Origin of the sequence: Rhizobium sp. NXC14, from assembly GCF_002117485.1 — a bacterium.
GTDB lineage: Bacteria > Pseudomonadota > Alphaproteobacteria > Rhizobiales > Rhizobiaceae > Rhizobium.
In genome coordinates this window covers 4,293,006-4,350,676 of sequence record NZ_CP021030.1, presented here as the reverse complement: position 1 = coordinate 4,350,676, position 57,671 = coordinate 4,293,006, and the positions used below count along the sequence as shown (strand labels likewise).

The window sequence follows — 57,671 nt, the reverse complement described above, 5'->3', positions numbered from 1 at the left end:
GCGACGGCGCGACCAGCATGCCGGAATAGCCCATCGTCGTAACCACCGAGATACCGATGCCGGGTTTGAGACCGGGTATATTGCCCGCAGCCGAGAAAGCGATCGGGACCATGTTTGAAATGCCGATGCCGCAAAGGGCAAAGCCCAGAATGGCGATCTCAGCGTCCGGCGCAAGGCTTGCAAGCAACATGCCGACGATGGCAAAGAGCGTGCAGATGCGCAGTGTCTTGACCCCTCCGAGGCGGTCGCGCACCAGGTCGCCGGCAAAGCGCATGGTCGCCATGGTCGCCGAAAAGGCTGCGAAACCGAGACCGGAAAGCGCCACCGACGCATCCATGTCCTGCCGGAGATAGAGCGCACCCCAATCCAGAACCGCGCCTTCCGGCACCATGGAGAACAGCGCCATCAAGCCGAGCAGCCACGGCAGCGGCACCATCGGCAGCCTCGTCTTCTCCTTTTTGGCATCGGGATGGGGCGGATCCGCAAGGATCATCGGCCAGGCGACAGCGAGGAAGATCGCCGCCAGCACAGTCGCGAGCTGGGCATGGCCGAGAACGCCGAGTTTGGCAATCACGATGCCGCCGAGGCCCGAGCCGATCAAGCCGCCGAGGCTCCAGAAAGCATGGCAGGATGACATGATGGCCCGGCGCATGGATTTTTCGACGGACACCGCATTGGCGTTCATCGCCACATCCATGGCGCCGATGAAGCCGCCGAACAGGAAGAGCGAGATTGCCGCGGTAAACACATTCGGGGCGAGCGTCAGAGCCAGGAGCAGCGGCAGCACGCAGACGGCGGTTGCCCGAACAACGACGCGAGAGCCGTGCCTGGCGATCTGCGCGCCGGCGATCGGCATCATGACCAGCGAGCCGACACCGAAGACGATGATCATCAGCCCGAGCTCGAACTTGCTTAGCCCGAGACGCTCGGCAAAATCCGGAATCTTCGGTGCCCAACAGCCGACGACAAAGCCGTTCATGAGAAAGAGCAGGGAAACCGCTGCCCTGCTTCTGGTAATGAAGCCGCTGCGGACCCCCGACGGCGCATTCACATGACTGTCCATTTTCGGTCTTTCCTCGCTATCGGGCTTGGGAGCGCCCGCTTTTTCTAAACTCCGTGACGACGGCTCAGTTCGTTTTTTCGGCGATGACGGTCCGGCAGCCGCGCTCGCGATAACCCGCAAGAATGGCGGGATCGGCATCGTGCTCGACGACCAGGCATTCGCAATGCGCAACCGGAAGGATGCTGTGGGGCGCAGCCGTGCCGAATTTCTCCGAGGTTACCGCCGCCATAACCCTTTTGCTTCTCGATGTTGCAAACCGCTTGAATTCCGCATCCTCGAATCCGAAGGTGGTGATGCCGGCCTCGAGATCGATGCCGCAGGCGCCGAGAATGCAGAGATCGGGCGAAATCTGCTCCATATCCCGCAAGGCCTTGGCGCCGAGCGCTCCACCTGTCTGCCGGTCCACCATGCCGCCGATCAGGATGACGTTGACGGCCGCCTTGTCGATCAGCGCTGCGGCAATCACCGGCGCATTGGTCGCAGCCGTCAGTTCAAGTTCGGCAGGCAGGGCGTTGGCAATCGCCAGATTGGTGCTGCCGGCATCGAAAAACACGCACGAACCGGCAGTGATCTGCTTCGCGGCAGCCCGCGCCAAGGCCTGCTTGCGGTCGGCGGCAAATCCCGTGCGCTGCGTCAGGCTTCCATGCGCCGGCGAAACGGGCAGCGCGCCGCCATAGACCCGCTCGCAGAGGCCCGCTGCCGCCATCTCACGCAGATCGCGCCGCACCGTATCCTCGGAGACGCCGAATTCAAGCGCAAGTTCCGCCGCCAGCACGCGGCCATTCAGCCGCAGCCGTTCGGAAATGACGCCTTGGCGCTCTCGTAACAGAAATTCCTGCATGTTCCTACCGAATCTGCATGTGAAGTATGGAAAACGTGCATAACCGTTTACGACCGTGCAGGCAATATGCGCGATCACACACTTTCTGACGCGGTGATACAAAGCGCCACCACCGGGCGAACTAACTCTTGACCGCCCAGAAGGCAGGATTATCGATCCACTATTCCCGATTACCGCCGGCAATCCTGCCCCCTGGTGCGTCCCCGTGAAAAATTCCGTCAGCCTGGGCATTCTGCTCACGAGCCTTGCCTACATGGCGTTCACGTTCCATGATGCGGTCATCAAGATCCTGACTTCAAGCATTCCCGTCTGGCAGATCCTGTTTTTCCGCAGCCTGACGATCCTGCTCGGTTGTCTCGCCTATGGTCGCGTCAGGCTCATCCGTCAGACAATGACATTGCCGATCATCAAACCAATGATCGCACGCAGTATCCTTCTCCTTTGCGCCTGGCTTTCCTACTACTCCGCCGCAAGCCGCCTGCAACTGGCCGAAGTCACCACGCTTTATTACGCCGCACCCGTCGTCGGCACCTTGCTTGCATGCTTCGTTCTGAAGGAGGACGTCATGCCATTGCCGTTCCTTACACTTGGCAGACACCCGACATGACGCAGTTGGCGCTTCTCATCGCAACCGGCGTAGTCGCCGGCTGTGCGCAGTTCGCCCTCTTCGAGGGAATGCGACAAGCGCCCGTCTCCGTGCTTGCGCCGTTCGAATATACGTCCCTCGTCTGGGCCTTCATCCTCGGCTATCTGATCTGGGGCGATATCCCACCGCCGAATGTCGTCGGCGGCGCGGCGATGATCCTCGGCGGCGGTTTGATCACCATCGTCAGCGAAAGGCTGCGCCGCCGGGCCGCGGTGTGATGCCCGTTTCCATGGAATTGATGCTTCAGAAGACGGTTTGAGAAAAATATTCGCAGTTGCCGCTTTTATTCGCAGTTTTCTACGCTTCCGGCGCCCTAGTTTTCTGCAAAGTATCGCTCATCCGATCGCAACCTCCCAAGGATGGATAGAACAATGAACTGGTTGAAAACCGTCGCCACCGCTGCCCTTATTCAGGCCGCAGCCCTCCTGCCCGCCGATGCGGGCGAAAACCTCGCCGCCATCAAATCGGCCGGCGTCTTCAAGATCGGCACCGAGGGCACCTATGCGCCCTTCACCTATCATGACGAAAGCGGCAAGCTCGTCGGTTTCGACGTCGAGATCGGCGAAGCCATCGCATCCAAGCTCGGCGTCAAGGCCGAGTTCGTCGAAGGCAAGTGGGACGGCCTGATCGCCGGCCTCGACGCCAAGCGTTACGACACTGTCATCAATCAGGTCGGCATCACCGAAGCCCGCAAGCAGAAATACGATTTCTCCGAGCCCTATATCGCTTCCAAGGCCGTGCTGATCGTCCGCGACGGCGACGACAGCATCAAGACCTTCGCCGACCTGAAGGGCAAGAAATCAGCGCAGTCGCTGACCAGCAACTTCGGCAAGATCGCTACCGAATCCGGCGCCGAACTCGTGGGCACCGATGGTTTCGACCAGTCGATCCAGCTTGTGCTGACCAAACGCGCCGATGCGACGATCAACGACAGCCTGTCCTTCCTCGACTTCAAGAAGCACAAGCCGGACGCGCCGGTAAAGATCGCCGCCGAGCAGGAAAATGCCGATTACTCGGGCATCATCATCCGCAAGAACGAGCCGGAGCTTCTCGCCGAAATCAACAAGGCGCTCGCCGAAATCAAGGCCGACGGCACCTACAAGAAGATCGCCGACAAATATTTCGGCCAGGACGTCTCGAAGTAAGCTTCGTCTAAAAAACTCCCCTCCCTCCCCACAAGGGGGAGGGGCTTTGGCCGGGAGACCGCCTCACCTCAAAATAGACGTCCCGACTTGCAGCTCGGTGGTCATTTCATGCAGCGCGGGAGGCAGATTAAGTCCCTGCCCCTTGTGGGAAGCGGTTGGGGAGGGGTATTTCGAAGTATTACTGCTCAACCGACGAGAGGGAATATCCCTTGCCGCACTGGCTCCAACTGATGGCGGAATCGCTTCCCTCGCTCCTCTGGGCGGGATTGATCTTCACCATTCCACTGACGCTGCTCTCCTTCGTCTTTGGTCTGATCCTCGGCCTGATCACGGCGATCGCCCGCCTTTTCGGACCGGCGCCCGTCGCGGCGATTGCCCGTTTCTATGTCTGGGTCATTCGCGGCACGCCGCTGCTCGTCCAGCTCTTCGTGATCTTTTACGGGCTGCCGAGCATCGGCATCCTGCTCGACGCCTTTCCTGCCGCCCTGATCGGCTTTACCCTGAATATCGGCGCCTACAGCTCCGAAATCATCCGCGCGGTCATCTCCTCCGTGCCGAAGGGCCAGTGGGAAGCGGCCTATTCGATCGGCATGAGCTGGCGCCAGGCGATGAGCCGGACGATCCTGCCGCAGGCAGGCCGCGTCGCCGTGCCGCCTCTGTCGAACACCTTCATCTCGCTGGTCAAGGATACCTCGCTTGCCGCCGCCATCACCGTGCCGGAGCTCTTCCAGGCGGCACAACGCATCGTCGCCACCACTTACGAGCCGCTGATCCTTTATATCGAGGCGGCGCTGATCTATCTCGTCCTCAGCTCCGTCCTCTCGCAGCTGCAGGTGCGGCTGGAACGCCGTTTCGCGCGTTATGGCGGCATGCTGGAGGCAAACGCATGATCGAGCTTTCCAACATCGAAAAGCGCTTTGGCGATGCCGTCATTCTGAAGGATATCAGCATCCGCATTCCCGAGGGCAGCGTCACCGCGCTCGTCGGGCCGTCCGGTGGTGGCAAGAGCACGCTACTGCGCTGCATCAACCTGCTCGAAATCCCGACATCAGGCGCGATCCGCCTCGGTGAGGAAGAGCTTTCCTTCGCGCCCGGCAAACGCTTGGGATGGCAGGCGATCCAGAAAATCCGCCGTCAGACCGGCATGGTCTTCCAGAACTTCCAGCTCTTCCCGCATCAGACCGCGATCGAAAACGTCATGGAAGGTCTGGTCACGGTGCTAAAATGGCCGAAGGCGAAATCGCGCGAACGCGCCATGGAACTGCTGACCAAGGTCGGCATGGCGCACAAAACCGATGCCTGGCCCTCGACCTTATCGGGTGGTCAGCAGCAACGCGTGGCAATCGCCCGGGCACTCGCGCCGTCGCCGCGGGTGCTTCTCTGCGATGAGCCGACCTCGGCGCTCGATCCGGAACTTTCGGCGGAAGTGGTCGATGTGCTGGGCCAGCTTGCCCGCGAAGGCACGACGATGGTCATGGCCACCCATGATCTCCGGCTCGCCTCGAAAATCGCCAACGACGTCGTCTTCCTGGAAGCCGGGAGCGTGGTCGAAACCGGCAGTGCGAAAGCTATTTTCAGCGCGCCTAAGCGCGAGCGCACCAAGCGCTTCATCTCGACGATCAACGCCGCCCATACATACGACATCTGAACTGTCTCACGTGAATCGTGATTCACGTGAGACGCTTTTGATTTAAGCGGCCTGCCTCAGGCCGAGGTGACGACCGAACGCGCCGCCTTCAACGCATTGCCCCACCAGACGAGCTGATCGAGCTGGTTCTTGGCCGCCTCGTTGAGGTGCGGGTAATCGCCAAGGCTCTTGCCTTCCTTGAGCACGCTCAGGTATTCGCTGAAAGCGATGTGCACGCCCGTTTTCACCGAAGCGGCGCCCATTTCCACGAAGATCAGCCGAAGCTGCTCGACGGCGCGTGCACCGCCAACGCCGCCGTAACCGACGAAGGCGACTGGCTTCTGAATGAATTCGCCGAGGTCAATGGCGTTCTTCAGAACCGCCGTCGGCGCATGATTGTACTCGGCAACGGTGAATATGTAGCCGTCAAATTCGCGCAGCTTCTTCTTCCAGCGCTCGGCGGTGTCGCTTTCCGCCGTGGTGGCGCGCTCTTCGCCGAAGAAATGCATGGGATAGTCGAGAAGATCGAGAACCTCGACTTCCAGATCGGAGCGTTGGCCGACGAGCCCGGCAATCCATTTTGCTGGATGTTCGGCGAAACGGCCAATGCGAGTGCTTCCGACAATGACAGCGATCTTCAATTTGCTCATGAAATTGTTTCCTGATTGATCTTGGGAGAGGCAGGCAGGCAAGTCTACGAAAAAGCCTCCCCGCCGGGCAAGGCGAGGAGGCCATTCGCTTTTCGAAAAAGCCGGCCTTTTAACAGCCTGGCTCTACACAATCGGGTGATCAGCCCGACTTGGCAAGGACGGGCGGACGAAACCTTTCGTGCCGTTTGCTCATCCGCCGTAAACCACCAGCAGATCCTTCGCGTCGATCTGGTCGCCGGCTTTGACCAGCACTTCGGCAATGGTGCCGTCCTTTTCGGCATGGATCGCGGTTTCCATCTTCATCGCCTCGATGGAGACAAGCACGTCACCGGCGCTGATGGCCTGGCCCGGCGAGGCGAAGACGCGGCTAATGACGCCGGGCATCGGCGCGCCGATATGGGCGGCGTTGCCGACCTCGGCCTTGCGGCGCACGGCCGCCCCGGTCGCCCCATGGGCCCGATCGGGCACCTTGATGCGGCGCGGCTGGCCGTTGAGCTCGAAGAAGACGGTGACCATGCCCTGACTGTCGGTTGCGCTCATCGCCTGGTTGACGATAACGAGCGTCTTGCCCTTCTCGATATCGGCGAACAGTTCCTCGCCGTCCGCCAACCCGTAGAAATAGGCGGGCGTCGGCAGTACCGAAACCGGGCCGTAGGTATCGGAGGCAAGCGCAAAATCGGTGAAGACCTTCGGATACATCAGATAGGAAGCGAATTCGAAGTCGCTGACCTCGCGCTCCAGCTTCTTCTCGATGACGTTGCGTTCCGCATCGAGATCGGCTTCCTTCAGCAGTGAGCCCGGACGCATCGTATAGGGTTTTTCGCCCTTCAATGCCTTCTTCTGCAGCGCTTCCGGCCATCCAGACGGTGGCTGGCCGAGATCGCCCTTCAGCATCGACACCACCGATTCCGGGAAGGAAACCTCGCGGTCGGGGCTGACGACATCGGCAACGGTCAGGTCTTGGGAGACCATCATCAGCGCCATGTCGCCGACCACCTTCGAGGAGGGCGTCACCTTGACGATGTCGCCGAACATCTGGTTGGCGTCGGCATAGGCCTGTGCCACTTGGTGCCAGCGGGTTTCCAGCCCCAGCGAGCGGGCCTGCTCCTTCAGGTTGGTGAACTGGCCGCCCGGCATCTCGTGGAGATAGACTTCGGAGGCTGGCCCTTTGAGATCGCTTTCGAAGGCGGCATATTGGTTGCGCACCGCTTCCCAATAGAAGGAGATGCGGCGAATCCATTCCGGATCGAGACCGGGGTCGCGCTCGGAGCCGGAGAGCGCCTCGACGATCGAGCCGAGACAGGGCTGCGAGGTATTGCCGGACAGCGCATCCATCGCCGCATCGACGGCATCGACGCCGGCTTCGACCGCGGCAAGAACGGTCGCCGCCGCAATGCCTGAGGTATCATGCGTGTGGAAGTGGATCGGCAGACCGGTCACCTCGCGCAGCGCCTTGAAGAGAACCTTCGCAGCCGCAGGCTTCAACAAGCCCGCCATGTCCTTCACAGCGATGATATGGGCGCCGGCCGTTTCGAGCTCGACTGCAAGGCCGGTATAGTACTTCAGGTCGTATTTCGGCCGCGCCGAATTCAGGATGTCGCCAGTATAGCAGATCGCCGCTTCGCAGAGCTTGTTCTCCTCGCCAATGGCATCCATCGATACCCGCATATTCTCCACCCAGTTCAGGCAGTCGAAGACGCGGAAGAGATCGATGCCGCCCTTGGCGGCCTGGCGGACGAAGTATTTGACGACATTGTCGGGATAGTTGGTGTAGCCCACACCGTTGGCGCCGCGCAGCAGCATCTGCAGGAGCAGGTTCGGCGCCCCCTCGCGGATCAGCGCCAACCGCTCCCACGGATCTTCCGTGAGGAATCGCATCGAGACGTCGAAAGTGGCGCCGCCCCAGCATTCGAGCGAGAGCAGGTTCGGCAGCGCATGCGCATAGGTGCCAGCAATGCGGGCAATGTCATAGGTGCGCATGCGAGTGGCGAGCAGCGACTGGTGGCCGTCGCGCATTGTCGTGTCGGTCAGAAGCACCCGCTTCTCATTGCGCATCCACTCGCCGAACTTCTTCGGCCCAAGAGTGTCGAGAAGCTGCTTCGTGCCGTCCTTCACCCCGTTGCCATTGGCATAGGGCACCACCGGCTTGGCGGCGTTTTCCTGCGGCTTCGGCCTGTCCTTGGCCTCGGGATGGCCGTTGACAGTGACGTCGGCGAGGTAGGTCAGGAGTTTCGTCGCGCGGTCCTGGCGCTTGACCTGCTGGAAGAGTTCCGGCGTCGTGTCGATGAAGCGGGTGGTGTAGCTGTTGTCGCGGAATTTCGGATGGCCGATGATCGCTTCGAGGAAGGTCAGATTGGTGGCCACACCTCGGATGCGGAATTCGCGCAGCGCCCGGTCCATGCGGGAAATGGCTTCCAGCGGGTTCGGCGCCCAGGCCGTGACCTTGACGAGCAGCGGATCGTAATAGCGGGTGATGATGGCGCCGGAATAGGAGGTACCGCCGTCGAGGCGGATACCGAAGCCGGAGGCCGAGCGATAGGCGGTGATGCGGCCGTAATCCGGAATGAAATTATGCTCCGGATCTTCCGTCGTCACGCGGCACTGCAGGGCGTGACCGTTGAGACGGATCTCTTCCTGCTTCGGCACGCCGGATTGCGGCGTGCCGATCGCATAGCCGTCGAGGATGTGGATCTGCGCCTTGACGATATCGATGCCGGTGACGACTTCCGTCACCGTGTGCTCGACCTGGATGCGCGGATTGACTTCGATGAAGTAGAATTTGCCGGTATCGGCATCCATCAGATATTCGACGGTACCGGCGCCGATATAGTTCGTCGCCTCTGCGATCTTCAGCGAATAGGCGGCGAGTTCCTGGCGCTGGGCTTCCGAAAGATAGGGTGCCGGCGCGCGCTCGACGACCTTCTGATTGCGGCGCTGAACGGAACAGTCGCGCTCGAAGAGATGCACGACATTGCCGTGGGTGTCGCCGAGGATCTGGCTTTCGACGTGGCGAGCGCGCTCGACGAGCTTTTCGAGATAGACCTCATCCTTGCCGAAGGCGGCCATTGCCTCGCGCTTGGCTTCCGTGACTTCCTTGGCGAGATCGGCCTCGGAACGGATGACGCGCATGCCGCGACCGCCGCCGCCCCAGGAGGCCTTCAGCATGACGGGATAGCCGATCTCGGCGGCCATTCTGGCGACTTCCTGCATATCGTCCGGCAGCGGTTCGGTCGCCGGCACGACCGGCACGCCGACGGAGATCGCCAGATTACGCGCCGCCACCTTGTTGCCGAGCTGGCGCATCGTATCGGCCTTCGGGCCGATGAAGATGATGCCGGCCTTGTTGCAGGCATCGACGAATTCCGGGCTTTCCGACAAGAGGCCGTAGCCCGGATGGATGGCGTCGGCACCGGAAAGCTTGGCGACGCGGATCACCTCGTCGATCGACAGATAGCTTTCGATCGGCCCGAGATCGCGGGCAAGATGCGGGCCGCGGCCGACCTGATAGCTCTCGTCCGCCTTGAAGCGGTGCAGCGCCAGCTTGTCCTCCTCCGCCCAGATCGCCACCGTTTTTATTCCAAGCTCGTTGGCCGCGCGGAACACGCGAATGGCTATTTCGGAGCGGTTGGCAACGAGTATCTTGGATATGGGCAAAACGGTCTCCTCCGTCGTTCAGACACGGGCATGCTGCACCCGCGAAGAAAATTCTTAACTTCTTGTCACAGGAAGTTCAATTTCTCTTGCGACTGCGAAACGCACTTTCTCGCCATGCCAGCGCATGTCGGCCGCCAGTATGCAGCGAATTCGAAGGAGTGGATAAGGAAAAGCCTAGCTTATCAGGCCGTGGCGGAAGGCAAGCGCCACTGCCTGCTGCCTATTCTTTGCCTTCAGCTTGGCCTGCAGACCGTTCATATACCAGTCAACGGTATGGTTTGAGATCTTCAGCATTTTGCTGATCTCCATCGACGTCATGCCTTCGGCGAGATAGTGGAGGATTTCCATCTCGCGCCGCGTCAGCGGCGTCTCGGTCGGCAGCACCGTTTCCAGCGCCTCGGCCTCGCCTTTCAGGTCGAGTAATCGCCAGAAGGTCTTGCGCGCCACGGCCTCAAGCAGTGCGATTTCCACCGGCGACAGATCGATCGGCTTGCCGCCGAGGCTGAGGCTGCCGAGAATGCCGTTGCGCCCGTGAATCGGAAAGAGATAGCCGTCCTCCAATCCGTGGCCGAAGGCATCGACCATCATTTGCTCCATGCGGCGCTGATGCACGTCACCGTCGAAGACTGCCATGCTCTCCCGCCAGCGGAAAGGCCGTTGCGCATGCGCGAGATAACGCACCATCGGATCGATCCGGACATATTTTTTTGCGGCATATATCTGTAGCCATTGTTCCGGCCAGCGGCCGGCAAGCGGGGCGGCGCGCAATTCGATATTCTGCTGCGCTGGGCCTTGCTGCAAATGTCGCAGCAGACCGTAATATTCGAAACCGGAACCGTGGAGGGCCTGCTCGAGTTCGGTGACGACGGCGTCCGGATTTGGGCACTCTTCCAGAATTACAAGCAATTGAATTAAAGAATTAATGTTCACAAATAGCGCCTTTGTCCGGACTAGATGCCCGCAGGCCGTTGGCGGCTGTTCAGATGGGTCGCGTAACGGTCTTCTGCAGAAAATGCAGTCTCTAATTTAATGCTGCGCTAAACATTGATTAAAATGCAAGCGCAAATTGTTGCGAGATATAATCATGGTGAAATTCCGGCGCCAGACCCCGCTGCCGAAAAATCTGATGAGCCCGAGAACGTCTCTCTGTTCTATCCTATTGAGGCAGCTTCAATTTCATCGCAGATGCGATCGCGCGATCAAGTTAACAACCCGGCGGGCGGATTCCCGAATACTCCGTTAATCGCCGGTTCAGGTAGCCTTTTGTAGCATCCCACCATTCCCGTTTTCGCAGATGCACAAGAGGTTAGACGTGTCGCTATTCAAGGTCTATGCAAGAGCTCTGCGCTATCTTGGCGCTTACAAGCTCCGCGTATCCCTGGTCGTTATCGCCAACATTGTTCTGGCGACCATCACCATTGCGGAACCGATCCTGTTCGGTCGCATCATCGATGCGATATCGGGCAAGGGCGAAGTCAAACCCATCCTCTTCATGTGGGCTGGTTTCGCCGTGTTCAATACTGTCGCCTTCGTTCTGGTATCCCGCGAGGCCGACCGGCTTGCCCATGGCCGGCGGGCAACGCTGCTGACGGAAGCCTTCGGGCGCATCATTTCCATGCCGCTTGCCTGGCACCATCAGCGCGGCACCTCCAACGCGCTGCATACGCTGCTGCGGGCCTGCGAGACGCTGTTCGGCCTCTGGCTTGAGTTCATGCGCAACCACCTGTCGACGGTCATTGCGCTTGCCCTGCTGGTGCCGACCGCAATATCAATGGACTTGCGCCTCTCTGCCGTGCTGATCGTGCTTGGCATCGCCTATTGGCTGATCGGCCGTGTGGTCATGAGCCGCACCAAGGATGGCCAGGCTTCGGTCGAAAACCACTACCATACCGTCTTCTCGCATGTCAGCGACTCGATCAGCAACGTCTCCGTTCTGCATAGCTACAACCGCATCGAAGCGGAAACCAAGGCGTTGAAGTCCTTCGCCAACCGCCTGCTCGAAGCGCAATATCCGGTGCTTGACTGGTGGGCGCTCGCCAGCGCGCTGAACCGCATGGCCTCGACCATCGCAATGATGGTGGTTCTGATCATCGGCACGATGCTCGTCCAGTCCGGCCAGCTGCGCGTCGGTGACGTCATTGCCTTCATTGGCTTTGCCAACCTGCTGATTGCCCGTCTCGACCTGATGCGTCAGTTCGCTACGCAGATCTTCGAGGCCCGCTCCAAGCTGCAGGATTTCTATACGCTTGAGGATTCGGTGCGCGATCGTGAAGAGCCGGCCGGCAATGGTGAGATCAAGAACGTCAAGGGTGCGGTTGAATTCCGCGACGTCTCCTTCGGCTTCGGCAACAGCTCGCAGGGCCTGCACAATGTCTCCTTCTCGGTGAAGGCAGGCCAGACGGTCGCCATCGTCGGCCCGACCGGCGCCGGCAAGACAACACTGGTCAACCTGCTGCAGCGCGTCTACGACCCGCAGGGCGGCCAGATCCTCGTCGACGGCACCGATATCACCAAGGTGACCCGAAAGTCGCTCCGTCGCCATATCGCTACCGTCTTCCAGGATGCGGGCCTGCTGAATCGTTCCATCAGCGACAATATTCGCCTCGGCCGCGAAGGTGCGAGCGAGGAGGACATGCGCCGTGCTGCCGAAGCCGCCGCCGCCGCCGATTTCATCGAGACCCGTGAAGATCGTTACGATACCCATGTCGGCGAACGCGGCAACAAGCTCTCCGGTGGTGAACGCCAGCGCATTGCGATCGCCCGCGCCATCCTCAAGGATGCGCCGATCCTGGTGCTCGATGAAGCGACCTCGGCGCTCGACGTCGAGACCGAAGCGCGCGTCAAGGCCGCGATCGACAATCTGCGGCAGAACCGCACCACCTTCATCATCGCCCACCGCCTCTCGACGGTCCGCGAAGCCGATATGGTGCTCTTCCTCGATGATGGACGTGTCGTCGAGCAGGGCGGCTTCGATGAGCTCAGCCACAGCAACGGCCGCTTCGCCGCGCTGCTGCGCGCCAGCGGCATCCTGACGGACGAGGAAGTCCGCAAGGCCCACACCACCGAAGCCGCCTGAGCGCTTCGGGTTACAGGATAAGGCCGGAAGGGCAGGCGCTCTTCCGGCCTTTTGTTTTTCTTGGGGAGCGGCAGGCCGCGTAGCTCCCTCTATCCCGCCGGCCACCCCCTACTAGGCAAGGGTAGAGACAGAAGGCGGCGCAGGGGATGTCGTCAGAGGCACTACGTGTCTGGCGGCGGGACTGATTGATCTCGCTACCGATCCCCTCTAAATTCTTGTCCTTACCCGATACTCAGGAGAGCGGCATGAAAGTCCTGCGCATCGTTGCGAATATCCAGGCGCCCGACCTCATGGCCGCCAAACGCTTCTATCAGGATATTCTCGGGCTCGATCTGATGATGGATCTCGGCTGGATCGTCACGTTCGGCGCGAATACTTCCATGAAGGTTCAGCTCAGTGTCGCCAGCCAAGGCGGTTCCGGGACTCCGGTGCCCGATCTCTCCATCGAGGTGGATGATCTCGATGCTGCTTTCGAGGCGATGTCTGGCGCCGGCATTCCGATCGAATACGGTCCGGCCGACGAACCCTGGGCCGTCAGGCGCTTCTACGTGCGCGATCCTTTCGACCGGCTGGTGAATATTCTCGTTCATAAAAGTTGAGCCGGCGGCATTGCAGCGCAGCGCGTCTTTTCAGACGCGCGAAAGGCGCTGCAATGCCGTGGGGCTTTTAATGCGACTTCGGGATGCCGCTAGGCCCGCGGCCGTTCAATCAGACCGGTCGACCCTATTTCCGATTGGTGCGGCGATAGGTATTTGCCGCTCCGCCGACCCGCACAGGCACAGGGACGGCGGCAATCTCCGTCACGAGCTTGTGCTTGATTTTGCCCAGCTGGCGCTTGTGCTCGAGATAATAGGCATAGGCGAATTGCGTCGCAATGCCCGCGATGACGAAGAACGGGCCGACCAGCGGATCCTTGTTGGTGATATAGAGCACGACCTGGCCGATCATGGCGAGGATCGTGCCGGCGACGAAGATGTTCAGCGAATGGCGGCCGAGGATCGTCAGCGGGTGGTCGGCGGGGCGCCGCAGGATTCGGGAGAACGCCGGGATGCTGATGATGAGGTAGGTTAGCGCCAGCACATGCAGCAGCCGCGGCAGCGACAGGAAAGTCTTGTCGAAACCGGTGATGACGGTGGGCAGCCCAAGCGCTGCCAGCGAATTACCGAAAATCCAGAGATGGCCGGTTACCCAGACGAAGGACAGCAGGACATAGCCGGCGGCAGCCGCAAACAACAACGGATGCCGCGGGATCGTGCCGCCGCGCTTGATATGCAGGATCGAAACAATGCCAATCGAAAACAGGAACTGCCAGGAGAGCGGATTGAGGAACCAGTAGCCCTCTATCAGCAAATTGTGCGGCGCCACTTCGTAAATGCCGGCCAGCAGCCAGACCGTGCCGGAAACCGCGAGCGCCAGAAGCGGGCTTCGCTCGTTGAGGAGCAGGATTATCGGCACCATCAGCAACAATGCGCCATACATCGGCAGGATATTGTTGTAGCCGATCTGGTGACCGAGCAGCAGCAGCGCCGGAATGCCTTCCTTCAGGTTCATCAGAACCGCCAGGATGTTGATCTCGACCAGCAGCCCCGGCCGGTGGAACAGCCAGGCACCACAGATGAAGAGCGCCAGCGTCATGAAGGTGGTGATCATATGCGCAAGGTAGAGCGTGAAGGCACGCCGCGCCGCCTTGATCGCCGTCTTGACGCGGCCGCCCGGCTTGAAGCGGGAACCATAGGCGAGACCGACGGCGATGCCGGAAATCAGGACGAAGGCCTCGGCGGCGTCGGAAAAACCAAAATTCTTCGTCGTCACATATTCGAAGATCTGTCCGGGCACATGATTGATGAAAATCATGATCAGGGCTAGGCCACGCAGCACGTCAAGCCTTGTATCGCGTCCCGTCGCAGCTGCGGATGAGGAACTGCGCTCGGCGCCGATGGCTTCGGTCAGCGTGCTTGCCATATGGGTTTCTCCTGTTGTCCGGTTTTGCAAACGCGACGACGGCCAAAAGGGTTCCCTTTTGGCCGTCGCGAATCGCCGTGTTCTTCAGCGTGGAGAACGCTGTTATCCGAGCGGATATCCCTCTTCGGGATCGGTGACTTCGCTGCCGTTGATCGACAGAGTGTAGCCGCTGGCATTGGACGCTTTTGAGACCGAAATGCGGTATTTGACGCCGCCCCGCTCCACCTCCGCCGCAAAACCGTCCCATTCCGACGGAAGCGACGGACGCACATGGAGCCGGCCGTCCTTCAACCGGATCCCCAGAATGCCCTCGACGGCGGCTCGGTAGAGCCAGCCGGCCGATCCGGTATACCAGGTCCAGCCGCCGCGCGACGTATAAGGCTCGTGCCCATAGACGTCAGCTGCCACGACATAGGGTTCGACCCGGTATTGTTCGGCCGAAGCCTTGTCGAGCGCATGCGTGATCGGATTGAGGATCTGGAAGCAGCGCAGTGCGTCGTCGCCCCGCTTCAGTTCCGCAAGCGCCATCACCACCCAGGTCGCGGCATGGGTATATTGCCCGCCGTTTTCACGCACGCCCGGCGGATAGGCCTTGATGTAACCGGGATCCCTGGCGGAATTGACGAAAGGCGGCGTGAACAGTCGGATGATGCGCGCCTCCTCATCGACCAGTTGGTCGAGCACGGCATCCATCGCCTTTCCGGCACGAGCCGGGTCGCCTTCGCCGGACAGAACGCTCCAGGATTGTGCGATCGAGTCGATCCGGCATTCCGGGCTCTCCTTGGAGCCGAGCAGCGCCCCGTCGTCGAATGTGCCGCGGCGATAGTAGCTGCCGTCCCACGCCGCAGTTTCGAGCGCCTTCTTCAATTCGGCGAGATGGGCCGACCAGCGCTCCACTCGAGCCGAATCGCCGCGCTCTTCGGCATAGGGAATGAAGGCGCGCAATGCACCCGCCAGGAACCAGCCAAGCCAGACGCTGGTGCCGCGCCCGCCGATGCCGACGCGGTTCATGCCGTCGTTCCAGTCGCCGCCGAGGAACAGCGGCAGGCCGTTTGCGCCCTTGCGGGCGATGGCGAGATCGAGCGCCAGGGCCGCATGTTCGTAGACGCTCGCCTTGTCCTCCGAAATCTCCGGCTTGTAGAACGAGTCGTGCTGACCTTCGAGGAGAGCGGGTCCTTCCAGAAAGGCAAGCTCCTCGTCGAGCACGGTCTTGTCGCCGGTGACGCTGCAATAATGGTGGATCGCGTAGCTCAGCCAGACGACGTCGTCCGAAATCAAGGTGCGAACGCCCGCACCCGTTCCCGGCAGCCACCAATGCTGAACATCACCTTCGCGGAACTGCCGTGAGGCGGCATTCAGAATCTGACGCCGGGCGATCGACGGTTCGTGCATCAGGAAGGCCAGCGTATCCTGCAACTGGTCGCGGAAACCGAAGGCGCCGCTTGCCTGGTAGAAGGCGGTGCGGGCCATGATGCGGCAGCCGAGACTCTGATAGGGCAGCCAGGTGTTGACGAGATTGTTCATCCCGCGATCTGGCGTGGAGATCTGCAGCCTGCCGGTGAAATCCCGCCAGAAGGCGCGGTTTGCCTCGACCGCATCGTCGAACGAAGACTTGCGGATCTCGGCGATCAAGGCGCGCGCTTCTTCCTCCGTCGCCGTATCGCCGAGCAAGAAGGTGACGTCGCGCTCTTCGCCGGCCCCGAGTTCGATGTCGATCGCCAGAGCCGCGGCCGGATCGCCATCGAGCTCGGTGATGCCCGAAAGCGGGGCTGCGGAGGTGACGGTCTGAGGCATCTGGATCGTGCCAGCCTTGCCGATATATTCGCGCCGGCTTGCCGAGAAACTTGAAAGCTTCTCGCTCGCCGCGAAGAAGGCGGTTCGGTTGGAAAAATCGATGCTGTAAGGATTGGTGGCAAACAGCGCCCCCGTCTCCTCGTCATGGCTCGACAGAATGAAGGGCGCAGTGCGTCCCGGGTTGCTGCCAAGAACCCATTCGACGTAACCGTAGAGACGCAGCTTGCGGCCAGTCGAACCGGTGTTGCGCAGGCGCAGGCGCTGCAGTTTCACCGGCTTCTCGCGGTCGATCGTCTGCGTCAGCTCGAGCGCAATCTCGTGCTGAACGGTGGAGAAGACCGAATAGCCGAGTCCGTGGCGGGCTTCGAAGCGGATATCCGGCCGACGCGAAAGCGCTGCAAACGGTGTCATGACGGCGCCGCTTTCGAGATCGGCGAGATAGAAGGCCTCGCCCGACCGGTTGATCACCGCATCGTTCGACCAGGACGTCAGCTGATAATCGCGCGAGTTGACGCTCCAGGTGAAACCTGCGCCTTCAGCCGACACGTGGAAACCGAACCTGTCGTTGGAGATGACGTTGATCCAAGGCTGCGGCGTCGCATGACCGCCGGGCAGGCGAACGACATATTCGCGGCCGTCGCGCGCAAAGCCTCCAATGCCATTCCAGAAGTCGAGGTCGCCTTCCTCCTCGATGGCAACGGCCGGCACCACGGGCGGCGGCACCGGCGCGATGCGCTTGACCGGCGCCCTGTTGCGTTCGGCGCGCTCCATCTCCTGCAGTTCATCCTTTGACGGCGCAAAGAGGGCGACAGCGCGGTTGATCTGGTCGACCACCTTGCCGTTCTTCGCATGCAGGGTGACGCGGGAAGCCGCGATCAATGCCCTGTAGGTGTTTTCCTCCATCAGGTCCTTGCGAACCGCGAAGATATGCTGGCGCAAGCCGTCGGCCTGACCCATGCGGCGTACGTTCTCGCACATTGCGTCGAGCGCGTGTTGCATGTCCTGCGCATAGGAAGAAGCGCGTTCGTTCATGATGACGAGATCTGCGGTGACGCCACGCGAGCGCAGGTATTCCTGCGCCAGCAGTGCCTCGCGGGCGACGTCGAGATCCATGTCGTCGTCGACGCGCAACGTGAAGATCGGGAAGTCGCCGGAGATCGCCAGCGGCCAGAGGGCCGATTGCGATTGCAGGCCGGCTTCGACCGTCGCCTCATCCTTGCGCAACTGCATGTCGGGATAGACGAGGTAGCGCCCGAGATGCTGAAACGCTGCCGCCTGCTGCGAGGTGACGCCGACATGGCGCATCTGCACCTGCGTGCGCGTCCAGGCCTGGACGAGCTCGTGGTTGAAGGCGTCGGGATGACGATAGCGGTTGACCGCCTTGTCGACCTCGTCGCGGCTTGGCGCGGCAATCGTCCAGAAGAACACGCTGACCTTCTTGCCGGCCGGCACCCGCACGGTGCGGCGCAACGACATCACGGGATCAAGCGTGAAGCCGTCGCTGCCGGAAAGTGTCGCACCCGGATCGAAGGCCGCCGCATCGGCAAGGCTGCGACCGCGGCCGATGAACTTGCGCCGATCGGTTTCGAATTCGGTGTGACGGGTGTCGCCGGCATTGTCGACGATCAGATGTGCGAGGCTGATGTTCGGCTCGTTCGGATCACGCTTGTTGCGTTCGGCGCGGATGACGTCGCCGCGCTTGCCGATCTCGGTCTTGACGAACATGCGGGCGAATGCCGGATGCGCGCTGTCGGTATCATCCGAGGTGATCACCGGTTCGAGATAGGACGTGACTTCGATGAAACGATCTTCCGTTCCCATGTTGAGCAGGGTGACACGACGGGCTTCGGCATCGTGCTCGGTGGCGATGATGCACTCCACCTCGCTCGTCAGGTCGCCGACCGTCTTGGTGAACTGCGCCTTCTCGTCGGCGAATTCGACCTTGATCTTTTCGCCCTCGACACCCTTCGGCTCCGCTGTCGCCGACCACCATTCGTTGGTGGCGGTATCGCGCAGGAAGATGAAGGTGCCCCAGCGGTCTTCGGTCGGATCGGCCTTCCAGCGGGAAACGGAAAGGCCGTTCCAGCGGGAATAACCGGCGCCCGTCGCCGTCAGCATCATGGAATAATGGCCGTTCGACAGGAAGACGAGCTCGCGGTCGCGCGAAAGGGGATCGCTGATCTTCCTGATTTCCGGCCGCATGAGATCGTCCTGGATGCTGGCCGGCGTATCGGATTCATGCTTGCCGCTCATGACGGGAATGTCGCGCGGCGCTTTTTCCTGCAGCAGAAGCTCCGCCGCCTCGATCACGGGATCGGAGTGGAAGAGTTCGCGCAGATGGCCGTTGAAGGCGACGTTGGCGACGGCTGCGATCGACATGCCGTGATGGTGGGCATAATAATTGTAGACCACCGCGCATTTCTTGCCTTCCGGCACGCGCGTCGGCGTGAAATCGACCGCGTCGTGAAAGCCGAACTTGCCGAGTGCGCCGACTTTGCGCAGCCTCTGCAGGTTTTCGAGCGCGCCCGGCGGGTCGTACTGGCTGGCCAGCAGCGAAGCATAGGGGGCGATGACGGCATTGTGGCCGAGGCCGCGCTTGAGACCGAGCGTCGGCACGCCGAAATTCGTGTACTGGTAATTGAGGTTATGGTCGCGGGCATTGAAGGCCGCTTCCGAAATGCCCCACGGGATACCGAGCTTGCGGGCATAATTCATCTGCTCGATGACGACCAGATTGTTCGTCTGATTGAGAATACCCCCGCCACGCTCCTGCATGACGAGCGGCGGCATCAGATATTCGAACATCGAGCCGGACCAGGAGACCAGCGCGCCGCGTGAACCCACCGGCACGACCTGGCGGCCCAGACGATACCAGTGTTCCGTCGGCAGGTCGCCCTTGGCGATGCCGAAGAGGCTGGTCAGGCGGCATTCCGAGGCGAGAAGGTCGTAGCAGGCCTGGTCGAGTTCGCCGCTTTCGACGCGGTAGCCGATCGACAGCAGGCGCCGTTCCGGCCGGAACAGGAAGCCGAAATCCATCGAGAAGGCGAGATCGCGGGCCTTGTCGCGCAACGCCACCAGGCGCGGCCTGAGGGCATCGACCTTGGAGAGATCGAAGGTGCTGTCTGATATATGCGCCTCGCAGACCTTGACCAGCGACGCCGCCCATTGGGTGACCTCTTCGCTCTGCTTCGACTTGACCTCATGGTCGAGATTGGCGGCGAGCTTTTCGATGTCGCGTGCGAGAACGGCGAGGTTGATGATGCGGATCGAGGCGAACTCGTGCTCGCGCTTGACGGCGGCAAGCGCATTCTGGAAGCCGACGATGCGTTCTTCCAGGCGCCGGCGCAACGGGCGCACGGTCTTGCGGTCGTCGGGCAGGTCCGCCAGCACTTCGCTGAGGATGCCGGCGGTGTCGCCGACGCCGTCGAGATTGCCCTGCATGTGGGCCGACGGCGCCTCAGCCCAGTTGCGGCAGGCCGAGGAAATCGCGATGAGGTGGCCGGCGAGATTGCCGCTGTCGACGGCAGAGACGTAACGCGGCCCGAGCGTCTGCAGCGTATCGGTGTGATACCAGTTAAACAGGTGGCCGCGGAATTTCTCCATCTTGTCGATCGTCGCGATCGTCTGCTCCAGCCGCTCGAGCGTTTCCTCAAAGGAGAACCAGCCGAAATGCCGGCCAGAAACGACGGAGAGCAGATAGACGCCGATATTGGTCGGCGAGGTGCGCGCCGCCACGATGACGTGCGGCGTTTCCTGGATATTGTCCGGCGGCAGATAATTTTGTTCAGGCGTGGTGAAGGTCTCGAAATAACGCCAGGTGCGCCGGGCGATCTTGCGCAGCTCGCTCGATACGGAATCGGCGACCTCGAGCCGGTCCTCGGTCTCGGCCGACTGGCTGACATACCAGGCGACGACAGGCGAGAGAATCCATAAAAGCGCGAAGGGGATGCCGACGAGGAAAGCGTTGCCGCCGGGAAGGGCTGCGAAACCGAGCGCCAGCAGCGCCAGTACCGGCGCATGCCACATCTGCCTGTAATAAGAGGCGAGGGTGCCTTGGCCGCCTGCCTGGACGCTGGCGGCGGTCCGCCACTGCAGCATCAGCTTGCGGCTGACGAACAGCCGGTAGAGCGACCGGCCGATCGCATCCGCCATCATCGCCGCCGAATCGGCGATGAAGACGATCCGCAATGCGACCTGCGCATTGGCGGCGGTGATGTCCGACCAGACCGTATAGAGATGGGCGCGGGCGACGATATCGCTGGTGCGCGGGATGATGCCGTTGATGAGCGACAGCGTCGGCGCCACGAACAGGCAGAAGATCAAGAGAATCTGCCAGACGAGCGCGCCGAGCGGACCCATGAAATACCAGCCGAGCACGGAGGCGAAGAACCATGCGATCGGCGTTAGCGAACGGCGAAGATTATCGAACATCTTCCAGCGGCCAAGGGCCGTAACGCCGTATTTAGGATTGAACATATAGGGCAGGAGCTGCCAGTCGCCGCGCGCCCAGCGATGCTGGCGCGAGGTCTCCACCTCGTAGCGGATCGGGAAATCCTCGACCAATTCGAGATCGGTAACGAGCGCACAGCGCGCCATCGAGCCTTCGAGAAGGTCGTGGCTGAGCACCGAGTTCTCCTCGATGCGGCCCTTCAGCGAGGCTTCGAAAGCATCGACATGATAGAGGCCCTTGCCGGTGAACGTGCCTTCGCCGGCGAGATCCTGATAGACGTCGGACACCGTGAAGACATAGGGGTCGAGACCGCGATTGATCGAGAAGACGCGTTGGAAGACCGAGGCATCCTTGCCCGTGGTCAGCGATGGCGTCACACGCGGCTGCAGCACGCCATAGCCGCTCTCGACGCGGCCGGTCTTCGGATTGATGACCGGTCGGTTGATCGGATGATAGAGCTTGCCGACGAGCTTGGTGACGGCATCGCGCATCAGGCGTGTGTCGGCATCGAGCGTCATGACATATTGCACATTGGCGGGCACGGTGTTGGCGCCGGGCAGATAGGTCGTGTCGCGGTCGCCGCGCAGCAGCATGTTCAGCTCATGCAGCTTGCCGCGCTTGCGCTCCCAGCCCATCCAAACACCTTCCGAGGGATTGTAGAGGCGGCGGCGATGCAGCAGGTAGAAACGCGTCTTGCCGTCATAGGCATAGCGGGCGGAAAGATTAGCGATCTCGCGCCTTGCATAGTCAAGAACCTCGAGGTCGGCAGGCGTTTCCTCGGCATCGCTGTCGGGCCAATCGCTGAGCATCGCGAAATAAATCTCTCCACGCGGATTGGCGAGATAATGAACTTCGAGATTGCGCACCTGATCGTCGACGCTGTCGCGGTTCGAGATCAGGCAGGGCACCACGAGCAGCGTGCGCGCATCCTCCGGAATGCCTTCCTTGAACTCGTAGCCGACGAGGCGGGCCGGGGTGACGAAGAAGGACAGCAGGGTATTAAAGAGACCTGTTGCGCCCTCCGAGGCCGGCAATGAGAACATGATCAGCAGGATTGCGATTTCAATGGCGCCCATTCCGGCACTTGCCATGAACCTGCCGACGATCGCCATGGCGATGATCGTCAGCAGCATGACGGGTAGCGCGATCGACAGCCAGTTGAAGCGGCGCACGGCGCGCACGAAGTGCTGGGTGATCGTCGGGCGATAATTCGCTCGCGCCTCGAGCTTCGGCCGTTGCGCGCCGGATAGGAAGCCGCCGACATTGGGCTCATGTGGCTGCGGCTCGTCGGAGGCCTTGGCGGCCTCGGTCATGTCGAGCGCCAGCTGGGCGATTTGCATTTCGGTCAGCGGCGAGCGCTTGGCCAGTTTCTCGATCTGCTTGCGGTATTTGTTTCGCGAACCGGAATCGAGGATGCCGTAATCCGAATGCTCCCAGAGCAGCTTGTCGACATGGCTGACCTGTTCGACCCAGACCGACCATTCGGTATCGTCGATCTCGCGCAGGCTACGGATGATGTTGCCCATCGTCACGTTGCCGGAAGAGAGACGGCTGTGTTCGGCCGTCGTCGCCTCTTCGGTGTTGCGACCGAGCTCTTCCAGGCGTTCATCGAGCCAGGTGATCGCCAGACTCGACGTCTGTGAGCCGTCACGCAGGCGATAGAGGAACTGCGTCGAGAAGGTATTGTCTTCGGCAAGCGGTTCCAGCGTCTTCAGATAGGCGGCCGCCTTGGCCGGATCGGTCAGGCGCACCAATTCGTCGGCCGCCTCATTGGCGCGCCGGCGCAGGCGGCGGCTGGCTTCGACACGGCTCGAAATGCGGCGAAGGTTTTCCACCAGCACATAGCGCACCAGCGAGGGCAGGGCCCAGAGTTCGCCGATCCTCAGCGTCTCCCTGCTCTGGAAGCCGTCGACCAGCGCCGTCAGGCTTTCCTGCGAGATCGTGCTGTGGGTATGGGCAACGTAGAGCCAGGCAAGCACCAGCGTGCGCGGAATGTCGACGCCGCCGACATGCATCGTCGGCAGTTCGCGGTAGAAGCGGCGGGGAAAGTCGCGCCGCACCTCCTGGATCGCCTCTTCGACGATGTAGTGATTGTCCAGCAGCCATTCCGCCGCCGGCGTGATCGTCTCTCCGGCCTCGACGTCGGTTGCCGTGGTGCGGTAGACGCGCAGAATTTCCTTCTCGTTTTCCTTGTGGCGCGCGAAGAAATCAAAGGGTGCGAAAGCCGGCAGCTTGTCGACGCCGTTGACGACGACCGCTTCGCCCATCGCCTTGATGTCCTCGATGGAAAGATAGGTCGAGCGGATCGAATCATTGTGATCAATCTGCTTCGTATCGGATTCGCACGGAAGGCTCGGAGAAAGATTGGCAATAGACATGGGTTCGGTTCTGGATCCAAACAAAGTTATGGCTGTTTTGCTCAGCCTTTTGCACTGCTTATCATGACTGCTACATGAACGGGGCCCGATTCTTCGAAGATCGATGAAGCCGGGTGAATGACGTCTGGGCAAGCGATGTAACCGGGCCTAGCCTTGGTCCAGCGCGGCCTGAAGGTCGATCAATACCCTCTCCGCAAAACCATGGCGAAAAGTTGGACACTATCGCGATAATTCAAGTCAAGAATGGTGAGCCGAGCGGGCCGGCGCGCTTGCTGCGCAAGGCAGAGCGCCGTGCATGTCGCAACCTTGCGGCCCGGCCGCGGCTTGTCGATAGGAGGAAGGTTCGCCAGATCATGGTCTGGCTGCGCTTTGATCGGGCTTGCCCCGAGCGAGGAAACGCGCCGCAGAGGCGCAGGCGGCCCCGGCACGTGCCGAGGCCTATCATCTGCCGACTATCCGAGGACGCCGCAGACCATTGCCACCACGAACAGGAATGCCGCGGTGAAGATCGTCCCATGGAGCACCGTCTGAAGCCTGTGGCGCGTCGCGTGCGGCTTCTTGGTGGCTACCGAACCATAGTGGTTCACGTGAGTATGCGAAATACCCAGCTCTGCCATGTGTCGCCTCCGTTGTTCTCGTGCGGCCGGTTGTGCGGCTCGCTGTTATATTTCTTATTCCCTATCAGGTAGGTAGAGATAAATTTGCGTCCAGAGCGGGCGCAAGAGAAAATTCAACCGCTCTTTAGCAGAGCGTGCGCCATGCCCAGATCAGGGAGCGCTCGATGGCGTTCTCGTTCTGCTGCAGATCGGAGGTCTCGGTCCCGATCAGGCGCCGGTCCTGTTCAGCCGGTATGGAGACCGTGATCTGTTCCTTGGGAGCGGCTTTTACGCGAGGATCGAGATAGCCCATGGTCATCCCACCGAGAAAGAACATGCCTCGACCTCCATCGATCACGAAAGCTAACAATCGTTAACAGGATCATGACAGAAGCGCGGCGGCTGTCAATAGTCTAGTCGAATGGTCGTCTTTTAAGGGAACATTATCCTTAACTCCCCCGCCGGCCTTTTCTTTTCAATGGCTTGAAATGATTACCTTTAGGCTTTGACGAAACCCTTGCTCGCGATCATCAAATTTTTCGTGTAATCCTCCTGGACCGCGCCCCGCGCCAGCTCTTCCGAGCTCAATCGTTCGACGACAGCGCCGCTGCGCATCACCGCGAGCCTTTCGCACATATGCGTGATGACGCCGAGGTCATGGCTGACCATGACGAAAGTGAGCTTGCGGTCGCGGCGGATCTGTTCGAGCAGGTTCAGCACCTCCGCCTGCACCGAGGCGTCGAGCGCCGATGTCGGCTCGTCGAGCAGCAGGATCGACGGTTGCACGATCAGCGCCCTGGCGATCGCCACACGCTGTCGCTGACCACCGGAAAGCTGATGCGGATAGCGGAAACGGAAACCAATGCCGAGACCGACTTCGTCGAGCGCGCGGGCAATGCGCTTGTCGCTGTCGGTAACGGCGTGAATCGCAAGCGGTTCGAGCAGCAACCGATCGATCGTCTGGCGCGGATGCAGCGAGCCGTAGGGATCCTGGAAGACCATCTGCACGCGCCGATAGAAGGCCTTGCTGCGCTTCGAACCCTTCAACTCTTCGCCGTCGATGCGGATCGCGCCGCCGCTGATGGGCGCAAGTCCGGCAACGGCGCGCAGCAAGGTCGATTTGCCTGACCCGGATTCACCGACGAGGCCGAAAGATTCACCGCGCTCGACGCTGATGCTGACATCCTTCAGCGCATGAAAATCATCGTAGGCGACACTGAGATTGTCGACGTGGAGGGCTGCGCTCATGCCGCCCACTCCGGCTTGCGGTCGAGCACCGGCAGCGGATGGCGGTTCGCGCCGATTTCCGGCATGCAGTTCAGCAGTCCCCTGGTATAGGGATGCTGCGCATGTTTGAGATCGGCGGCCGCCAGCTCTTCGACGATCTTGCCGGCATACATGACGATGACCCGGTCGCAGAAGGAAGAGACCAGCCTCAGATCATGGGAAACGAAGATCAGCCCCATTCCGCGCTCAGAGACCAGCCTGTCCATGATCCGCAGCACATCGAGCTGCACCGTCACGTCGAGCGCCGAAGTCGGTTCGTCGGCAATCAGCAGTTCAGGCCCGGCAATCAGCATCATGGCGATCATGGCGCGCTGTCCCATGCCGCCCGAAACTTCGTGCGGGTGCAGGTCGAAGACGCGTTTGGGATCGCGGATCTGCACCGCTTCCAGCATGGCGAGCGCCCGTTCGCGCGCTTCCGCTTTGCCGATCTTCTCATGAGTGCGCAGCGTTTCGCAGATCTGCCGTCCGATCGTCATGACTGGGTCGAGCGAATATTTCGGATCCTGCAGGATCATGGCGATGCGCTTGCCGCGCAACCTGCGCCTTTCGCCGGCGGATGCCTTGAGGAGATCGATGCCGCTGAAATCGAGCCTGTCGGCCGTGACGATCCCGTGTTTCGGCGTCAGTCCCATGATCGCCCGGCCGGTCTGCGACTTGCCGGAGCCGGATTCGCCGACGATGCCGAGCCTTTCTCTGCCGAGCGTGAAGGAGACGCCGCGCACTGCCTCGATCAGGCCGGTTCGGGTGGGGTAACTGACCTTGAGCTTGTCGACCGTCAGAAGCGTCGTCATCGGCCGCTCTCCTTCGGATCGAGCGCATCGCGCAGGCCGTCGCCTAAGAGATTAAAACCGAGACTGACGATGAGAATGGCGATGCCGGGCATGGCCGCGACCCACCACTGATCCAGAATGAAGCGCCGGCCCGAGGCGATCATCGCGCCCCATTCCGGCAGCGGCGGCTGTGCGCCGAGACCCAGAAAGCCGAGGCCGGCCGCTGTCAGAATGATGCCGGCCATATCGAGCGTCACACGCACGATCAGCGAGGAAATGCAGAGCGGCATGACATGGCGCACGATGATGCGGAACGGCGAGGCGCCCATCAGCTTCACCGCCGCAATGTAGTCGGAACGCCGGACCGTCAGCGTCTCGGCCCGAGCGATGCGGGCATAGGGGGGCCAGGAGGTGATGGCGATGGCGATGACCGCGTTCTGGATGCCGGGGCCGAGCGCGGCGACGAAGGCGAGCGCCAAAACCAACTTCGGAAAGGCAAGAAAGATATCGGTGATGCGCATCAGCGTCGCATCCACCCAGCCTCCGGCATAACCTGAGACCGTGCCGACGATCAGCCCGATCGGCGCGGAGATGATGGCGACGAGCACGACGACGAACAGGGTCAATCGCGATCCATAGATCAGCCGTGAATAGATGTCGCGGCCCTGATCATCCGTGCCGAGCAGGTAGCCGCTCGTTCCCGGCGGCAGCAGGCGGGCATTGCGGAGATCGCCGAGGACGGGGTTGTGCGTGGCGAGGAGATCCGCGAACGCGGCGACGAGGAGCAGGGCGACGATGATCAGCAGGCCGACGACGGCAAGCCTGTTGGCCGTGAACTGCCGCCAGGTGACGTAAGCGCGGCCGAGACGGGCTTGCCTGCGCGATTGCGGCCGGTCGGAAAGCAGCCATTCGCGGCGGCTCATCGCAGGAGAGGGGCTGGCAGGAGCCGTCATCGGTTTCGCGTCCTCGGATCGAGCGTCCGGTAGAGAAGATCAGACAGAAGATTGATGCCGATGAAGATCGTCCCGATGACGATCGTGCCGCCGAGCACGGCGTTCATATCGGCGTTCTGCAGCGAATTGGTGATGTAGAGCCCGATGCCCGGCCAGGAAAAGACGGTCTCGGTCAGCACCGATCCTTCGAGCAGCCCGGCATAGGAAAGCGCGATGACGGTGACGAGCGGCACGGCGGCATTGCGTAGCGCATGGCCCCAGATCACCCGTGTTTCCGAAAGACCTTTGGCACGCGCGGCGACGATATATTCCTGCGAAAGCTCGTTCAGCATGAAACTGCGCGTCATGCGGCTGATATAGGCAAGCGAAAAATAGCCGAGCAGCGACGCGGGCAGGATGATGTGGCGGAAGACGTCATAGAAGACATCCCATTGCCCCTGCCAGGCGCTGTCCAGAAGATAGAAGCCGGTGATCGGCGTGAAGGTATATTCGAAAACGATGTCGATTCGGCCGGGAAAAGCCACCCAGCGCAGCTGCGCATAGAAGATGACGAGGGAGATCAGCGCCAGCCAGAATATCGGCACCGAATAGCCGATGAGACCAATGACGCGTACGATCTGGTCGGCAATGCTGCCGCGGCGCACTGCGGCGAGAACGCCAAGCGGCACGCCGACGCAGGCGCCGATCAGCGTTCCCAACGTCGCGAGCTCGATCGTCGCCGGCATGACCCGGCGGATGTCGACCATGACAGGATTGGTCGTCAGCACCGAGTTGCCGAAATCGCCGGACAGGACGCCTTTGATATAGATGTAGAACTGCTGATAGAGCGGCAGGTTGAAACCCATCTCCTGGCGCACCCGCTCGACGACATGGGTGGGAGCGCGGTCGCCGAGAATGGCGAGCACGGGATCGATCGGTACGACTCGGCCGATGAAGAAGGTGACGGCCAGCAGGCCAAGATAGGTGGTGACGGCGGCGAACAGGAACCGCCCCAAAGCCTTGGCGAAGGCGCCGGCACGGCCCTTGCGGGGCCGCGCCTCCTGCCTGGTTTCGATGGTGCTCACGCCGTTGATCCCGCCGGATTATTCCTTGGCGATCGGACCGACGAAGTTGGTGTCGAAGCTCGGCCCCAGCTTGAAGTCCTTCAGATTCTTCCGATAGCCCGCTACCTCGGTCTGCTGGAAGATGATGACGAAGGGGCTGTTGGCAAGGAACTTCTTCTGGATATCCTCATACATTGCCGCGCGCTTGGCGTTGTCGCGTTCAAGCAGGGCCGCCTTGGTTTGCTTATCGAGTTCCGGCGCTTCCCAGGTGTTGCGCCAGGCGAGTGTCTTCACCGTGCCCGCATCCGAATTGTCAGGATTACTCGTGAAGGTATCGGCATTGGAGTTCGGATCGAAATAATCCGATCCCCAGTTACCAATATAGATGTCGTGGGTGCGAGCGCGATATTTGGTCAGCGTCTGCTTGCCGTCACCCGGAATGATTTCCAGCTTGACGCCGGCCTGCGCCAGCGTCTGCTGCATGGATTCGGCAATACCGGTCACCGGCTGGGTGTTGCGCACATCCATCGTCACCGAGAAGCCGTCCGGAAGGCCGGCCTTGGCAAGGAGTTCCTTGGCCTTGGCGACATCAAGCTTGTAGGGATTTTCATCGAGCGCGCCGAGCTGGCCCTTGGGCAGGAAGGTCTGATGAATCTCGCCGATTCCCTTGATCAAGGTTGCGCCGATCGCATCGTAGTCGACCAGATACTTGAAAGCCTCCTGGACTTCAGGCTTCTTCAGGTTCTCGTTCTTGTTGTTCAGGCTGACATAGTAGATCGTGCCTTTCGGCGCACTTGTCGTGGCGAGATCGGCATTCTTGGAAACGGCGTCGATATCGCCAGGCTCCAGATTGCGGGCGATGTCGATATCACCAGCTTCGAGCGCCAGCCGCTGGGCCGAACTTTCCTTCATATAGCGGTAGATGACGCGGTTGAGCTTGGCCTTGTCGCCGTAATAATTGTCGTTCCGCTCAAGCACGACGACTTCGTTTGCCCGCCATTCGCGCAGTTTGAAGGCGCCGGAGCCGGCATAACCGGTCTTCAGCCATTCATTGCCGAAATCATTGTCGTATTTATGCTCGGCATCCGGCGTCACCGCCTTCACATGTTCCATCACGAGCTTCTTGTCGACAACCGAGGCGACGGTCGCCGTCAGGCAGTTGAGCACGAAGCTCGGGGCATAGGCCTTGTCCACGGTGAAGACGAAGGTATTGGCGTCAGCCGCCTTGGCCTTTTCGGTGACATTGTCGCCCGTCAGGCCGAACTGGGTGAGGATGAAGGCCGGGCTTTTGTCGAGCTTGACGGCGCGTTCGAACGACCATGCAACGTCTTCGGCGGTAATCGGATTACCGGAGGCGAACTTCAGGCCGGGTTTCAGCTTGAACGTGTAGGTGAGGCCGTCATCCGAAACGCTCCAGCTCTCGGCAAGATCACCCTTCACCTTGGACGTGTCGGCGAGATCGAGACGGACGAGCAGGCTGTAGCTGTTGCTGGTGATCTCCGCGGTCGAAAGCTCGAAGGCTTCGCCCGGATCCATGGTGATGATGTCGTCGATGGCAAACCCTTCGACCAGCGTGTCCTTGGGCGTCTCGGCAAAGGCGGCCGGTGCCGTCATCATCAGGAGCGAAATGGCGGCTCCTGCGGAAAGTAGGCGGAAATTGTGGCTGAGCTTGGCGATCATCATGGTCTGTTCCCCTGTTCTTGATTGATTACGAAGCGTTTTGTCGGTCATGTCCCATTAAAATATTGTCCGTTTTCAGTGCGTCGAGAGGCGCGCCGCACTTTAGGCGTGGTCCTCCCGCCAAGCTTGCGCCAGAATACGAAGCCAATTTTCACGGGCAAGTTTCGTGAGGTCGGCCTCACCATATCCAACCTCCCGGAGAGCGGCAATCAGCTTCTGATTGCCGGCCGCGTCGCCGATTTCTTCCGGAATGGTTGCGCCGTCGAAGTCCGATCCGAGGCCGACGCAATCGATGCCAATGCGGTTCACCAGATAGTCGATGTGGCGGATCATATCGGCAAGCGGTGTGTCGCTGTCCGAGCGACCGTCGGGACGCAGCATGGCGGTGGCATAGTTGATGCCGACGAGCCCGCGGCTTTCGCGGATCGCATCGAGCTGCCTATCCGTCAGATTGCGCGCCACCGGCGTCAGTGCATGCGCATTGGAATGGCTGGCGACCAGCGGCTGGTCCGTCGTCTTCGCTACGTCCCAGAAGCCCTTTTCGGTAATGTGGGCGAGGTCGATAAGGATACCGAGGCGATTGCACTCCCTCACCAGCTCGAAACCGGCCTCGGTGAGCCCGGCCGCCGTATCCGGCGACATCGGGAAAGCGAAGGGCACGCCATGTCCGAAGACGTTGTGCCGGCTCCAGACCGGGCCAAGCGATCGCAGTCCCGCTGCATAAAATAGTTCGAGAGCCGAAAGGTCGGGGCCGATAGCCTCACAGCCTTCCATATGCATGACGGCGGCAAAGATGCCCTCCTGCATTGCGCCGCGGATGTCCTTAACCGTCCGGCAGAGCCGCCAGGCGCCTGCCTGGTCGAGCCGCAAAGCGATCGCCGCCATTTCGGCGGCGATGGCAAGCGACGGCAGCGGATCGAGAGGAGCCGCCATCGGCGTGATGTAGCGGCCATCGGCATCCGGATCGGCGAAGACAAGATCGCCCGAGGGAATGTAGATGGCGCAGAGGCCGCCTGAGAGGCCTCCTTCCCTGGCGCGACGCGCATCGATATGGCCGGCCGTCGTTCCGTCTGCGAATTCCGCGATCGGGTCGCTGCCGTCTTTTGAATGTGTCCAGAGCCGGAGGAGAACGTCGTTGTGGCCGTCAAATACGAATTGCATCTGTCTTCCTGCGCTGCCCGAGCGGGCCAATAAGCGGCAGAATAGAAAAGCTGACGGAATTCGCCACCTCTTTTTTTGGACATCGGCATCGTGGAGCATCACCAAAAGCGAAACGGGGGCCGAAGCCCCCGCAAAATCATCGGATCACATGGTCGTGCTCAGTGCTTGCGGCGCTTCTTTTGCCGGTAGACGTCGATGACGACGGCCGCGACGATGATGAACCCCTTGACGATCTCCTGATAATAGGCGTCGATCCTGAGGAAGGTGAAGCCCGAGGTCATGACGCCAAGAATGATGGTGCCGATGACGGTGCCGGTGATGCGCCCGACGCCGCCGGTGAGCGAGGTGCCGCCGATGACGGTCGCAGCGATCGCGTCCAACTCATATCCGACACCCATGCTCGCCTGCGCGGTTTCCGCGCGTGCCGCCGTGACGATGCCGGCGAGACCAGCAAGCAATCCAGCAATCACATAGACTTTGACGAGGTGCGCTTCGATGTTGATACCGGAAACGCGGGCGGCCTGGGGGTTCGCGCCGATGGCGTAGGTGAACTTTCCATAGCGGGTGTAGCGCAGCGCGATGTGGAAGATCAGTGCAACAACGAGGAAGACGACAACCGGCCACGCCTTGGTCCCGATGAAATGAAACTGCTCGGTGATACCGGAAACCGGCTGCCCCTTCGTATACCACTTGGCAACACCTCTGGCGGAAACGAACATGCCAAGCGTTGCAATGAACGGAGGGATCTTCGTATAGGCGATGAGCGCGCCGTTCGCCAGACCCGCCGCCGCTCCGATCAGCAGACCGATCATGATGGGCACGAGCGCCGGAAGATCGGTCAGCGAGGGGAAAACGGCCCGCCCCCAGGTGGAGGACTGGGCGAAACTTGTCGCGATCATCGCCGTCATGCCGACGACGGAGCCCGATGATAGATCGATGCCGCCTGTTATGATGACCTGCGTGACGCCGACGGCGATAATGCCGATGACGGAGACCTGCAGGATCATGATTGTCAGGCGCTGCGAATTCATCAGGAAGCTTTGGCCGATGAAAATCCAGCCGAGCGCTTCATAGATGAGCGCGATGCCGACAAGCACCAGGAAGATGCTGAGTTCCGGCGGCATACGCCGCCGTCTCTGCCGGGTTGCGAGCGGGGCCGTACCCTCTGCTGCCTTGGTACTCATATCAAACCTCCCTTAGGCGATTCCAAGCTGCGCATTACCGCGCAGCCAGTTCCATCACCTTGATCTGCGTTGCTTCATCGCGATTGAGGAAACCGGTCACCAGGCCCTCATGCATGACCATGATGCGGTCGCTCATGCCGAGAACCTCGGGCATTTCGGATGAGATCATGATAACCGCCACGCCGTTTCGCGCCATTTCCGTGACCAGCCGATGGATTTCCGCCTTGGCGCCGACATCGATGCCGCGCGTCGGTTCATCGAGGATCAGGATCTTCGGATGGGTGAGCAGCCAGCGCCCGATCAGTACTTTCTGCTGATTGCCGCCCGAAAGGTTTTCCACCCGCTCGTAAAGATTGGGGGTTTTTACGCGCAGCCTTTTCGCCATGTCTTCGCAGGTCGCCTCGAGTGCTCCCTGCTGCACGAAACCACCCTTGACAAATTTGTCCTGCAGGACGGCGATCTGCATGTTTTCCAGAATATCCAAGATCAACAGGCAGCCGGTGTCTTTGCGATCCTCCGTCAGGAATGCCATCTGGTGACGGATCGCCTCGGTCGGCGAGGAAATCGTCACCGGCTTGCCGAACAGTTCGATCCTGCCGGAGCTTGCCGGCGTCACGCCGAACAGTGTTTCGGCGACATTCGACCGTCCGGAGCCGACGAGGCCGGCCACACCGAGAATCTCGCCGGCCCTGACCTCGAAGGAGACGTTCTTGAAGACACCGTTGAGGCAAAGATCCTTGACGGAGAGCACGACCTCGCCGATCGGCACCTGTTCCTTCGGAAACATCTGGGTGATCTCACGCCCGACCATCATGCGGATGATGTCGTCGCGGGTGACGTCGGTCGAGGCGTGCGTACCGATATATCGGCCATCGCGGAAGACGGAAAACTCGTCGGCGATCTCGAACAGCTCGTTCATCTTATGGGTGATGTAGACGATGCCGATTCCCTCAGACCTGAGGTCGCGGATGATGCGGAAAAGATGCTCGACCTCGCGCTCCGTCAGGGCCGAAGTGGGTTCGTCCATGATGAGGACATCGGAATTATAGGAAACCGCCTTGGCGATCTCGACCATCTGCCGGTTGGCGACCGAGAGGTGCCGGACTTCGATATCGGGATCGATATCAATATTGAGCCGGGCAAACAGCTCCTCGGTCATGTTATGCATCACGCCATGGTCTATGAAACCGAAGCGGTTCTTCGGTTCGCGGCGGATCCAGATATTTTCGGCCACCGTCATGAACGGCATCAGGTTCAGCTCCTGATGGATCATGGCTATGCCGTTCTCCAGCGCATCGAGCGGAGATTTCAGCTGGATCTCGACCCCTTTGAGGCGAATATCGCCTTTATCGGGCGTATAGATTCCGGCGAGGATCTTCATCAACGTCGATTTACCAGCGCCGTTTTCACCCATCAGCGCATGCACTGAGGCGCGTTTCAGCCGAAACTGCACGTCATCGAGTGCGACGACGCCGGGAAACTCCTTGCGGACGCCCTCGGCGCTCAAGAGAAACTCCGCATTCGGAACGGCGCCGCTCGCACGCACGGCTGCCATGGTTGTCGGACTGACGGCCATATCATCTCCTCCGGATACGGACAGGCTGAAAGGATGCGGGCAGAGCCCGCATCCTCCTTGGCACTCGCCTCAGTTCTTGGCGACGAAGTCCTTGACGTTTTCTGGGGTGACGAGCTGGAAGGGGATGTAGACCTTCTTTTCGACCTTTTCGCCCTTGGCAAGCTTGAGCGCCGTATCGAGTGCGCCCTTGCCCTGGCCGGCAGCGTCCTGGAATACGGTGACGTCGAGGTCACCCGCCTGCATGGCGGCAAGCGCGTCCTGGGTGGCGTCGACGCCACCGATAACAACCTTGCTCATATCCTTGCCGGCTGCCTTCAGCGCCTGGATGGCGCCGATAGCCATTTCGTCGTTGTTGGAGATCACAGCGTCGAATTCGATGCCGCTGGAGAGCCAGTTGGTCATCAGGTCGGCGCCCTGGGTGCGATCCCAGTTGGCCGTCTGCTCTTCGACGATCTCAAGGCCCTTGCATTCATCCGTCTTGATGACGTCATGAACGTCCTGGGTGCGCATGCGGGCAGCCTGGTTGGAAAGCTCGCCCATGATGACGACGGCCTTGCCCTTGCCACCGAGAATGCGGCAGATTTCCTTGGTTTCCAGCGTGCCGGATTCCTGCTCGTTGGAAGCGACGAAGGCCTGCTTTTCCGGAAGCGTGTCGACGTTGACCGGCTGGCGGTTGACGTAAACCAGCGGAATGCCGGCATCGGCGGCGAGCTTCGACATTGCCGTGGTCGCATCGGTATCGACGGGGTTGACGATGATGGCATCGACCTTGGAGGCGATGAAATTCTGGATCTGGCTCTGCTGCTTGGAAACGTCGTTCTGTGCGTCTTCGACCTGCAGCGTGACGCCGGAAAGCGTTTTGGCATAATCGGTCATGCCGTTGCGCAGAACGGTCAGGAAGTTGTCGTCGAACTTCGCCATAGAGACGCCAACCGTTTCCGCGTGGGCGGCCGTCGACATGACGAGCGCCATCGCAGTGCCCAGGATAAACTTTTTCATTTTCACTTCCTCCACAAAGCGGTGCCCGGCTGCACCCTCCTCACGCCGGAGCTCCGGGCATCTGCCCTGAAGCCGCAATTTGCTGCGCCGCCTCTCCCGCGGCGTTCCGAAAACGGAACAAACAAACCGTAAAATTTGTTCTGCGGAATATTCATTCCATTTTCTGGGAAAGACGTCAAGCCTCTCTTTAGCGGCACTCGGGATATTGATGGGGCAATGCATGGGAATTGCGCGTGGCACACGCGTTCGGCGGCATTGCGCACGAAGCGGGCAGCCTCCATCTATGGAAAGGTCGAAGACAGGCCCCGCCGCAGGCCCTTCGACATCGCCGCGGCCCCTCATTTTGAAAATTCTGGAGACAGACTGATGTCCATTTCGATCTATCGCCTTACCGTTCCGATGTTCCAGCGCGGCCTCGCCAGCCTGAAGACCTATCTCGATAAGGCTGAAGCCTATGCGAAGGAAAAGAATATCGATCCCGCGATACTCGTCTCCGCGCGGCTTGCATCCGACATGCTGCCGCTCGCCGGCCAATATCAGCGGGCCAGCGACAGCGCCAAGTTCACGCTCGCCCGCCTGACCGCAACCCACGCGCCAAAGTTCGAGGATAACGAGACGACTATCGAGCATTTGCGCGAGCGCCTGGCAAAGACAGAAGCCTATCTCGCCGGCTTCTCGGCGCAAGCCCTGGAGGGCGCGGAAAGCCGACAGATCACTCTGCCGGGCAAGAGCGGCATCGTGCTGCCGGGTGACGAATATGTCACCACCTTCGCCCTGCCGAACTTCTACTTTCACGTCGCCACCGCCCACGCCATCCTGCGCAACCAGGGCGCACCGATCGGCAAGCGCGACTATCTCGGTTGATTGGAGGCAATTCCAGTAGCGGTTTTGCTGGACTTGGCCAATAAAGAGAGCATTCCCGGCATTCGAAGAAGACGGAAACGCTCTACCGGGGTCGGTGCGTCACCGGCCCCTTTTCCGTCAGCTCGGTATAGGCAAGCGTCTGGTCGAGATGCCGCGCTCTCAGCGAGAGCAACTTCTCGGCATATTCAAGCCGGATCGCCGCATAGGCTGGATCGGCCGCGACATCGTCGAGCTCCATCGGATCATTGCTGAGATCGAAGAGCAGCGGCGGCAGTGCGGCAAAATGCACATATTTGAACCGATCGTCGCGGATCACTGCGAGGTTGCATTGGTTCGGCCCCAGCCCGAAATGCCGCTCCGCCTCGCCCTTGGCGATGTCGCGGAAATCGAATTCCCAGAATATCGCGTCGCGCCAGCCTTCGACGACCTCGCCCGTGATGAACGGCATCAGCGACCGACCGTCGCGCCCGTTCTTTGGCTCGATGCCGAGCCTTACGCACAAGGTGGGAAAAATATCCGCAGCGCTGGTGAAATCGTCAACGATCCTGCCGGCCGCAGCGTTTGCGGGATCGCGGATGATCAACGGGATATGGTAGCTGCCATCGAAGAAGCCACCCTTGCCGAGCGTCCAGTGATCTCCCGCCATCTCGGCGTGGTCCGAGGTGAAGACGACGAGCGTATTCTCCCAAGCGCCCGCATCCTTAAGCGCCTGCCAGATCCGGCCGAGCTGCGCATCGACCTCTGAGATCATCCCGTAATAAATTGCCCGGATCGCCGCGAAGTCCTCGCTGCTCCAGGCGCTGAGCGGCCCTTGCGCCCCGTGAATGAAGCTGCCCTTGTCGGTGAGCGGCATGGCATAGGCGAGATAGGGATGAGCTTCCTGTTCCGCTTCGCGGTTTTCCGCACGCGCAAAGGCCGGCCCGTCATCCGGCTTGTACATCCGGTTGAACGGCGCCGGCACTGAGAATGGCGGGTGCGGACGCAAGAAGGAGACATGCGCAAACCACGGCCGGTGCTGTTCGCCCATCCAGCGAATGAACTCGCCGGCCAGGAAGGCGGTCTGGGTTTCATCGCTGGAATAGGCTGGTGCAGCATCGGAAATTTCGCCGGCTCGCGCACCGACGGGGATGTGGATGTCGCGGCTGACGGCATTTGCATGCCTACGTGACCTGAGCCATGAGAGCCATTGCCGCTCATGCTCGGGCAGGAGTTGGCGAGCGGTAAAACCCGGCAACACGCCTTCGTAGGTGGTCAGATGCGGGTCAGCCGCATCCATGCCGCGCGGATCGGGCGCCGTGTCGGTATAGCCGAACAGCGTTGGGTCGTATCCCGCCCGCCGGGCCGCTAGAGCCAGATTGTCGAAGCGAGCGTCGAGCGGCGTACCATTGCGGCAGACGCGGTGGTTCATCTGATAAAGGCCGGTATAAAGCGTGGCCCGGGCCGGAGAGCACGGGGCGGCCCCGGCATAATGCTGCCGGAAGAGCGTGCCTTCGCGCGCCAGTGCATCGATGTGAGGTGTTTTCACACAAGTATGACCGACCGCCGACAGGCAGTCGCCACGCCATTGGTCGGCGGTAATCAGCAGAATATTAGGCCGGCGGAGCTTCTCAATGCTTTTTGGCTCAATGCTGCTTGACTCAATGCTGGTTGGATTTTGCATGCCAGTTCCAGGCGGACCTTATGATCTCGGACAGATCATACTGCGGCACCCAGCCGAGCACGTCGCGCGCCTTGTCGTTGTTGGCGACCAGCGTATGCGAATCCCCTTCGCGCCGGCCGATATATTCGACAGGGAAGGGTCGGTTCGACACGTCCTCGATCGCGCCCAGCAATTCCCTGACCGTCGTACCCGTGCCGGTACCGAGGTTGAGCGCGACGGAATCGCCGCCCTTCAGCAGATATTCGACGGCGCGCACATGCGCGTCGGCAAGATCGAGCACATGGATGTAGTCGCGCACGCAGGTGCCGTCGCGCGTCTCGTAGTCGCTACCGAACACCTTGAAGCCCTGGCGACGGCCGAGTGCGGCGTCGATCGCCAAGGGAATCGCATGCGTTTCCGGCTGGTGCCACTCGCCGATCCGACCTTCGAAATCAGCACCGGCCGCATTGAAATAACGCAGCACCACCGAGCGCAGGCCCTTGTACTGGTCGTAATCGGCAAGCGCCTGTTCGACGATATATTTCGTCCGCCCATACGGGTTGATCGGCACCTGCCGGTGCGTCTCGTCGAGCGGTACGCTCTGTGGCAGGCCATAGGTGGCGCAGGTGGAGGAGAAGACGAAGGCGTTGACGCCGGCCGCCTGCGCCGCCGAAAGCAGCGTCAAAGTGCCGATCACATTATTTTCATAGAATGAAACCGGATCCTTGACCGATTCGCCGACCTCGATCAGCGCCGCGAAGTGAAGGATTGCCGCCGGCTTGTGCTTGACCAGCACCTCGTCCAGCCGGACACGATCGCGAATGTCGCCCTCTTCAGCCGGCCCCCATTTGACGAACTCGCGATGGCCGTTCGAAAAATTATCGAAGACGACAGGCCTATAGCCCTTGTTCGCCAGGTCGAGGCACGTATGCGAGCCGATATAACCGGCGCCGCCGACCACAAGAATCGTTTCACCTGCCATGCACCACCCTTAATTATCAGTGAGAGATGGAAGAAACCTAGACGAGATACACGTCAATAAAAAGAAGGAACTTCGATCGGCGCGAGCGGACAATACGTCAAATGCCGAAACCGGCGGTTTTGCGATTTGGCCGAAACGGGGAAGTCGATCAATTATTCGCGTGATTTGCATGACCGCCCGATTTAAGCGGCTTGTACCATCGGGCGATGCTCTACGATCCGCGACAGACAGCAAGGAGAACGGGAATGAGGAAGGCATTGATCGTCTGGGGCGGCTGGCAGGGCCATGAGCCGGAACAATGCGCCCATATCGTCGCCGATCTCCTGCGCGAGGACGACTTCGCCGTGGAGGTGACCAGCGATCTCGGCATATTCGGATCTCCGATCCTGGCCAAGGCGGATTTGCTGGTGCCCATCATCACCGGCGGAACGCTGGAAAAGCCCCATGCTAGCGCCCTGGTCGAAGCCGTGCGCGGAGGTCTCGGACTCGCCGGCCATCACGGCGCGCTCGCCACCTCCTTCAAGGAAAGCGCACCTTTCCGCTACGTCTGCGGCGTCACCTGGGTCGCCCATCCCGGCAACATCATCGATTTCCGTGTCGCCGTCACCCGCCAGGACGATCCTGTCATGGAGGGCATTCCCGACTTCGACTACCGTTCGGAGCAATATTATCTGCATTACGATCCGACGGTCGAAATCCTTGCGACCACCACTTTCACCGGCGCCTACGATCCGGCGGCGCGCAATGTGGTGATGCCCGTCGTCTTCAAACGCCATTTCGGCGCCGGCCGCATCTTCTATTCCGCACTCGGCCATGTCGCCGCCGAGTTCGACCATCCCTTTATGCCACTCATCCTGCGGCGCGGCCTCGGCTGGGCCGCCCGCCAATAGTATCAGGACGACACATTGCTGCATCCGGGCGGGATGAGTGCTTCAATTCGACTGGAAAACCTTTTAACGCGCCGCTTTCAGCTGAAGGCCGTTCTCGACGGCGGGGACCGCCCGTCATAGACCCGCATCAGCCGTCCGGCCGCCTTCAGTTTCTCGATAAGGTCATTTCCGTCGGGCGAGGCTTTGGTCAATTCCAGTTGCTCGAATTCCTTGAGCGCCTGCATCCAGTGGCTTTCCCCGCGCCCCTCGGGCCGGCCTTCCGATTCCCACAGCGAATAAGCGCGCTGGCTGACCCAGGCGTCCCGATTGTGACTCATAACAAACCCCAGCCGAAAAATTTGGAAGCAAATTTCGATAGCCGACAAGGTGCCACAGTTGGCTTTAGGAGTGGTTACGAGGCAACGTTAGTTTTTAGATAATGCGAAGAGATGCGGATACTTAGGCCCTGATAAAGTAATAGGAACCGGCGGCAGAATTGCCGCACGTATCGTGCTGCGGCCCTTGCCAATACGGCAAAGGCCGGAGCACTGGAGGCAATCAACGGCGTTCCCGTTTGCGACGCCAGGGTGCGTCCTTCTGCCAGTCGCCGGCCATGATGCTTCCATACGGAACGACCTCGTCGACCACCTCGGCCAGACCGTAGTGCTCAATCTGCGCACGCACATTGGCGGCGGACTTGTAGGCGCTCGGCAGTTCCGAGACGTCGGCAAAGCCCGAGAAGAAGCGAACGTCCAGACCCGCCGTCTCCTTTTCCATGATCGCCGCCATGTTGTTCGGGCTCAAGCCGCGGGCATCCGCGCCATATTCTTCCGCCAGGCGCCTGATATGGGCGCTGCGCGAGAAATTACGGCCGGCGCCGTGTGGCGAGAAGCCGAGGCCATGGACGGCGTTGGAGCCGCGGACGATCAGGATCGGTTCCGCCATGTTCAGCGGAATGATCGTCAGATCGGTGGCATCCTCCGCCCATTTGTCGAAGGCCGGCGTCGCTCCCTTGCCGTGATAGAAGAGGCCGTCCGATTTCCGGAAAACGAAATTGTGCTCGTTCCAGAAACGATCGGCCACCTTCGCCGAGAGTGCCTTTGCCGCCATGTCATGCACGACATAATGGTTTTCCCTCGTCCACTGCCGGATGGCCTGCAGAGCCGACCAGTAGAGGTCGCCCTCTTCGGTGTCGGCGGGAATCCATGCATTGTCCCGCAGGGTTTCCGGCGAGATCTGCTCGCGAAAGCGGTTCGCGGCCTTCATGCCCTTGTCGTAGAGCCGGGCACCCGGTGCACGCGACCCGTGATGGGTGACGAGCGCGGTCTCGCCGGTCGATTTTATCGTTCCGACAAAAGCGAAATGATTGCCGTCGCCCTGCGTGCCGAAATGTTCGATGCCGGCGCTCAGCGCCCCGTCCCGCAGGAACGGGTTCTGCTGGAAGGCAGACAGTGTCGCTTCGGAAGGCTTGATCTGCGCACCGCGCGGGCGGCCACCAGGCCCGAAATGCGTTACCGCATGCACGGCGTCGAGAAGCGATTTCGGATCGACATCCGGAAAGATCGAGATTGCCATGGAGCAGCAGATGTCAGCCGAGTGCATCCCCGGATGGATCGCCTCGGATGCCACGACACCGCCAACCGGAATGGTGCCGACCGGCCCGGCCGGGCAGGCGTCCGGCATGATCGCCGCAGCCCGCACGACCGGCGTGCGCACCAGCGCCCGCATCGTAGCATTGACCTTTTCGACATTGTCCTGCTCGAAGGCGTTCTCGGCGCGGATATTGGAATAGATCTCGATATCGTTATCCGATCTCAGGGCGAGCGTCGGCCCCGGCTGAAAAGCCCTTGCTGCTTCAAGCGCCTCCGCGGCCGAACCGCCCTGGCTCAAAACCCTGTTGGCCGCATCGAGAGCCGGACGAAACCACTTGCCCTGGCTCATGCCTGCGTCGATCAGATCCTGTCCGCTCATTATCTCGGTCATCTTCTTTTCTGCGTCTGCAGTCCTTCTTCTCGGTTACGTTTCATGCTCGCCTGGGCGACGATTTTCCCGGACGCCAGGCATTTTTGCAGCGGCGACAAAGGTGGACGAAACCGAGTGGCCCCGCTCGTGCCAGAGAGCGCTGCCGGGACAGGAGTCGAACCTGTCAGGCCACCTCGATACGGAGGCTGTAGTTTCGTCCGGCATTCGCCGCTGCAATTCTCGTCATGGCGACAAGTCCTGAGGAAACATCTTGCGCATCCTTCTCCCTTTCGGGATTCGGGCGACAAGGCGGGCCTTGAACCCGCGCCCGGGATTACCGATGTAGTTTTCCCGGCATTCGCCATGTCTTTAACATGTCTTTCGATTGGTCCGTGACGACGAGATGTGGTGGAACACCCGCTCTATCCGCTGAGCTACGGGTCCTTGTTTTTTGGGGGACCCGACGGGATTCGAACCCGCGACCTGGAGAGTGACAGTCTGTAGTTCCATCCGGCATTCGTCACGGTGCCTCGCGCCGTTCACTGGCGGCGCGAAGCAATTTCAAAGATCGGTCGCCTCGATCCTGCGAACCCATTCGCCCGGGCCGGACTTGCCGGCTGCGAAGCTGGTGATGGCTCCGTAGACGGCATCCGAGAAGCCGCCGATATTCAGCACGTCCTCTCCCGCTGCCGGCGTCTGGACGTAGGGCTGGATGTCGAGGCAGACCAGCTTCGCCGCCGGGTTCAGCCTCTTGATCCACGCCCATTCAGCCATCATCGCGGTCGCCTGGCCGTGCCCCCGCGCATCCATCCAGGACTGGTTGTCCGAGACGAAGAGCACGAGGTCGACCGCCGCTTTCTCCTTTGCCAGCAGCCGCAGCGGCGCGGAGCAGTTCGTTCCGCCACCGCCGACTGCCGCGAGCTTCGCCGCATTGGTCATCACGCTGTCACGCCCGTTCAGCTGGACGTTCACGACGTCCTGTTCGAACGGGATGATACGCGTCTGCCGGTTACGCCGCAGGAACGACGCAGCCACGAGTGCTGCGACATCGATGCAGCGGACGGTTGATGTCGCGCCCTTTCGGTAGCCGGTGACGGGGGACGACATGGAGCCGGAGACATCCGGGCAGACCACGACATTACCGCCGATCGTCGGCACGCTGGAGACTGCCACCTCCATCGCATCCTGCACAGCATCCGCAACGACAGCCGGAACCGACCGGTTCGCCATATGCCACGCCACCATCAACTGGTAGGGGAAGACACGCGCCTTGCGCACCGCTTCCGGATCGGCGATCCGCGCAGCAAGCCGTGCGGCCATGCCATCCACCTCGAACACGCCGTTTCGAGCAAAGGTGTTGAGGTTCTGGCGCACCATCTGCCACGAGCCCTTCAAGGCGATTTCCGACCACTGCTCCCTGCTCAGACCAAGCGAGGTCAGCATCTGGAACGGTACGGGCGGCAGCGGCAAGCCGTTATTGCGCTTGAATGCTTCGAACGCCTTTACCTCCGCCGGCAATGCGGCGATGTCATACGGCTTGCCGATCGCCCAGGCGTAGAGCGCACGACGTTCCGCGTCTCGCGGCTTCGGATGTACCATCCGGATCACATCCGGCAGCGACGGATCATTGCCGACTATCGCATGCAGAAACTGTTCCGTCGTCACCCGGTCGAACCAGGCCTGCACCATCTTCTTCGGCCGCGATCCGAGCGATTTTCGGCCAGTCACACCTGACCGCATGACCTGCACGAAGCCGCGCAACATCTTGCTGCTCTTCACGACACGCGGAAACGCCCGCGCAAAGGCATCGCTTTCGAGGCCCGAAAGCATCGCCAGCAGCATGACCGGCATGTCCTTCATATGGCCCTTCTCCGCCGCGTAGACCGCAAGCTTTGCCAGGAATTCCGGCTCGACCTCCGCGCCAAGGCGCATCACGGCATCGAGCTGTTCCCCGGCATCCGCATAGAACGTGTCGCCGAATGTTCCGGTGACGGCATATTGCGCCAGGGCTTCACGCGGCGAGAGAGCATAGGCTCCTGCGCCTTCGTGGTTGGTCGTCGTCGTGCCGGCGAGCAGCTTTCCGAAATAGGATCTGAAGATTGCCTTGTTCACCATGGCAGCACCTCTTTGATTTGGTTCTGCCGAATACAATTCAAGTGGCGTGCCAGTCTCTAGAATCCGCGACAAGGTTTCCGCGAAATAGATCATAAACCTTTGATTCTCAATATTAAAATTTATAAGAGAATTTCTGCCTTGCAAATTGCCAAGTTCGAGAAGGCGGAATAGTCTATCTGGTGATATAGGATTTTATAATTTTGGATAAATGATGAAGCGCCGAGTCGCCATCAGCATTCTTGGAACGACTCTCGACGTGGGCCGGCGGGAAGACCGATGGACGCGCTGGCGGCCGAACGTCGGCCTTTGCCAACAGGCCGGTCTTTTTATCGATCGGCTGGAATTGATCCACGACAACCATTCCGACTGGCTGGCCAAGACTGTGATCAGGGATATCGAGACGATTTCGCCCGCGACGGAGGTTCGCCAGCGCATCATCAATCTGCGGGACCCCTGGGACTTTTCCGAAGTCTATACGAGCCTCAGGGATTTTGCCCGGGACTACAGTTTCGATCCCGAGGCCGAAGACTATTTCGTCAACATCACCACCGGCACCCATGTCGCCCAGATCTGCTGGTTCCTCCTGACCGAAGCGCGCATCATCCCCGGCAGGTTGCTGCAGCTCTCTCCGCCGCGCGAGCGCGAGCCGGGACAGGATTTCGCGGGAACCCATCGCATCATCGATCTTGATCTCTCGCGCTATGACGAAATCGCCAAGCGCTTCGCATCCGAACAGGCCGATGCCGCCTCATTTCTGAAATCCGGTATTTCGACGCGAAACCCCGCCTTCAACCGCATGATCGACGAGATCGAGCGCGTTGTGATCCGTTCTACCGCACCCGTCTTGCTGACCGGCCCGACCGGCGCGGGAAAATCGCAACTTGCCAAGCGCATCTACGAACTCAAGAGGGTCGAGCGAAAAGTCAGCGGTCCGTTCGTTGAGGTCAACTGCGCAACGCTCCGCGGCGATCACGCCATGTCGGCGCTTTTCGGCCATGTCAAAGGCGCCTTTACCGGCGCGGCAGGCGAACGGCCCGGCCTGCTGAAGTCGGCGGACAAGGGTGTGCTCTTTCTCGATGAGATCGGCGAACTCGGCCTGGATGAACAGGCCATGTGCCTGCGGGCGATCGAGGAGAAGCGCTTCCTGCCCGTCGGCGCGGACCGCGAAGTTTCCGCCGACTTCCAGCTTCTGGCGGGTACCAATCGCGATCTCGGTGAAGCCGTCCACCACGGTCAATTCCGCGAAGATCTCTTTGCCCGGCTCAATCTATGGACTTTCCAGCTGCCGGCGTTGCGCGAGCGCAAGGAGGATATCGAGCCCAATCTCGATTTCGAACTTCGACGTTTCCTCGATCGTGAAGGGCAGAATGTGACCTTCAACAAGGAGGCTCGAAGCCGCTATCTCACGTTTGCGACCGGCCCCGATGCTCTCTGGAGCGCGAACTTCCGCGACTTGTCCGCCTCCGTGACGCGCATGGCAACGCTCGCGCCTCAAGGTCGAATCACTGTCGAGGTAGTCGACGACGAGATTCGACGCCTAGAGGCCGCCTGGCGCGGCTCCTCGGCACGCCGGTCATCCGACCACATCCTCATCGATCTGCTCGGCGAGGACGCCGTTAACAGCCTCGATCGTTTCGACGCCGTTCAACTCGCCGCCGTTGTTCGCACCTGCCAGGAGCATGTCAGCGCCAGTGCCGCGGGCCGGGCACTGTTTGCAAACTCGCGCCTGGAAAAAAAGAGCAGCAACGACGCCGATCGGCTTGCCAAATATCTCGCGCGCTTTGATCTGAAATTCGAAGACGTAAGAAAATCCCGCTAGGCGGCGTCTCCTCATCAGCACCTGGCCCTTGCGAACCATCGCCAACCGGTCGTTGGGAGGCTGCCGCTTGGGTCCGTTCCGTACCTGTGTCTTCGGGATGTGCAAGAGAAAAACTGGAGCGGGCGAAGGGATTCGAACCCTCGACCCCAACCTTGGCAAGGTTGTGCTCTACCCCTGAGCTACACCCGCTCAATCCGCATCGGTCCGGGGTAGTCGTTGGACCGTGGGGGCCGCCTCGTGGCGACGGGCGCTATATGGCCTAACGGATTTTCAAATGCAACAGGGAAATGACGGAGAAGCGAAGAAAAATTTCGGTGTCCGGCGAGGCAGAGCGGAAAGGCCGCAAAACTGGGGGCAGAGCGTCGGTTGCGAAGATTGCCAAATATTGTGGACGGACTTAATCAGGACGCCTCGACTTTTCCTTATCTCCGTTCGATGGATTGCCCGATGTCCGATAATACCCCCAAGACAAGAGAAGAATTGTTCGCCTTCCTCGACGGGCTCGGCATCGCCCATAAGACAGTGGATCATGCGCCTGTTTTCACCGTAGCCGAATCAGTTGCGTTGCGCGACGCGATCCCCGGCGGCCACACGAAGAATCTTTTCATCAAGGACAAGAAGGACAGGTATTTCCTGCTGACGGTGGAGGAGAATGCCGAGGTCGACCTCAAGCAGGTTCACACCATTATTGGCGGGTCCGGCCGGGTCTCCTTCGGCAGAGCGGAGAAGCTGATGGAGTATCTCGGTGTCATTCCGGGAGCGGTCACTGCCTTCGGCGCGATCAACGACATCGGCGGAAACGTCACTTTCGTGCTCGATGCCGATCTGATGGCCGAGGAAATCATCAACTGCCATCCGCTCTCCAACGATGCGACAACATCGATTGCGAGCGGCGACCTCATCCGTTTCATGGAAGCGACCGGACATAAGCCGCTTGTCTTGAAAGTGACGTCCTGACATACGATTTTAGCGCTACAATGACGCCGGCAGGATCGGCGCGGCGGGAGATACCTATGAGCGGCAGCAACAACCCCTATAACGGTTCCTTCGGAAATCAGATGTCGGCGACGGCAAGCTTCGGCGCTCAGCCGGAAGCGGCGGCTGCGGCCGGCAGCTACATCAGCGAAACGACGACTGCGAATTTCGGCAAGGACGTCATTGAGGCGTCGCGCAAACAGCCGGTGCTGGTCGATTTCTGGGCGCCGTGGTGCGGTCCCTGCAAGCAGCTGACGCCGGTCCTGGAGAAGGTGGTCAATGAGGCCAAGGGCCGCGTTCGACTGGTCAAGATGAACATCGACGACCATCCCTCGATTGCCGGTAAGCTCGGAATCCAGTCGATCCCCGCCGTCATTGCCTTCGTCAACGGCCGTCCGGCTGACGGCTTCATGGGTGCGGTGCCGGAAAGTCAGATCACTCAGTTCATCGACCGTATTGCCGGGCCTGCCGGTGCCGATGAGGCGGCCGAAATCGAAGCCGTGCTGACGGAAGCGGCGGAGCTGCTCGCTGCTGGCAACGTCAACGAGGCGGCGCAGCTTTACGGCGCGGTCATGCAGGCCGATCCGGAGAATGCCAAGGCGCTTGCCGGCATGGCCGAATGCATGATCGCCGCAAACCAGCATCAGCGGGCCCGCGAAACGCTGACTGATCTGCCCGAGGAGCTTGCGAAGGACGCCGGCATCCAGGCGGTGCTGAAGAAGCTCGACCAGATCGAGGAGGCGCGCAAGCTCGGCGATCCCGTCGCGCTCGAGCAGGAGCTGGCGACCAATCCCGACAATCACGAGGCGCGGCTGAAGCTCGCCAAGATCCTCAATGTCGAAGGCCGGCGCGAGGAAGCCGCCGAACATCTGCTTCACATCATGCGCAAGGATCGCGCCTTCGACGATGACGGCGCCCGCCGGCAACTGCTGCAGTTCTTCGAGGTCTGGGGTTTCAAGGATCCGGCGACGGTTGCCGCGCGGCGCAAGCTTTCGGCAATGCTGTTCTCTTAAGATGAACATCCGCCCTTGCGTTTTCGGGCGGGGGCACCACATTCTCGTCAGGACGGGCGCGCCCGTCCACCAGAATGCGGGACGGTTTCATGCAAGTCGGTAATGCCAGATACCTGAAGCCGGGCGATCTGCCTGATGCGATCGCAGTCTTCCCCCTGACCGGGGCCCTCCTCCTGCCCGCCGGGCAGCTTCCCCTCAACATCTTCGAGCCGCGTTATCTGGCGATGCTGGATGCAGCCCTTGCCGGAAACCGGCTGATCGGGATGGTCCAGCCGGCACTCGGCGAACATGAGGACAAGGGCGGCGAGCACAACCTTGCCGCCGTCGGCTGCCTCGGTCGCATCACCTCCTTTGCCGAGACCGGCGACGGGCGCTATATCGTGTCTCTGACCGGCGTCTGCCGCTTCCGGCTCCTGGAGGAGAAGGTGACCAGCGATCCCTTCCGCACCTTCCGCATCGCGCCCTTCATTGCCGATCTCTCGGCCGAGAACGAGGAGGAGGCGGTCGACCGTACGGCGCTGCTGACCGCTTTTAAGGCCTATCTCGATGCCAATAAGCTGGAGGCCGACTGGGAGAGCGTCGAGCGGGCCAGCAACCTGACGCTCGTCAATTCACTTGCCATGATGTCGCCGTTCGGGCCGGCTGAAAAACAGGCGCTCCTGGAGGCGCCGGACCTGAAGACGCGGGCCGAGACGCTGATCGCCATTACCGAAATCGTGCTGGCGCGGGTCTTCGGTGACTCCGATACGGTTCTGCAGTAAACTGTGGTCATGGACGAAAAACTGAGCCGCGTCGATCCGAAACTGCTGGAACTCCTGGTCTGTCCGCTCTCCAAGGGCCGGCTTTCCTATGATCGCGAACACAATGAGCTCGTCTCGGAAAAGGCGCAGCTTGCCTATCCGATCCGCGACGGCATTCCGATCATGCTGGTGTCCGAGGCCCGCCGCCTCGACGAATAGCCTCTCCGAATTCGGCTAAATCGTCTGGCCGGCCAGCAGCCGCGGATTATCCTTTGCCGCTGTTCCGGCCGCCTGGCTGATGAAGAAGGATTTGAGGCGCGGCAGCCGGTCGACGATGCCGAGACCGACATCGCGAGCGATACGGATCGGCATTGCGTCGTTGGAGAAGAGCCGGTTCAGCACGTCGGTCGTCACGCCCATACGGAAGGTGTCGAAGCGCCGCCAGGTCTGGTAGCGCTCGAGGATGTTGATCGAGCCGATATCAAGACCGAGGCGGTCGGCCTCGACGATCGTTTCGGCGAGCGCCGCCACGTCCTTGAAGCCGAGATTGAGGCCCTGTCCCGAAATCGGGTGGATACCGTGGGCGGCGTCGCCGGCCAGCGCCAGACGTGGAGCGACGAAGGCGCGGGCAAGCGTCAGGCCGAGCGGAAAGGCGCGTTTGTCGCCGATGACCTTGAGCGCCCCGAGCTTGTGGCCGAAGCGGCGTTCCAGTTCCTCCTCGAAGATCAGATCGTCGGCGGCGACCAGCCTGTCGGCATCATGCGTGCGTTCCGTCCAGACGAGCGAGGAGCGGTTGTTCCGGAGCGGCAGGATGGCGAAGGGGCCGGCCGGCAGAAAATGCTCTTCGGCACAGCCGTCATGCGGCCGCTCATGTTCGACGGTCGCGACAATGCCGGACTGCCCGTAGTCCCAGGTGACGGTCCTGATGCCGGCGAGATCGCGCAGCCTTGAGCGCACGCCGTCGCAGGCAACCACCAGCCGGGATTCCAGCGTGCTGCCGTCCGAAAGCGTGACGTCGGCATGGCTGTCGTGGGTTTTGAATTCGGTCGCCCCAAGCCCGTGGCGGATGTCGATGCCGAGCCGCTGGCAGAGACCGCGCAGTGCTGCCACCATGGCAAGGTTCGGGATCATGTGTGCGAAGGGCCGGCCTTCCTCCACTTCGCCGTCGAACGTCAGGAATACGGGACGGACCGGATCGGAGGTCCGGGAATCGGTGACGATCATCTTGGTGATCGGCTGCGCTTCAGGCTCTATCTCGTTCCAGATGCCGAAGACTTCGAGCATCTTTGAGGCCGCCGCGATGATGGCTGAAGCGCGCGTATCGTTTTTCCAGACATGCTCGGGGGCGGCCTCCACGACCGCGACGTTCAGATGGGGTGCTGCCTGCTTGACCGCGACCGCCGCAGAAAGGCCGACATACCCCCCGCCCACAACCAGCATATCCAGCATCGCGCCGCTCCCGTACCTTGTGCCTCAGATGTGATCTATATAGATCATCGCAACTTCACTTCCTACCGCCGGGAGGCATACAAAATGACGCGCGAGACGAGCGAACCTTCGGCGATGGAGAGGCTGCTTGCGACGCTCGATCTGGAGCCGATCGAGGTCGATATCTTCCGCGGCCGCAGTCCGCAGGCCGGCTGGCAGCGGGTCTTCGGCGGCCAGGTCGTCGGCCAGGCGCTGATGGCGGCACAGCGCACCATCGGGGCCGAGCGCTTCGTTCATTCGCTGCACGCTTATTTCATGCGCCCCGGCGATCCCTCGGTACCGATCATCTACCAGGTGGAGCGCATCCGCGACGGATCGAGCTTCAACACCCGGCGCGTCGTCGCTATCCAGCACGGCAAGGCAATCTTCGCGCTGTCGGCTTCTTTCCAGGTCGAGGAAGCAGGCTTCGACCACCAGATCGCCATGCCCGAGGTGGCGATGCCCGAAGAGCTGCTTGGCGAGCAGCAGATCAAGGAGCAATATCTCGCGCATGCACCGGAAGCGATCCGGAAATATTGGGAGCGCGAGCGGCCGATCGAGATCCGTCCCGTCTCGCTGACCCATTATTTTTCCGACAGGAAGCTCGAGCCCCGGCAGGACGTCTGGGTGCGCGCCACCGGTCCGGTTCCCGATGACCGGCTCTATCAGGCGGCGGTGCTTGCCTATCTCTCAGACATGACGCTGCTCGATACGTCGCTTTATGCCCACGGAACGTCCATCTTCGACCAGAGCCTGCAGGTGGCAAGTCTCGATCACTCCATGTGGTTCCACCGACCCTGCAAACTCGACGACTGGCTGCTCTATACGCAGGACAGCCCTTCGGCTTCGGGCGCCAGGGGATTAACCCGCGGGAGCCTGTTCACCCGGACAGGTGTGCTGATCGCATCGGTCGCGCAAGAAGGATTGATTCGGAAAAAGGCAAATGAATAAATAACAGGCATATTTGCAGATTTGCGCATTATTTGTGCGCTTATTGCTCGGTCAATTGCCTGTTTATTGGCATTCCCAATTATAACATTTATTTTTCAATAAGTTAACTTCGGCTTCGAATCTGGCACGTCCTTTGAATGTATATCGCCGGTCGCTGTTCAGGAACGTCAGCGGCAAGGAGAGTCGGCTCCGCGCCGAGGATAACGAAGGATGGGAAACCAGATGAAAATTGTGATGGCTATTATCAAGCCGTTCAAGCTCGATGAGGTCCGCGAAGCCCTTACGGCGATCGGCATTCAGGGCCTGACCGTAACCGAAGTGAAGGGCTACGGGCGCCAGAAGGGGCATACCGAAATCTATCGCGGCACCGAATATGCGGTCAGCTTCCTGCCGAAGCTCAAGATCGAAATCGCGGTTGCATCGGAACTTGTCGACAGGGCGGTCGAAGCCATCGCGGCGTCGGCCAAGACCGGCCAGATCGGTGACGGCAAGATTTTCGTCTATTCGATCGACCATGCCGTGCGCATCCGTACGGGCGAAACCGATTCAGAAGCGCTGTAAGAACGGCAGATCAAGGAGCCTTTTCCAATGTCAATCTCGAAGTTTTCTTCCACCTTTGCGCGCGTCGGCGCTGCATCGGCCGCGCTTCTTGCGCCGGCCGTCGCTTTTGCGCAGGAGACTGCCGCGCCAGCTGCTGCCGCCGCTGCTCCTGCCTTCACCATGGACAAGGGTGACAATACCTGGATGCTCGTCTCCTCGGCGCTCGTCCTTCTGATGACCATCCCCGGCCTTGCGCTTTTCTACGGCGGTCTCGTGCGCGCCAAAAACATGCTCTCCGTGCTGATGCAGGTCTTCATGATCACGGCGGTCGTGTCGCTGATCTGGGTGACCTACGGCTATTCGCTCGCCTTTACCGACGGCGGCTCGCTGAACAGCTTCATCGGCGGCTTCTCCAAGGCCTTCCTCGCCGGCGTCAACACATCGTCGCTTGCCGAAACCTTCTCGAAGGGCGTCGCCATTCCGGAATACACCTTCATCGTCTTCCAGATGACCTTCGCCTGCATCACGCCCGGCCTGATCGTCGGCGCCTTCGCCGAACGCGTCAAGTTCTCGGCCGTCATGCTCTTCGTCGTGCTGTGGGTCACCTTCATCTACTTCCCGATGGCGCACATGGTCTGGTTCTGGGGCGGCCCGAGTTCCTACAGCGCACCGGCCGGCCTGATCTTCTCTTACGGCGCAATCGACTTCGCCGGCGGCACGGTCGTTCACATCAATGCCGGTATCGCCGGCCTTGTCGGCGCCATCATGCTCGGCAAGCGCACGGGCTATAAGAAGGAAATCATGGCTCCGCATTCGATGACGCTGACCATGGTCGGTGCCTCGCTGCTCTGGGTCGGCTGGTTCGGCTTCAATGCCGGCTCCAACCTCGAAGCCAATGGCTATGCATCGCTTGCGATGATCAACACCTTCGTCGCGACGGCCGCCGCCGCCGTGTCCTGGTGCATCGTCGAAAGCCTCGCCCGCGGCAAGGCCTCGATGCTCGGCGGCGCTTCCGGTGCCGTCGCCGGTCTCGTCGCCATCACGCCGGCGGCAGGTTTTGCCGGTCCGATGGGCTCGATCGTTCTCGGCCTCGTCGTCTCGCCGATCTGCTACTTCTTCGTCGACGTCGTGAAGAATAAGTTCAACTATGACGACAGCCTCGACGTCTTCGGCGTCCACTGCATCGGTGGCATCATCGGCGCTCTCGGCACCGGCATCCTCGTCAATCCGGCGCTGGGCGGTGCAGGCATTGTCGACTATTCGACGGCTGATTTTGCCGCCACCTATGCCGGCACGGCAACCCAGGTCTTGAACCAGGCGAAGGGCGTTCTCACCACCCTCCTGTGGTCGGGCATCGGTTCGGCGATCCTCTACAAGATCGTCGACGTCGTCATCGGCCTGCGCGTCTCCGTCGAGGCCGAGCGCGAAGGTCTCGACCTGGCGACCCACGGCGAAGCCGCCTATCACTCGTAATCTCGGCCTTGGGCGCCCGCGTGAGGGCGCCCCACACAGCCCGTCGCGGCTCTCACCAAGAGCCGCTCTTGGCCCGAACCTTCCACCGGTTCGGGCCTTTTTATTTTCATCGCCGGCATTGGGCACGCCGGAATGCATGGTTAACATCGCTTTAACCCGGCTCTGGTTAGGTAGAGCGGACGCATTTGGCATGGCGAGGCTTCGGCGATTCGCCTGCCCTCAGGCATTGGACGGGTTAGACACATGGCAAGAAGCACGTCGCCGGCAATGGATGGCCGTCCGGATCGGTTCTCCCTCTCGGCATTCATGCTGCGGCAGATCCAGGCACTCATCGGCTTTGCGATCTTTCTGCTGCTGGCTTTCTCAGTTGCGGCGCTGGCGACGTGGAATGTCGCCGATCCGAGCTATTCCTACGCCACTGCCAACCTGCCGACGAATATTCTCGGCTACAGCGGTGCTGCCTTTGCCGATATCGTCATGCAGTTTCTGGGGCTTGCCAGTGTCGTGGCGATGCTGCCGATCGTGGCCTGGGCACTGACGATGATCTCCGGCCGTCGCTTCGACCGCATTCCCGCCCGCATCGGCGCCTGGCTTGCCGGCTCCGTGCTTTCCTCCGCCGTCATCGGCTGTTTTCCTCCGCCGCTCACCTGGCCGATCCCGAACGGTATCGGCGGCGTCATCGGCGATATGATTCTGCGTTTTCCCGCACTCTTCGTCGGCGCCTATCCCACAGGGACCTTCGCCATGGTCGTCGGCTGCATTTTTGCCGTGCCGACGGCCTGGATGATGCTCTTCGCATCAGGCCTCGTCGGCCGCAGCGAGACCGAGGACGAAATCGAGGACGATTACGTCGAGACAACAAGCAAGGCGCGGGTGGTCGGAGACGAGGATGAGGAAGAGGACGAATCGCGCTGGGTCGCTTTCAGCGGCGCGATGACGCATGCCTGGTTCATGAGCCAGGGCCGGCTGCGCCGGCTGTTCGGCATGGGACCGCGCAAGCGGCGCCAGGGTGATTTCGAATCGCCCTATGATTTCAACGACGATGAATTCGGCACGCTGAACGAACCGGTCCGCGCCAAAGCGCCGGCCGTTCGCGGCGAGCGCCTCGAGCCGTCGATGGAGCCGCGCTCGGCTTCGCTCCGCCGCGTCGCCGCGCCATCGCTTTCCATCGACGATGAGGATGAGGACGACGATCCGCCCTTCGATACCGACATGCCGCCGCGTCCGGCCGACATTCTGCCTGACGACGATGATGACGACTGGATGATCCGTGCGCCGGCAAAAGCCGCCGCCAAGCCGGAGCCTCGCGTCGTCCCGGCGATCACGCGTCCGAAGCCCGGCGCGCGTGTCGAGCGGGAAGCGCAGGGCTCGTTCATTCGTCCCGAGGGCTTCCAGCTTCCCTCCATGCATTTGCTCGCCGAGCCCAGGAACGTGGTGCGCGATTCGACACTGTCGGCCGATGCGCTGGAGCAGAATGCCCGCATGCTCGAAGGCGTGCTCGAGGATTTCGGCGTCAAGGGCGAAATCATTCATGTCCGTCCCGGCCCCGTGGTCACGCTGTACGAACTGGAGCCGGCGCCCGGCATCAAATCGTCGCGCGTCATCGGCCTTGCCGACGATATCGCCCGTTCGATGAGCGCCATTGCCGCCCGCGTCGCCGTCGTGCCGGGCCGCAATGCGATCGGTATCGAACTGCCGAACCAGACACGCGAGACCGTCTATCTCCGCGAACTGATCGCGTCGCGGGATTTCGACGGCAGCAAGGCCAAGCTCGCCATGGCGCTCGGCAAGACGATCGGCGGCGAAGCCGTCATCGCCGACCTCGCCAAGATGCCGCATCTGCTCGTCGCCGGCACCACCGGTTCGGGCAAATCGGTCGCCATCAACACGATGATCCTGTCGCTGCTCTACCGCATGACGCCGGAACAGTGCCGGCTGATCATGATCGACCCGAAGATGCTCGAACTCTCCGTCTATGACGGCATTCCGCATCTGCTTTCGCCTGTTGTCACCGATCCGAAGAAGGCCGTCGTCGCGCTGAAATGGACGGTGCGCGAGATGGAAGAGCGCTACAAGAAGATGTCGAAGATCGGCGTGCGCAACATCGACGGCTTCAACACGCGCGTCGAACAGGCCTTGTCGAAGGGTGAGGTGATCTCGCGCACGGTGCAGACCGGCTTCGACCGCCATACCGGCGAAGCCATGTACGAGACCGAGGAATTCGATCTGAAGCCGATGCCCTATATCGTCGTCATCATCGACGAAATGGCCGATCTGATGATGGTCGCCGGCAAGGATATCGAAGGCGCGGTCCAACGCCTGGCGCAAATGGCGCGTGCGGCCGGCATCCACGTGATCATGGCGACCCAGCGCCCTTCGGTCGACGTCATCACCGGCACGATCAAGGCGAATTTCCCGACCCGCATCTCCTTCCAGGTCACCTCGAAGATCGACAGCCGCACGATTCTCGGCGAGCAGGGCGCCGAACAGCTGCTCGGCATGGGCGACATGCTCTACATGGCGGGCGGCGGGCGCATCCAGCGCGTCCACGGCCCGTTTGTTTCTGATGTCGAGGTGGAAGAGATCGTCTCCTACCTGAAAACGCAGGGCTCGCCGCAATATCTCGATGCGATCACCGCCGATGACGACGAGGACGGCGATTATGGCGGCGGCGGCCCGGCCGGCACGTCGAACCTTTCGGATTCGGAAGATCCCTATGATCAGGCCGTCGCCATCGTGCTGCGCGACGGCAAGGCTTCGACCTCTTACGTCCAACGCCGACTTGGTATCGGCTATAATAGAGCCGCCTCGCTGATCGAGCGCATGGAGAAGGAAGGCATCATCGGGCCGGCCAACCATGCCGGCAAACGAGAAATCCTCGTTCCGACCGAGGGCGACATCCTCGACCGCTGAGACAAGCGCCATATATTTCTGATGTGGCCGCTTTGCGGAAACGTAACGGCATCAACGCCGTTGCTTTTCGCGCGCCGATCGCAACGCCTTGAAGACGCCGCCTTTCAGCGGCATGCAGATCGCATTAAGGAGATTTAGATGCGTAACTCCGATTCCTTCCTCTCCGGCCTGGCGATGACGCGCCGCGATCTTCTCGGCGCTTTCGCCGTCGCTGCTGTGGCGAGCGCCGTCCCTATCAGCGCCATCGCGCAGGCGGCAGCGCCCGCCTCCGGCACCGCGCAGGCAATCGCCGATCATTTCTCCGGTGTCACGACGATGCAGGGCGAATTTGTCCAGTTCGGTCCGCGCGGCGAACAAACCGGCGGCAAGTTCTTCATCCAGCGTCCCGGCAAGCTGCGTTTCAACTACGACGATCCGTCGCCGATGCGGGTGATCGCCGATGGCAAGAACGTAGCCATCGGCAATACCAAGCTCAAGACCTGGGATCTCTATCCGCTCTCGAAGACTCCGCTCAGCCTGCTCCTGGCGCAGCATATCGACCTTTCGGCCGGCATGGTGAAGGGCGTGAAGGAGGAGTCGGACCTGACGACGATCGCGCTCGGCAACAATACCGTGTTCGGAAACTCGACCATCACCATGATGTTCGATCCGAAGACCTATGATCTGCGCCAGTGGACGATCACCGACAACCAGGGCAAGGATACGTCGGTGATGATCTTCAACGTGAAGACGGGCGTGCAGTTCGACGACCGCGTCTTCCGGGTGCCCTACGAGAGCATTCCCGGCACGGCAGCTTCACGCGACTGAGGGTTTTCGGTTGATCGCCTGAAGCCTTTGCACGCTGCCAGTTTCCTCCTGCGTGCCGTTGTTCTAAAGCCCTTCCATGAAAGTGTGAAAGGGCTTGGGCATGGGTTTTTCGATTACGACTTGGAACATCAATTCGGTGCGGCTGCGCATGCCGATCGTCGAGCAGCTCGTGCTCAAACAGAGGCCTGACATTCTCTGCCTGCAGGAGACCAAGGTGCCGAACGAGCTCTTCCCGGCAGCACCTTTGCGAGCGATGGGCTACGATCACATCATCATCCATGGCCAGAAGGGCTATCACGGGGTCGCAATCGCCTCGCGCATTCCGCTGACGGAGGATCACCGGCAGGATTATTGCGGCGTCGGCGATGCCCGCCACATATCGGCGGTGTTCGAACGCGGCAATCGCCGTGTCCGGCTGCACAATTTCTACGTCCCGGCCGGCGGCGACGAGCCGGATCGCACCATCAATCCGAAATTCGGCCACAAGCTCGATTTCATCGAGGAGATGAAGCAGTTGAAAGCCAATGGCGAGGCCAATACCTCCGCCATCCTCGTCGGCGACCTCAATATCGCGCCTCTGGAGCACGATGTCTGGTCGCACAAGCAGCTGCTGAAGATCGTCAGCCATACGCCTGTTGAAACGGACGGGCTCATCGAGGTGATGAAGCGCGGCGGCTGGCTCGATCTCATGCGCCAGCACGTGCCGGCAAGCGAGAAGCTCTATACCTGGTGGAGCTACCGGGCCAAGGATTGGGAGGCTGCCGATCGTGGCCGTCGCCTCGACCACATCTGGTCCTCATCCGATCTCGGGCCGCATCTCCAGCGGATCGAGATCCTCAAGGAAGCGCGCGGCTGGGACCGGCCGTCGGATCATGTGCCGGTCACGGCGCATTTCGATTTCTGACGGCAATCAGCTGAATCGATGGAACTGGCTTGCCGCCTTGGCTGCAAGTTCGGCGAGATTGTCGCGGATGCGGTTTTCGATCAGGCGGGCCGCATCGGGATATTCCTCGAGTAGCCGATGGAAGAGGGCGCGGGTGATGCGGATGATGCTTGTGTCTTCGCGCGCGATCGCGGTGAACTTGCGCTCCACCAGGGTGACCAGCGCCAGCTCCGAAATCAGTGTTCCCGGTCCGGCGACAGCCTCCGCCCGCTGCATGCCGTCGCTGCTCGTCGTGCTAAGTTCCAGGCTGCCGCTCAAGACGACGTAGGCGCTCTCGGCCGGGGAGCCTTGGCGGAACAGCATCTGGCCGGCGGCGATCATGCGCCGGTCGGCGCCGAAGGCGATCAACCGCAACTGGTCCTCGCTCATGTCCTTGAACAGCGGAAGCTGGGAAAGCAGATGAATGTCGTCGGTCAGCGCCATGTCGGCTTTTCGCCTTAGAGCAATTCCAACAGAAGCGCCTGGCGGTTTTGCCAGGAAAAGCGTGAAACGCTTTTGCTGGGAGCTACGTGAAAACAAAGAGTTAGAGCATCTCTGGAGAAAACGGAATGCTCTAGGGTATGATCTTGTAGCCGCCGTTTTCCGTCACCAGAATTTCGGCGTTGGAGGGATCGCGCTCGATCTTCTGGCGCAGCCGGTACACATGGGTTTCCAGCGTGTGCGTGGTTACACCGGAATTGTAGCCCCAGACCTCTTCAAGAAGCACGTCACGGGTGACGACCTTCTGTTCGGCGCGGTAGAGATAGCGGATGATCGCCGCTTCCTTTTCCGTCAGGCGGATCTTCTGGCCGTTGTCGGTGGTGAGCAGTTTCTGGCTTGGCTTGAAGAGGTAAGGACCGACGGTAAAGGTCGCGTCTTCGCTCTGCTCGTGCTGGCGCAATTGCACGCGAATGCGCGCCAGCAGCACAGCGAAGCGGAAGGGCTTGGTGACATAATCGTTGGCGCCTGCTTCGAGGCCGAGGATCGTGTCCGAATCGGTATCGTGACCGGTGAGCATGATGATCGGCGCCTTGAAGCCGCCCTTGCGCAGGAGCTTCACCGCTTCGCGGCCGTCCATGTCGGGC

43 protein-coding genes, 1 tRNA gene and 2 pseudogenes (2 of these 46 cut by a window edge) are annotated in these 57,671 nt (G+C 61.0%); 19 read left to right on the top strand and 27 right to left on the bottom strand.

The genetic code is table 11. The features are described from left to right. Both NXC14_RS21220 and NXC14_RS21215 read right to left on the bottom strand, forming a co-directional pair. Positions 1-1,063, bottom strand: partial view of an MFS transporter gene (locus NXC14_RS21220; RefSeq protein ID WP_085779809.1) — the 5' portion only. It extends 131 nt beyond the left edge of the window; only the first 1,063 of its 1,194 coding nucleotides appear in the window; the start codon lies at positions 1,061-1,063; the stop codon falls past the left edge of the window. Positions 1,064-1,127: 64 nt separating this feature from the next. Further along, positions 1,128-1,904, bottom strand: a complete 777-nt coding sequence (locus tag NXC14_RS21215) for a DeoR/GlpR family DNA-binding transcription regulator (RefSeq protein WP_085779808.1) — start codon at positions 1,902-1,904, stop codon at positions 1,128-1,130. 205 nt (positions 1,905-2,109) lie between these two features. On the opposite strand from NXC14_RS21215, the pseudogene NXC14_RS33965 reads away from it, so the two are divergent. The 4 genes and pseudogenes from NXC14_RS33965 to NXC14_RS21195 all read left to right on the top strand — a co-directional run bounded on the left by NXC14_RS33965 (position 2,110) and on the right by NXC14_RS21195 (position 5,343). After that, a pseudogene (locus NXC14_RS33965) lies at positions 2,110-2,768 on the top strand (EamA family transporter). A gap of 153 nt (positions 2,769-2,921) precedes the next feature. Then, the gene (locus tag NXC14_RS21205; RefSeq protein ID WP_085779807.1) at positions 2,922-3,695 is read left to right on the top strand and encodes an amino acid ABC transporter substrate-binding protein; all 774 of its coding nucleotides are present in this window, start codon (positions 2,922-2,924) and stop codon (positions 3,693-3,695) included. A gap of 209 nt (positions 3,696-3,904) precedes the next feature. Next, positions 3,905-4,585, top strand: coding sequence for an amino acid ABC transporter permease (locus NXC14_RS21200; RefSeq protein WP_085779806.1), 681 nt, complete (start codon positions 3,905-3,907; stop codon positions 4,583-4,585). Beyond that, on the top strand, positions 4,582-5,343 hold the full coding sequence (locus NXC14_RS21195; protein WP_085779805.1) for an amino acid ABC transporter ATP-binding protein: 762 nt from the start codon (positions 4,582-4,584) through the stop codon (positions 5,341-5,343). Before NXC14_RS21200 ends, NXC14_RS21195 begins: the two co-directional genes overlap by 4 nt. Before the next feature lie 56 nt (positions 5,344-5,399). On the opposite strand, the gene NXC14_RS21190 is transcribed toward NXC14_RS21195, so the two are convergent. The 3 genes from NXC14_RS21190 to NXC14_RS21180 form a co-directional block, all read right to left on the bottom strand. Further along, positions 5,400-5,972 carry an NAD(P)H-dependent oxidoreductase gene (locus NXC14_RS21190; protein ID WP_085779804.1) on the bottom strand — a complete coding sequence of 191 codons (573 nt, stop codon included), beginning with the start codon at positions 5,970-5,972 and terminating at the stop codon, positions 5,400-5,402. Positions 5,973-6,161: 189 nt separating this feature from the next. After that, positions 6,162-9,626: a pyruvate carboxylase gene (pyc, locus tag NXC14_RS21185; RefSeq protein ID WP_085779803.1), complete on the bottom strand. Its 3,465-nt coding sequence runs from the start codon at positions 9,624-9,626 to the stop codon at positions 6,162-6,164. 174 nt (positions 9,627-9,800) lie between these two features. Beyond that, positions 9,801-10,556, bottom strand: coding sequence for a LuxR family transcriptional regulator (locus NXC14_RS21180; protein ID WP_085779802.1), 756 nt, complete (start codon positions 10,554-10,556; stop codon positions 9,801-9,803). A gap of 382 nt (positions 10,557-10,938) precedes the next feature. Here NXC14_RS21180 and NXC14_RS21175 point away from each other — a divergent pair, with 382 nt between their 5' ends. After that, positions 10,939-12,702, top strand: coding sequence for a glucan ABC transporter ATP-binding protein/ permease (locus tag NXC14_RS21175; protein WP_085779801.1), 1,764 nt, complete (start codon positions 10,939-10,941; stop codon positions 12,700-12,702). Positions 12,703-12,947: 245 nt separating this feature from the next. Further along, the gene (locus NXC14_RS21170) at positions 12,948-13,301 is read left to right on the top strand and encodes a VOC family protein (RefSeq protein WP_085779800.1); all 354 of its coding nucleotides are present in this window, start codon (positions 12,948-12,950) and stop codon (positions 13,299-13,301) included. A 124-nt stretch (positions 13,302-13,425) separates the two neighbouring features. Here NXC14_RS21170 and opgC read toward each other — a convergent pair whose 3' ends face one another. The 13 genes from opgC to NXC14_RS21110 all read right to left on the bottom strand — a co-directional run bounded on the left by opgC (position 13,426) and on the right by NXC14_RS21110 (position 34,535). Continuing rightward, entirely contained in the window at positions 13,426-14,664 is a 1,239-nt protein-coding gene (gene opgC / locus NXC14_RS21165) for an OpgC domain-containing protein (RefSeq protein ID WP_085779799.1), read from the bottom strand. Between the two features lie 102 nt (positions 14,665-14,766). After that, positions 14,767-23,286: a glucoamylase family protein gene (locus tag NXC14_RS21160; RefSeq protein ID WP_085779798.1), complete on the bottom strand. Its 8,520-nt coding sequence runs from the start codon at positions 23,284-23,286 to the stop codon at positions 14,767-14,769. A 452-nt stretch (positions 23,287-23,738) separates the two neighbouring features. After that, positions 23,739-23,903: a hypothetical protein gene (locus tag NXC14_RS33080; protein ID WP_020922541.1), complete on the bottom strand. Its 165-nt coding sequence runs from the start codon at positions 23,901-23,903 to the stop codon at positions 23,739-23,741. Positions 23,904-24,027: 124 nt separating this feature from the next. Next, the gene (locus tag NXC14_RS21155) at positions 24,028-24,219 is read right to left on the bottom strand and encodes a hypothetical protein (RefSeq protein WP_085779797.1); all 192 of its coding nucleotides are present in this window, start codon (positions 24,217-24,219) and stop codon (positions 24,028-24,030) included. Between the two features lie 161 nt (positions 24,220-24,380). Further along, complete coding sequence (locus NXC14_RS21150) at positions 24,381-25,130, bottom strand: ABC transporter ATP-binding protein (protein WP_085780235.1); 750 nt, start codon at positions 25,128-25,130, stop codon at positions 24,381-24,383. Then, positions 25,127-25,960: an ABC transporter ATP-binding protein gene (locus NXC14_RS21145; RefSeq protein WP_085779796.1), complete on the bottom strand. Its 834-nt coding sequence runs from the start codon at positions 25,958-25,960 to the stop codon at positions 25,127-25,129. Before NXC14_RS21145 ends, NXC14_RS21150 begins: the two co-directional genes overlap by 4 nt. After that, entirely contained in the window at positions 25,957-26,892 is a 936-nt protein-coding gene (locus NXC14_RS21140; protein WP_085779795.1) for an ABC transporter permease, read from the bottom strand. The genes NXC14_RS21145 and NXC14_RS21140 overlap by 4 nt, the downstream gene beginning before the upstream one ends. After that, entirely contained in the window at positions 26,889-27,956 is a 1,068-nt protein-coding gene (locus tag NXC14_RS21135; protein WP_085779794.1) for an ABC transporter permease, read from the bottom strand. Before NXC14_RS21135 ends, NXC14_RS21140 begins: the two co-directional genes overlap by 4 nt. 18 nt (positions 27,957-27,974) lie before the next feature. Continuing rightward, complete coding sequence (locus tag NXC14_RS21130) at positions 27,975-29,618, bottom strand: ABC transporter substrate-binding protein (RefSeq protein ID WP_085779793.1); 1,644 nt, start codon at positions 29,616-29,618, stop codon at positions 27,975-27,977. 99 nt (positions 29,619-29,717) lie between these two features. After that, on the bottom strand, positions 29,718-30,776 hold the full coding sequence (locus NXC14_RS21125) for a dipeptidase (RefSeq protein ID WP_085779792.1): 1,059 nt from the start codon (positions 30,774-30,776) through the stop codon (positions 29,718-29,720). 158 nt (positions 30,777-30,934) lie between these two features. After that, positions 30,935-31,960, bottom strand: coding sequence for an ABC transporter permease (locus tag NXC14_RS21120; protein ID WP_085779791.1), 1,026 nt, complete (start codon positions 31,958-31,960; stop codon positions 30,935-30,937). A 34-nt stretch (positions 31,961-31,994) separates the two neighbouring features. Next, entirely contained in the window at positions 31,995-33,536 is a 1,542-nt protein-coding gene (locus tag NXC14_RS21115; RefSeq protein ID WP_085779790.1) for a sugar ABC transporter ATP-binding protein, read from the bottom strand. 69 nt (positions 33,537-33,605) lie between these two features. Beyond that, positions 33,606-34,535 carry a sugar ABC transporter substrate-binding protein gene (locus NXC14_RS21110; RefSeq protein WP_085779789.1) on the bottom strand — a complete coding sequence of 310 codons (930 nt, stop codon included), beginning with the start codon at positions 34,533-34,535 and terminating at the stop codon, positions 33,606-33,608. 366 nt (positions 34,536-34,901) lie between these two features. Here NXC14_RS21110 and NXC14_RS21105 point away from each other — a divergent pair, with 366 nt between their 5' ends. Continuing rightward, positions 34,902-35,399, top strand: a complete 498-nt coding sequence (locus tag NXC14_RS21105; RefSeq protein WP_085779788.1) for a DUF1993 domain-containing protein — start codon at positions 34,902-34,904, stop codon at positions 35,397-35,399. A gap of 82 nt (positions 35,400-35,481) precedes the next feature. Here NXC14_RS21105 and NXC14_RS21100 read toward each other — a convergent pair whose 3' ends face one another. Both NXC14_RS21100 and galE read right to left on the bottom strand, forming a co-directional pair. Continuing rightward, positions 35,482-37,059 (bottom strand): alkaline phosphatase family protein, encoded by a 1,578-nt coding sequence (locus NXC14_RS21100; protein ID WP_085779787.1) that lies wholly within the window; start codon positions 37,057-37,059, stop codon positions 35,482-35,484. Beyond that, on the bottom strand, positions 37,037-38,020 hold the full coding sequence (gene galE, locus NXC14_RS21095) for a UDP-glucose 4-epimerase GalE (RefSeq protein ID WP_085779786.1): 984 nt from the start codon (positions 38,018-38,020) through the stop codon (positions 37,037-37,039). The genes NXC14_RS21100 and galE overlap by 23 nt, the downstream gene beginning before the upstream one ends. A 245-nt stretch (positions 38,021-38,265) precedes the next feature. Here galE and NXC14_RS21090 point away from each other — a divergent pair, with 245 nt between their 5' ends. Next, a complete protein-coding gene (locus NXC14_RS21090) occupies positions 38,266-38,910 on the top strand; it encodes a ThuA domain-containing protein (RefSeq protein ID WP_085779785.1) in 645 nt (214 codons plus the stop codon). A 63-nt stretch (positions 38,911-38,973) separates the two neighbouring features. Here NXC14_RS21090 and NXC14_RS21085 read toward each other — a convergent pair. The 3 genes and pseudogenes from NXC14_RS21085 to NXC14_RS21075 form a co-directional block, all read right to left on the bottom strand. Then, positions 38,974-39,227: pseudogene (locus NXC14_RS21085) on the bottom strand (DUF2934 domain-containing protein). Between the two features lie 220 nt (positions 39,228-39,447). After that, entirely contained in the window at positions 39,448-40,860 is a 1,413-nt protein-coding gene (locus tag NXC14_RS21080; protein ID WP_085780234.1) for an RtcB family protein, read from the bottom strand. Positions 40,861-41,412: 552 nt separating this feature from the next. Then, complete coding sequence (locus NXC14_RS21075) at positions 41,413-42,966, bottom strand: TROVE domain-containing protein (protein WP_085780233.1); 1,554 nt, start codon at positions 42,964-42,966, stop codon at positions 41,413-41,415. Between the two features lie 211 nt (positions 42,967-43,177). Between NXC14_RS21075 and rtcR the strand changes: the two genes are divergently transcribed. Further along, entirely contained in the window at positions 43,178-44,785 is a 1,608-nt protein-coding gene (gene rtcR, locus NXC14_RS21070; RefSeq protein WP_085779784.1) for an RNA repair transcriptional activator RtcR, read from the top strand. Positions 44,786-44,899: 114 nt separating this feature from the next. Here the strand turns inward: rtcR and NXC14_RS21065 are convergent. After that, positions 44,900-44,974: transfer RNA gene (locus NXC14_RS21065), tRNA-Gly, on the bottom strand. A 258-nt stretch (positions 44,975-45,232) separates the two neighbouring features. Between NXC14_RS21065 and NXC14_RS21060 the strand changes: the two genes are divergently transcribed. The 4 genes from NXC14_RS21060 to NXC14_RS21045 all read left to right on the top strand — a co-directional run bounded on the left by NXC14_RS21060 (position 45,233) and on the right by NXC14_RS21045 (position 47,732). Further along, positions 45,233-45,742 carry a prolyl-tRNA synthetase associated domain-containing protein gene (locus tag NXC14_RS21060; protein ID WP_085780232.1) on the top strand — a complete coding sequence of 170 codons (510 nt, stop codon included), beginning with the start codon at positions 45,233-45,235 and terminating at the stop codon, positions 45,740-45,742. A gap of 56 nt (positions 45,743-45,798) precedes the next feature. Beyond that, positions 45,799-46,773, top strand: coding sequence for a thioredoxin (gene trxA / locus NXC14_RS21055; RefSeq protein WP_085779783.1), 975 nt, complete (start codon positions 45,799-45,801; stop codon positions 46,771-46,773). A gap of 74 nt (positions 46,774-46,847) precedes the next feature. After that, complete coding sequence (locus tag NXC14_RS21050) at positions 46,848-47,534, top strand: LON peptidase substrate-binding domain-containing protein (RefSeq protein ID WP_176536246.1); 687 nt, start codon at positions 46,848-46,850, stop codon at positions 47,532-47,534. A gap of 9 nt (positions 47,535-47,543) precedes the next feature. After that, a complete protein-coding gene (locus NXC14_RS21045) occupies positions 47,544-47,732 on the top strand; it encodes a Trm112 family protein (protein ID WP_003567459.1) in 189 nt (62 codons plus the stop codon). A gap of 15 nt (positions 47,733-47,747) precedes the next feature. On the opposite strand, the gene NXC14_RS21040 is transcribed toward NXC14_RS21045, so the two are convergent. After that, positions 47,748-48,962: a ubiquinone biosynthesis hydroxylase gene (locus tag NXC14_RS21040; protein WP_085779782.1), complete on the bottom strand. Its 1,215-nt coding sequence runs from the start codon at positions 48,960-48,962 to the stop codon at positions 47,748-47,750. An 84-nt stretch (positions 48,963-49,046) separates the two neighbouring features. On the opposite strand from NXC14_RS21040, the gene tesB reads away from it, so the two are divergent. The 6 genes from tesB (at position 49,047) to NXC14_RS21010 (ending at position 56,568) form a co-directional block, all read left to right on the top strand. Then, positions 49,047-49,931: an acyl-CoA thioesterase II gene (gene tesB / locus NXC14_RS21035; protein WP_085779781.1), complete on the top strand. Its 885-nt coding sequence runs from the start codon at positions 49,047-49,049 to the stop codon at positions 49,929-49,931. Between the two features lie 210 nt (positions 49,932-50,141). Then, complete coding sequence (locus NXC14_RS21030) at positions 50,142-50,492, top strand: P-II family nitrogen regulator (protein ID WP_003543684.1); 351 nt, start codon at positions 50,142-50,144, stop codon at positions 50,490-50,492. Positions 50,493-50,519: 27 nt separating this feature from the next. After that, positions 50,520-51,944: an ammonium transporter gene (locus tag NXC14_RS21025; RefSeq protein WP_085779780.1), complete on the top strand. Its 1,425-nt coding sequence runs from the start codon at positions 50,520-50,522 to the stop codon at positions 51,942-51,944. Positions 51,945-52,187: 243 nt separating this feature from the next. Next, positions 52,188-54,857 (top strand): DNA translocase FtsK, encoded by a 2,670-nt coding sequence (locus tag NXC14_RS21020; protein ID WP_085779779.1) that lies wholly within the window; start codon positions 52,188-52,190, stop codon positions 54,855-54,857. Positions 54,858-54,995: 138 nt separating this feature from the next. After that, complete coding sequence (locus tag NXC14_RS21015; RefSeq protein ID WP_085779778.1) at positions 54,996-55,664, top strand: outer membrane lipoprotein carrier protein LolA; 669 nt, start codon at positions 54,996-54,998, stop codon at positions 55,662-55,664. A gap of 100 nt (positions 55,665-55,764) precedes the next feature. After that, on the top strand, positions 55,765-56,568 hold the full coding sequence (locus NXC14_RS21010) for an exodeoxyribonuclease III (protein WP_085779777.1): 804 nt from the start codon (positions 55,765-55,767) through the stop codon (positions 56,566-56,568). Between the two features lie 6 nt (positions 56,569-56,574). Here the strand turns inward: NXC14_RS21010 and NXC14_RS21005 are convergent, their stop codons facing one another. Further along, positions 56,575-57,030 (bottom strand): cyclic nucleotide-binding domain-containing protein, encoded by a 456-nt coding sequence (locus tag NXC14_RS21005; protein ID WP_011427160.1) that lies wholly within the window; start codon positions 57,028-57,030, stop codon positions 56,575-56,577. 130 nt (positions 57,031-57,160) lie between these two features. Further along, positions 57,161-57,671, bottom strand: the 3' portion of a protein-coding gene (locus tag NXC14_RS21000) for a response regulator transcription factor (RefSeq protein WP_011427159.1). 173 nt of this gene lie beyond the right edge of the window; 511 of the gene's 684 nt are visible here — the last part of the coding sequence; its start codon lies beyond the right edge, outside the window — the gene reads right to left on this strand; its stop codon occupies positions 57,161-57,163.

What these genes read in the sequence shown, in the direction of transcription:
- rtcR (WP_085779784.1), top strand. Translation starts at nt 43,178, where the DNA reads ATGAAGCGCCGAGTCGCCATCAGCATTCTTGGAACGACTCTCGACGTG.
- NXC14_RS21110 (WP_085779789.1), bottom strand. Translation starts at nt 34,535, where the DNA reads ATGAAAAAGTTTATCCTGGGCACTGCGATGGCGCTCGTCATGTCGACG.
- NXC14_RS21195 (WP_085779805.1), top strand. Translation starts at nt 4,582, where the DNA reads ATGATCGAGCTTTCCAACATCGAAAAGCGCTTTGGCGATGCCGTCATT.
- NXC14_RS21060 (WP_085780232.1), top strand. Translation starts at nt 45,233, where the DNA reads ATGTCCGATAATACCCCCAAGACAAGAGAAGAATTGTTCGCCTTCCTC.
- NXC14_RS21120 (WP_085779791.1), bottom strand. Translation starts at nt 31,960, where the DNA reads ATGAGTACCAAGGCAGCAGAGGGTACGGCCCCGCTCGCAACCCGGCAG.
- NXC14_RS21005 (WP_011427160.1), bottom strand. Translation starts at nt 57,030, where the DNA reads ATGGCGCTGACCGACGACATTCATCTGCTTTCCCAGCTTCCGCTGTTC.
- tesB (WP_085779781.1), top strand. Translation starts at nt 49,047, where the DNA reads ATGACGCGCGAGACGAGCGAACCTTCGGCGATGGAGAGGCTGCTTGCG.
- NXC14_RS21125 (WP_085779792.1), bottom strand. Translation starts at nt 30,776, where the DNA reads ATGCAATTCGTATTTGACGGCCACAACGACGTTCTCCTCCGGCTCTGG.
- NXC14_RS21040 (WP_085779782.1), bottom strand. Translation starts at nt 48,962, where the DNA reads ATGCTGGATATGCTGGTTGTGGGCGGGGGGTATGTCGGCCTTTCTGCG.
- NXC14_RS21115 (WP_085779790.1), bottom strand. Translation starts at nt 33,536, where the DNA reads ATGGCCGTCAGTCCGACAACCATGGCAGCCGTGCGTGCGAGCGGCGCC.
- NXC14_RS21170 (WP_085779800.1), top strand. Translation starts at nt 12,948, where the DNA reads ATGAAAGTCCTGCGCATCGTTGCGAATATCCAGGCGCCCGACCTCATG.
- NXC14_RS21150 (WP_085780235.1), bottom strand. Translation starts at nt 25,130, where the DNA reads ATGAGCGCAGCCCTCCACGTCGACAATCTCAGTGTCGCCTACGATGAT.
- NXC14_RS21010 (WP_085779777.1), top strand. Translation starts at nt 55,765, where the DNA reads ATGGGTTTTTCGATTACGACTTGGAACATCAATTCGGTGCGGCTGCGC.
- galE (WP_085779786.1), bottom strand. Translation starts at nt 38,020, where the DNA reads ATGGCAGGTGAAACGATTCTTGTGGTCGGCGGCGCCGGTTATATCGGC.
- NXC14_RS21205 (WP_085779807.1), top strand. Translation starts at nt 2,922, where the DNA reads ATGAACTGGTTGAAAACCGTCGCCACCGCTGCCCTTATTCAGGCCGCA.
- NXC14_RS21050 (WP_176536246.1), top strand. Translation starts at nt 46,848, where the DNA reads ATGCGGGACGGTTTCATGCAAGTCGGTAATGCCAGATACCTGAAGCCG.
- trxA (WP_085779783.1), top strand. Translation starts at nt 45,799, where the DNA reads ATGAGCGGCAGCAACAACCCCTATAACGGTTCCTTCGGAAATCAGATG.
- NXC14_RS21105 (WP_085779788.1), top strand. Translation starts at nt 34,902, where the DNA reads ATGTCCATTTCGATCTATCGCCTTACCGTTCCGATGTTCCAGCGCGGC.
- NXC14_RS33080 (WP_020922541.1), bottom strand. Translation starts at nt 23,903, where the DNA reads ATGGCAGAGCTGGGTATTTCGCATACTCACGTGAACCACTATGGTTCG.
- NXC14_RS21020 (WP_085779779.1), top strand. Translation starts at nt 52,188, where the DNA reads ATGGCAAGAAGCACGTCGCCGGCAATGGATGGCCGTCCGGATCGGTTC.
- NXC14_RS21190 (WP_085779804.1), bottom strand. Translation starts at nt 5,972, where the DNA reads ATGAGCAAATTGAAGATCGCTGTCATTGTCGGAAGCACTCGCATTGGC.
- opgC (WP_085779799.1), bottom strand. Translation starts at nt 14,664, where the DNA reads ATGGCAAGCACGCTGACCGAAGCCATCGGCGCCGAGCGCAGTTCCTCA.
- NXC14_RS21015 (WP_085779778.1), top strand. Translation starts at nt 54,996, where the DNA reads ATGCGTAACTCCGATTCCTTCCTCTCCGGCCTGGCGATGACGCGCCGC.
- NXC14_RS21155 (WP_085779797.1), bottom strand. Translation starts at nt 24,219, where the DNA reads ATGTTCTTTCTCGGTGGGATGACCATGGGCTATCTCGATCCTCGCGTA.
- NXC14_RS21075 (WP_085780233.1), bottom strand. Translation starts at nt 42,966, where the DNA reads ATGGTGAACAAGGCAATCTTCAGATCCTATTTCGGAAAGCTGCTCGCC.
- NXC14_RS21145 (WP_085779796.1), bottom strand. Translation starts at nt 25,960, where the DNA reads ATGACGACGCTTCTGACGGTCGACAAGCTCAAGGTCAGTTACCCCACC.
- NXC14_RS21130 (WP_085779793.1), bottom strand. Translation starts at nt 29,618, where the DNA reads ATGATGATCGCCAAGCTCAGCCACAATTTCCGCCTACTTTCCGCAGGA.
- NXC14_RS21215 (WP_085779808.1), bottom strand. Translation starts at nt 1,904, where the DNA reads ATGCAGGAATTTCTGTTACGAGAGCGCCAAGGCGTCATTTCCGAACGG.
- NXC14_RS21100 (WP_085779787.1), bottom strand. Translation starts at nt 37,059, where the DNA reads ATGCAAAATCCAACCAGCATTGAGTCAAGCAGCATTGAGCCAAAAAGC.
- NXC14_RS21080 (WP_085780234.1), bottom strand. Translation starts at nt 40,860, where the DNA reads ATGAGCGGACAGGATCTGATCGACGCAGGCATGAGCCAGGGCAAGTGG.
- NXC14_RS21140 (WP_085779795.1), bottom strand. Translation starts at nt 26,892, where the DNA reads ATGACGGCTCCTGCCAGCCCCTCTCCTGCGATGAGCCGCCGCGAATGG.
- NXC14_RS21025 (WP_085779780.1), top strand. Translation starts at nt 50,520, where the DNA reads ATGTCAATCTCGAAGTTTTCTTCCACCTTTGCGCGCGTCGGCGCTGCA.
- NXC14_RS21030 (WP_003543684.1), top strand. Translation starts at nt 50,142, where the DNA reads ATGGGAAACCAGATGAAAATTGTGATGGCTATTATCAAGCCGTTCAAG.
- NXC14_RS21045 (WP_003567459.1), top strand. Translation starts at nt 47,544, where the DNA reads ATGGACGAAAAACTGAGCCGCGTCGATCCGAAACTGCTGGAACTCCTG.
- NXC14_RS21160 (WP_085779798.1), bottom strand. Translation starts at nt 23,286, where the DNA reads ATGTCTATTGCCAATCTTTCTCCGAGCCTTCCGTGCGAATCCGATACG.
- NXC14_RS21090 (WP_085779785.1), top strand. Translation starts at nt 38,266, where the DNA reads ATGAGGAAGGCATTGATCGTCTGGGGCGGCTGGCAGGGCCATGAGCCG.